The sequence below is a fragment of the Gardnerella sp. KA00718 genome, from assembly GCF_049244285.1.
GTDB lineage: Bacteria > Actinomycetota > Actinomycetes > Actinomycetales > Bifidobacteriaceae > Bifidobacterium > Bifidobacterium vaginale.
In genome coordinates this window covers 1038085-1095755 of sequence record NZ_CP058370.1, presented here as the reverse complement: position 1 = coordinate 1095755, position 57671 = coordinate 1038085, and the positions used below count along the sequence as shown (strand labels likewise).

Annotated in this window: 46 protein-coding genes, 2 tRNA genes and 2 riboswitches (2 of these 50 only partly in view); of the genes, 38 read left to right on the top strand and 10 right to left on the bottom strand. The window is 39.5% G+C overall.

Annotated features, from left to right (window positions below; translation table 11 throughout):
• A protein-coding gene (locus tag HXT55_RS04440) for a UPF0182 family protein (RefSeq protein ID WP_248902379.1) crosses the window boundary here: on the top strand, positions 1-151 show its 3' portion. The gene continues 3404 nt to the left of window position 1, outside the view; only the last 151 of its 3555 coding nucleotides appear in the window; the start codon falls outside the window, past its left edge; the stop codon is at positions 149-151.
• Between the two features lie 86 nt (positions 152-237).
• Here HXT55_RS04440 and HXT55_RS04435 read toward each other — a convergent pair whose 3' ends face one another.
• Positions 238-1029: an ABC transporter permease gene (locus HXT55_RS04435; RefSeq protein ID WP_004117970.1), complete on the bottom strand. Its 792-nt coding sequence runs from the start codon at positions 1027-1029 to the stop codon at positions 238-240.
• Positions 1030-1343: 314 nt separating this feature from the next.
• Here HXT55_RS04435 and HXT55_RS04430 point away from each other — a divergent pair, with 314 nt between their 5' ends.
• The 3 genes from HXT55_RS04430 to mfd all read left to right on the top strand — a co-directional run bounded on the left by HXT55_RS04430 (position 1344) and on the right by mfd (position 6752).
• Positions 1344-2396, top strand: a complete 1053-nt coding sequence (locus tag HXT55_RS04430) for an ABC transporter substrate-binding protein (protein WP_004138058.1) — start codon at positions 1344-1346, stop codon at positions 2394-2396.
• Between the two features lie 164 nt (positions 2397-2560).
• Positions 2561-3160: an aminoacyl-tRNA hydrolase gene (gene pth, locus HXT55_RS04425; protein WP_004115264.1), complete on the top strand. Its 600-nt coding sequence runs from the start codon at positions 2561-2563 to the stop codon at positions 3158-3160.
• Positions 3150-6752, top strand: coding sequence for a transcription-repair coupling factor (gene mfd / locus HXT55_RS04420; protein WP_415682812.1), 3603 nt, complete (start codon positions 3150-3152; stop codon positions 6750-6752). Before pth ends, mfd begins: the two co-directional genes overlap by 11 nt.
• 33 nt (positions 6753-6785) lie before the next feature.
• Here the strand turns inward: mfd and HXT55_RS04415 are convergent, their stop codons facing one another.
• From HXT55_RS04415 to HXT55_RS04405, 3 genes are all read right to left on the bottom strand, one after another.
• Entirely contained in the window at positions 6786-7526 is a 741-nt protein-coding gene (locus HXT55_RS04415; RefSeq protein ID WP_116692133.1) for an ABC transporter ATP-binding protein, read from the bottom strand.
• Between the two features lie 58 nt (positions 7527-7584).
• Positions 7585-8589 carry an ABC transporter substrate-binding protein gene (locus HXT55_RS04410; protein ID WP_004111826.1) on the bottom strand — a complete coding sequence of 335 codons (1005 nt, stop codon included), beginning with the start codon at positions 8587-8589 and terminating at the stop codon, positions 7585-7587.
• A 187-nt stretch (positions 8590-8776) separates the two neighbouring features.
• Positions 8777-9574 carry an ABC transporter permease gene (locus HXT55_RS04405; protein WP_116439759.1) on the bottom strand — a complete coding sequence of 266 codons (798 nt, stop codon included), beginning with the start codon at positions 9572-9574 and terminating at the stop codon, positions 8777-8779.
• A riboswitch (TPP riboswitch) is annotated at positions 9565-9667 on the bottom strand. It overlaps the preceding gene by 10 nt.
• A 148-nt stretch (positions 9668-9815) precedes the next feature.
• Here HXT55_RS04405 and eno point away from each other — a divergent pair.
• The 8 genes from eno to HXT55_RS04365 all read left to right on the top strand — a co-directional run bounded on the left by eno (position 9816) and on the right by HXT55_RS04365 (position 18951).
• Positions 9816-11111 carry a phosphopyruvate hydratase gene (gene eno / locus HXT55_RS04400; protein WP_004111823.1) on the top strand — a complete coding sequence of 432 codons (1296 nt, stop codon included), beginning with the start codon at positions 9816-9818 and terminating at the stop codon, positions 11109-11111.
• 221 nt (positions 11112-11332) lie between these two features.
• The gene (locus HXT55_RS04395; RefSeq protein ID WP_004111821.1) at positions 11333-12247 is read left to right on the top strand and encodes an L-lactate dehydrogenase; all 915 of its coding nucleotides are present in this window, start codon (positions 11333-11335) and stop codon (positions 12245-12247) included.
• Positions 12248-12432: 185 nt separating this feature from the next.
• On the top strand, positions 12433-13053 hold the full coding sequence (locus HXT55_RS04390) for an FtsB family cell division protein (protein WP_004115258.1): 621 nt from the start codon (positions 12433-12435) through the stop codon (positions 13051-13053).
• Between the two features lie 60 nt (positions 13054-13113).
• Positions 13114-14742, top strand: a complete 1629-nt coding sequence (locus HXT55_RS04385) for a DUF501 domain-containing protein (protein WP_180947271.1) — start codon at positions 13114-13116, stop codon at positions 14740-14742.
• A gap of 41 nt (positions 14743-14783) precedes the next feature.
• Positions 14784-14867: transfer RNA gene (locus tag HXT55_RS04380), tRNA-Leu, on the top strand.
• Positions 14868-15078: 211 nt separating this feature from the next.
• Complete coding sequence (locus HXT55_RS04375) at positions 15079-16248, top strand: branched-chain amino acid aminotransferase (RefSeq protein ID WP_048730269.1); 1170 nt, start codon at positions 15079-15081, stop codon at positions 16246-16248.
• Between the two features lie 184 nt (positions 16249-16432).
• Positions 16433-17188, top strand: coding sequence for a trimeric intracellular cation channel family protein (locus tag HXT55_RS04370; protein ID WP_048730267.1), 756 nt, complete (start codon positions 16433-16435; stop codon positions 17186-17188).
• Between the two features lie 71 nt (positions 17189-17259).
• Positions 17260-17451, top strand: a riboswitch (Lysine riboswitch).
• A 51-nt stretch (positions 17452-17502) separates the two neighbouring features.
• A complete protein-coding gene (locus HXT55_RS04365; RefSeq protein WP_004117983.1) occupies positions 17503-18951 on the top strand; it encodes an amino acid permease in 1449 nt (482 codons plus the stop codon).
• Between the two features lie 66 nt (positions 18952-19017).
• On the opposite strand, the gene HXT55_RS04360 is transcribed toward HXT55_RS04365, so the two are convergent.
• Both HXT55_RS04360 and HXT55_RS04355 read right to left on the bottom strand, forming a co-directional pair.
• Positions 19018-19941 carry a hypothetical protein gene (locus HXT55_RS04360; RefSeq protein WP_004111803.1) on the bottom strand — a complete coding sequence of 308 codons (924 nt, stop codon included), beginning with the start codon at positions 19939-19941 and terminating at the stop codon, positions 19018-19020.
• Positions 19942-20149: 208 nt separating this feature from the next.
• Positions 20150-20225, bottom strand: a tRNA-Asn gene (locus HXT55_RS04355).
• Positions 20226-20501: 276 nt separating this feature from the next.
• On the opposite strand from HXT55_RS04355, the gene HXT55_RS04350 reads away from it, so the two are divergent.
• Together HXT55_RS04350 and HXT55_RS04345 are read left to right on the top strand one after the other, a co-directional pair.
• Positions 20502-21263: a M23 family metallopeptidase gene (locus HXT55_RS04350; RefSeq protein ID WP_048730264.1), complete on the top strand. Its 762-nt coding sequence runs from the start codon at positions 20502-20504 to the stop codon at positions 21261-21263.
• Positions 21264-21357: 94 nt separating this feature from the next.
• The gene (locus tag HXT55_RS04345; RefSeq protein WP_285067752.1) at positions 21358-23172 is read left to right on the top strand and encodes an AMP-dependent synthetase/ligase; all 1815 of its coding nucleotides are present in this window, start codon (positions 21358-21360) and stop codon (positions 23170-23172) included.
• Between the two features lie 6 nt (positions 23173-23178).
• Here HXT55_RS04345 and HXT55_RS04340 read toward each other — a convergent pair whose 3' ends face one another.
• The 4 genes from HXT55_RS04340 to HXT55_RS04325 form a co-directional block, all read right to left on the bottom strand.
• The gene (locus tag HXT55_RS04340) at positions 23179-24897 is read right to left on the bottom strand and encodes a hypothetical protein (protein WP_421792560.1); all 1719 of its coding nucleotides are present in this window, start codon (positions 24895-24897) and stop codon (positions 23179-23181) included.
• A gap of 77 nt (positions 24898-24974) precedes the next feature.
• A complete protein-coding gene (locus tag HXT55_RS04335) occupies positions 24975-25781 on the bottom strand; it encodes a fructosamine kinase family protein (RefSeq protein ID WP_101886438.1) in 807 nt (268 codons plus the stop codon).
• Between the two features lie 89 nt (positions 25782-25870).
• Positions 25871-26314 carry a DUF2871 domain-containing protein gene (locus tag HXT55_RS04330; RefSeq protein WP_004111798.1) on the bottom strand — a complete coding sequence of 148 codons (444 nt, stop codon included), beginning with the start codon at positions 26312-26314 and terminating at the stop codon, positions 25871-25873.
• A gap of 74 nt (positions 26315-26388) precedes the next feature.
• Positions 26389-26829: a hypothetical protein gene (locus tag HXT55_RS04325; protein WP_004111796.1), complete on the bottom strand. Its 441-nt coding sequence runs from the start codon at positions 26827-26829 to the stop codon at positions 26389-26391.
• Between the two features lie 205 nt (positions 26830-27034).
• Between HXT55_RS04325 and leuS the strand changes: the two genes are divergently transcribed.
• From leuS to carB, 24 genes are all read left to right on the top strand, one after another.
• A complete protein-coding gene (gene leuS / locus HXT55_RS04320) occupies positions 27035-30019 on the top strand; it encodes a leucine--tRNA ligase (protein WP_421792558.1) in 2985 nt (994 codons plus the stop codon).
• Between the two features lie 148 nt (positions 30020-30167).
• A complete protein-coding gene (locus tag HXT55_RS04315) occupies positions 30168-30959 on the top strand; it encodes a ComEA family DNA-binding protein (RefSeq protein ID WP_285064627.1) in 792 nt (263 codons plus the stop codon).
• 26 nt (positions 30960-30985) lie between these two features.
• A complete protein-coding gene (locus tag HXT55_RS04310; protein WP_421792555.1) occupies positions 30986-32809 on the top strand; it encodes a ComEC/Rec2 family competence protein in 1824 nt (607 codons plus the stop codon).
• A gap of 126 nt (positions 32810-32935) precedes the next feature.
• Complete coding sequence (holA, locus tag HXT55_RS04305; protein WP_421792553.1) at positions 32936-33907, top strand: DNA polymerase III subunit delta; 972 nt, start codon at positions 32936-32938, stop codon at positions 33905-33907.
• Positions 33908-33971: 64 nt separating this feature from the next.
• A complete protein-coding gene (gene tsaE, locus HXT55_RS04300; RefSeq protein ID WP_004111786.1) occupies positions 33972-34541 on the top strand; it encodes a tRNA (adenosine(37)-N6)-threonylcarbamoyltransferase complex ATPase subunit type 1 TsaE in 570 nt (189 codons plus the stop codon).
• 38 nt (positions 34542-34579) lie between these two features.
• Positions 34580-35374, top strand: coding sequence for a tRNA (adenosine(37)-N6)-threonylcarbamoyltransferase complex dimerization subunit type 1 TsaB (tsaB, locus tag HXT55_RS04295; protein ID WP_004117227.1), 795 nt, complete (start codon positions 34580-34582; stop codon positions 35372-35374).
• 20 nt (positions 35375-35394) lie between these two features.
• The gene (gene rimI / locus HXT55_RS04290; RefSeq protein ID WP_004111784.1) at positions 35395-36003 is read left to right on the top strand and encodes a ribosomal protein S18-alanine N-acetyltransferase; all 609 of its coding nucleotides are present in this window, start codon (positions 35395-35397) and stop codon (positions 36001-36003) included.
• Positions 35996-37060 (top strand): tRNA (adenosine(37)-N6)-threonylcarbamoyltransferase complex transferase subunit TsaD, encoded by a 1065-nt coding sequence (gene tsaD, locus HXT55_RS04285; protein WP_013399577.1) that lies wholly within the window; start codon positions 35996-35998, stop codon positions 37058-37060. The genes rimI and tsaD overlap by 8 nt, the downstream gene beginning before the upstream one ends.
• Positions 37061-37096: 36 nt before the next feature.
• Complete coding sequence (locus tag HXT55_RS04280) at positions 37097-38200, top strand: tRNA (adenine-N1)-methyltransferase (protein ID WP_421792550.1); 1104 nt, start codon at positions 37097-37099, stop codon at positions 38198-38200.
• A 17-nt stretch (positions 38201-38217) separates the two neighbouring features.
• Positions 38218-38775 (top strand): SixA phosphatase family protein, encoded by a 558-nt coding sequence (locus HXT55_RS04275; protein ID WP_004117220.1) that lies wholly within the window; start codon positions 38218-38220, stop codon positions 38773-38775.
• 176 nt (positions 38776-38951) lie between these two features.
• Entirely contained in the window at positions 38952-41288 is a 2337-nt protein-coding gene (gene metE / locus HXT55_RS04270) for a 5-methyltetrahydropteroyltriglutamate--homocysteine S-methyltransferase (RefSeq protein WP_103013149.1), read from the top strand.
• On the top strand, positions 41285-42139 hold the full coding sequence (metF, locus tag HXT55_RS04265; protein WP_004111779.1) for a methylenetetrahydrofolate reductase [NAD(P)H]: 855 nt from the start codon (positions 41285-41287) through the stop codon (positions 42137-42139). Before metE ends, metF begins: the two co-directional genes overlap by 4 nt.
• A 49-nt stretch (positions 42140-42188) precedes the next feature.
• Positions 42189-45461 carry a bifunctional [glutamine synthetase] adenylyltransferase/[glutamine synthetase]-adenylyl-L-tyrosine phosphorylase gene (locus HXT55_RS04260; RefSeq protein WP_421792548.1) on the top strand — a complete coding sequence of 1091 codons (3273 nt, stop codon included), beginning with the start codon at positions 42189-42191 and terminating at the stop codon, positions 45459-45461.
• A 111-nt stretch (positions 45462-45572) separates the two neighbouring features.
• Positions 45573-46802: an aspartate carbamoyltransferase gene (gene pyrB / locus HXT55_RS04255; RefSeq protein WP_421792546.1), complete on the top strand. Its 1230-nt coding sequence runs from the start codon at positions 45573-45575 to the stop codon at positions 46800-46802.
• 87 nt (positions 46803-46889) lie between these two features.
• Entirely contained in the window at positions 46890-48302 is a 1413-nt protein-coding gene (locus HXT55_RS04250) for a dihydroorotase (protein WP_004111776.1), read from the top strand.
• Positions 48303-48386: 84 nt separating this feature from the next.
• Positions 48387-49421 (top strand): orotidine-5'-phosphate decarboxylase, encoded by a 1035-nt coding sequence (gene pyrF, locus HXT55_RS04245; protein WP_116772888.1) that lies wholly within the window; start codon positions 48387-48389, stop codon positions 49419-49421.
• Between the two features lie 188 nt (positions 49422-49609).
• A complete protein-coding gene (locus HXT55_RS04240; RefSeq protein ID WP_116692108.1) occupies positions 49610-50518 on the top strand; it encodes a dihydroorotate dehydrogenase electron transfer subunit in 909 nt (302 codons plus the stop codon).
• Between the two features lie 6 nt (positions 50519-50524).
• On the top strand, positions 50525-51520 hold the full coding sequence (locus HXT55_RS04235; RefSeq protein WP_174191084.1) for a dihydroorotate dehydrogenase: 996 nt from the start codon (positions 50525-50527) through the stop codon (positions 51518-51520).
• 62 nt (positions 51521-51582) lie between these two features.
• Positions 51583-52275: an orotate phosphoribosyltransferase gene (gene pyrE, locus HXT55_RS04230; RefSeq protein WP_004111772.1), complete on the top strand. Its 693-nt coding sequence runs from the start codon at positions 51583-51585 to the stop codon at positions 52273-52275.
• 127 nt (positions 52276-52402) lie between these two features.
• Entirely contained in the window at positions 52403-53344 is a 942-nt protein-coding gene (locus HXT55_RS04225) for a hypothetical protein (protein WP_004111771.1), read from the top strand.
• A 135-nt stretch (positions 53345-53479) separates the two neighbouring features.
• Positions 53480-54043: an elongation factor P gene (gene efp / locus HXT55_RS04220; RefSeq protein ID WP_004111770.1), complete on the top strand. Its 564-nt coding sequence runs from the start codon at positions 53480-53482 to the stop codon at positions 54041-54043.
• Positions 54044-54206: 163 nt separating this feature from the next.
• Entirely contained in the window at positions 54207-54737 is a 531-nt protein-coding gene (nusB, locus tag HXT55_RS04215) for a transcription antitermination factor NusB (protein ID WP_004111768.1), read from the top strand.
• A gap of 217 nt (positions 54738-54954) precedes the next feature.
• On the top strand, positions 54955-56169 hold the full coding sequence (gene carA, locus HXT55_RS04210) for a glutamine-hydrolyzing carbamoyl-phosphate synthase small subunit (RefSeq protein WP_421792542.1): 1215 nt from the start codon (positions 54955-54957) through the stop codon (positions 56167-56169).
• 29 nt (positions 56170-56198) lie between these two features.
• Positions 56199-57671 carry the start of a carbamoyl-phosphate synthase large subunit gene (carB, locus tag HXT55_RS04205; protein ID WP_004111766.1) on the top strand. It continues 1923 nt past the right edge of the window, so 1473 of the gene's 3396 nt are visible here — the first part of the coding sequence; its start codon is at positions 56199-56201; the stop codon falls past the right edge of the window.

The window sequence follows — 57671 nt, the reverse complement described above, 5'->3', positions numbered from 1 at the left end:
AAAAGCTAGGATTGCACTTAAACGAGCAGCTCAAGCGTTGAAGGATTCTGATTCTGCAATGAGATCAGGGAATTGGCAAGCATATGGAAAGGCTCAAAAAGAGCTTAGCGATGCTATTAATGATGCAATGAGTGAAGAAGCTGTTAAGTAGAATTAGAAGACAGTTTTGGAACAATAAAAATTAATGCCGAACATAATCGATTACATTATGCTCGGCATTAATTTTATATATCAGTTTTACAGTTGATTATCTGGATCTTCATCGTCTTCCACAGGACCTAGAAGAAGTTTTTCAGCTGTATTTATAACAAGCATTAGAAGAGCTGTAAGAATTATTATTGCTATAGTTGCTGAAAAAATAAGTGGAGTTCTAAAAGAGTTATATGCGGATTGAAGCCAAATACCTAAGCCGTTTCTAGCTCCTAAATATTCTGCTGTAGCAGCTGTTCCCAAAACATATGCTGCGCTAATTTTAATTCCTCCGAAAATTTGCCTAGCCGCTACGCGCAACTTGACATGCCACAAAGTCCAAGTAGCATTAGCTCCACAAGTTAATGCAACATCGGTATAAAAACTAGGAACTGCGTCTAATCCTCGAACAGTTTGAACAGCAATAGGAAACATACTAAAAATCATTACTATTACTATTTTCCCAGACATTTCAAATCCAAACCAAATCAAGAAAATTGGTGCAATAGAAATTAAAGGCATAGTTTGAGCCGCGCACAGTAGTGGGAATAAAGCAGACTTAACTAGCTTAGAAACGTGGAAAAATACGCCCAGAAGAATTCCGCATATTATTGCTAGTGCAAAGCCAATAACTGTTTCTTGAGTTGTTATTAGTGCAGCAGGCAATAAAGTAGGGAATGATTCAATTGTGTCTTGAGCAATAGAAGTTGGTGCAGGAATAAGATTTGGCGATATCTTATAGTGTTGGCAAGCAAATTGCCATAGAACCAGCACAATTGCTATTGATATTACAGTTGGCAGACACTTTGCAAGCGTAGTCTTTAAACGCGATTGCGTCATTTATTTTCAATCCTTTTCTTGAATATTAAACTAGTGACATAAAAATAGCGACTGCTGCCCCAATCGCATAAATTCAGAAATAAGAATAGCACGTGTATTCTATCAGAATCTTATGTTTGTAACATGATTATTAATTTGTCGATTGAATCGTGCATAATCAAAATGTTTCGTGAGTCAATGTGTGGCAAACCTAGTCAAACTCTTAGCTTGATAGGGGGCATTGAACGGCGCGGGCTAGGCCCTTGATACCGTTTTCTGCCAAGTCTGTGCTGCATTTCCCAGAAAATGGTAAGTAAAAACAAAGTAGGGAACTCATGAATATGCGTGTTTTAAAGCGTAGTCTTGCGTTTATTCTTTCTGCATTTTGTGCATTATCTCTTTCTGCATGTGGATTTGAGGGTAATAATCAAAACTCGAATCTTCGTAAAGTATCTTTTATGCTTTTTTGGGCACCAGATACTAATCATATTGGTGTCTATGTTGCAAAACATAAAGGTTGGTTTAAGGATGCAGGATTAGATGTGGATATGCTTGCTGTTGCTCCAACTGGTTCTGAACATGCTGTAGACAGTGGTGCAGCTGATTTTGCTCTTACTACATTAACTAATGTTGCTGATTCTTCTACAAAGGGAGCTAATCTTGAGCAGGTTATGCAAGTGCAGCAAAAACCAAGTGCAATCTGGTGTGCTCTTGCTAAAAACAATAAGATTCATTCTCCTAAAGATTTTGATGGAAAAACTTACGCGTCTTTTGGTGCTGCAGAAAGTGATGTTGTAATTAACAGAATGATTCAGCATGATGGTGGCAAGGGTAAATTCGATAAAGTTACTGTTGGAACCTCAACTTTCCGTACTCTTGAATCTGGAAAAGCAGATTTTGGTGGGTTTTATGCGACTTGGGAAGGTGTCCAAGCAGATATGTTCGGTCCTAAGCTTCGTTGTTTTAGGTCTAGAGATTATGGAGTTCCTGGTCAGCCAGATACGATTGGTATTATTACTAATAAGCGAACAATTAAACGTGATCCTAAGCTTGTTCGCGCATTCGTTAAAGCTGCAAAGCGTGGGTATGAATACGCGTATTCGCACCCAGATGAAGCATCTGACATTTTGGTTAAAGAAGCTAAAGACGCAAATCTTAATCCAAAATTTGTTAAACGCAGCATGAAACTGATCGTCGATGGTCAGTATTGGGGAAACCACGCAGATATTAAAAGTGGCAAGTTTGTGTTTGGTACAAGTGATGTTAAAGGTGCTCAAGACTACTTTAACTTCTTAAGCCAAGGAGGAGCTTACACTGATGCAAAAGGTAAGGTAACTCATAAAACTCCTCAAGCTAAAGAATTATCCACCGACGAATTCTTAAAGTAGTTTTTGCGAAAGTTTTAAACAATAACCGCATTATTTAAACAATGACCGTCTTATTGGTAGAATAGTGCGCAGTATATGAGGGCGTATCGAGAGCCTACGTATTTAAGTAGTATTCAATCGGTACGCCCATTTTGTTGTTGAGTTTATGAGTTGGAGTGTGCGCTATGGCATCGGATTTTTGGCTGATTGTAGGACTTGGAAATCCTGGATCGAAGTATGAAGGTACACGTCATAATATGGGATTTATGGTTGCAGACGTGCTAAGTGAGCGTTGGTCAATATCTTTTTCCGACCATAAGGGCTTGTCAAAATTAGGCAAGGGAGTAATGAATTTAGACGGTAAATCGGCGAAGTTTTTCCTCGCTAAGCCGCTCACATTTATGAACGATTCTGGTGCTGCTGTTTCGTCAATAAGCTCGTATTATCAGATTGAAACTGACCATATTGTGATTATTCATGACGATATGGATTTGGATTTTGGTCGTATTAAAGTAAAATCTGGCGGTTCTGCTGGAGGCCATAATGGTATTCGTTCTATTGATCGCAGCCTTGGAACTCCGCAATATGCTCGTGTGAGAATGGGTGTGGGGCACGCTCAACGCGGAGCGCGCGCTCATGATAATACTGTTAATTGGGTTTTGGGCGGTTTTGCTGGTGCGCAAAAATCTGAACTTCCTAATTTTTTGGCAGATGGTGCTGATGCAGTAGAAAGTGTGATCTTCCGCGGGCTTAGCGCCACTCAGGAGCATTTCAATGGCAAATAAATCTGATTTTTTTGCTAACAATATGTCAGATTCTAAAGATTTTATAAATTCTAACGTTTCTTTTGAAAATATACTTAAAGATATTTTAGATAAAAATGAAGCGTTTAAATCTTTAGTTTCTAACGTGCTAGATTTTCCGAATCCGCTTACTGTAGCATCTCCTTTAGGTTCTAGACCTGCTATAGCAGCTGCAATATCAAAGAGTAGTCCTGTTGTTCTAATTACTCCATCAGGTAGAGATGCTAGTGACGCTGTTTCTTCAATACGCGATTGGTATGATGGAGATCCTCAGGATATTGCCGAACTCGAGGCTTGGGAGACTCTTCCTCATGAGCGTCTTTCTCCTAGAGCAGACACTGTGGCAAGTAGAATGTCGGTTTTTAGAAGATTAAAACATCCTCAAAGTGGCAAAAATAGAATGTTTAGCCCAATTCGTGTGCTTGTTATGCCAGTTCGTTCTATTATTCAGCCAGTTGTTGAAAATATTTCAGACGTGGAGCCTCTTGTTTTTGAATGTGGTAAAGAAGTTCCTATAGATTCTGCTGTAAAACGTCTTGTTGAAAACTCATATAATCGCGTTGAGTTGGTTATGAATCGTGGAGAATTTGCGGTTAGAGGTGGAATAATAGATGTTTTTTCTCCAACGATGAATCATCCTGTTAGAATCGAATTTTTTGGAGACGAAATCGACACGATTAAGCAGTTTCATGCATCTGATCAACGCACATACGGTGAGAATATTAATAGTATTTGGGCTACTGCTTGTAGAGAATTACAGCTTACAAAAGATATTCAAAATCGTGCAAAATCTTTGATTGGTAAAATTCAAAATGCTGACGACATGTTGGAATCCATATCGAATGCAATACCAGTAGAGGGTATGGAGTCGTTGCTTCCAGCATTAGTTGACAAAATGGAACCAGTAGAAAATCTGCTTCCAAAAAATTCTATAATATTGATTTCTGACCCAGAAAAATGTAGGCGCGCAGCTCAAGATTTAAGTAGAACTGCTAATGAATTTTTGGCAGCAAGCTGGCATGTAGCTGCATCTGGTAGAGGAGCAGGTGCTCCAATCACATTCGATCAGGCGAGTTTTCTTGATTTTGATGAAACTTTAGAAAGCTTAGAAAATAAGAATCATCAGGTAATAAATTTAACGAGTTTTGGATCTGATAAGTCGCCAGCAACCGTAGATATTAAAGAATCTAGCGAAAATAAAATTGTAAAAAATAGCCGTCTAGAATTGAGCATTAAATCTCCTCAAGAATTTAGAGGAGACAATGAAAAGATTTCTAGTGGAATATCTGGTCTTATAGCAAACGGATTTAAAGTTTACATAATTGCATCCGCATATGGAACCTTATCTAGACTAAGTCGCGCAATACAATCAACTGGAATTTTTGATTTTGTACCGATTCAATCGCAAATAGTGGACGGATTCATAGATGAACAAAGTAAAATCTCTATTCTTACAGAAAGAGATTTGACTGGAAAAACATCTTCTGCAAGCGCGCTTAAAACTCCTAGGAGAAGACGAAAATCAATAGACCTTCTAGATCTTAAACCAGGCGATTTTGTTGTTCACGATCAGCATGGAATCGGCAAATTTATAGGCATGAGGCAGCGAAATATAAAAACCTCAAGTGGAGAAGCTACTCGTGAATACTTGGAAATTGAATACGCACCAAGTAAACGTAATGCGCCTGCCGACAAGCTTTTTATTCCAACCGATCAACTCGACTTGGTTAGCAAATATATTGGGGCTGAAATTCCAAAGTTAAACAAACTTGGAGGATCAGATTGGGCTGCTACAAAGGCAAAAGCTAGAAAGCATGTTCAAGAAGTTGCAGAAGATTTAATCAAGTTATATTCAGCCAGAGCATCTACTAAAGGTTTTGCCTTCAGCTCTGACACTCCGTGGCAAAAAGAGCTGGAAGATGCATTTCCGTATCAAGAAACGCCAGATCAGCTTACTACTATTGACGAAGTTAAACAAGATATGCAGAAGCCAATTCCAATGGATAGGTTGATTTGCGGAGATGTTGGGTTTGGTAAAACGGAGATTGCTGTTCGAGCTGCATTTAAAGCTGTTCAAGACGGTAAACAAGTAGTTGTTCTAGCGCCAACCACTCTTTTGGTTCAGCAGCATTACGAGACTTTCACTAACCGTTTTTCTGGCTTTCCTGTAACAGTTGCCGCAATGAGCAGATTCCAGAGTGCAAAAGAAATAGATGCTACAATGCAAGGAATAGAATCTGGGCAAGTAGATGTTGTTGTTGGAACTCATAAACTTTTAAATCCAAATATAAAATTTAAAGATTTAGGATTAGTGATTATAGACGAAGAACAACGTTTTGGTGTTGAGCACAAGGAGACTTTGAAAGCTCTACGAACAAATGTAGATGTGCTTAGCCTTTCTGCAACGCCTATTCCTAGAACGCTTGAAATGGCTGTTACGGGTATTCGTGAAATGTCTACGCTTGCTACGCCTCCAGAAGATCGTCTACCAGTCTTGACTTATGTTGGAGCATATGAAGATGCACAAGTTGCAGCCTGTGTTAAACGTGAATTATTGCGTGGAGGACAAGTATTTTACGTTCATAATCGCGTAGAAGATATTAGTAAAATTGCCTCTAATATTCAAAAACTTGTGCCAGATGCTCGAGTGGCGATTGCGCACGGAAAAATGGGCGAGAAGCAACTTGACACTATTATTCGTGATTTTTGGCATAGGGATATTGATGTTCTTGTTTGCACTACGATTATTGAAACAGGATTAGATATTTCTAATGCAAATACGCTTATTGTAGATCACGCTGACAGATTCGGTTTAAGTCAGCTTCATCAATTACGAGGGCGAGTTGGCAGAGGTCGTGAGCGCGCATACGCATACTTTTTGTACGATCCTACTAAGCCTATGACTCAGCAGGCTCACGACAGACTTGCAACAATCGCTCAATATACTGCTCTTGGCTCTGGTTTTGATGTTGCTATGAAGGATTTGGAATTGCGCGGAACTGGCAATTTGCTTGGCGATGCTCAGAGTGGGCATATTGAAGGAGTCGGATTCGATTTATATGTTCGTATGGTATCTGAAGCTGTTGAAAAATATAAGGAACCAGATCATAAAGAGTCCATATCTGTTTCTATTGATTTGCCAATAGAAGCCTCAATTCCAGTATCTTATATTGATTCAGATAAATTACGTTTGGAAGCTTATAGGAAGCTTGCTGAAGCTCAGAATGATGAAGACTTAAAAGAGATTTTCAATGAGTTAAGCGATAGATATGGAAATCCTCCTAAATCCTTACAAACATTATTTGATGTTGCAAGATTGCGTTTTAAAGCTAAACAAATGGGTGTTAATCAAATAAGCATGCAAGGTAAAACTGTGCGCGTTATTGGCGTAGATCCAGCTCAATCTGTTTGGATGCGTTTGAGTAGGATCTACAGGGGAGCACAGTTTAAGCCTGTAACTCACACAATGATTTTTCCATCTCCTTTTGCGTCTGTTTTAGGAGATTCGTCGTCTATGAGTGAAAAAGAGATAGTCGAATGGACTAAACAACTTTTAGAAGACATTAATTGGTAAAAATTAATCGGTGAGTTTTAAATAGTAGACATGTCACTTTAAGGCAAGTCTTAAATCATCTTCAATAGAAACATGATTTGTAGGTCTTCCTTGCGAATCAACACTACTTCTATCGATATTCCATTGCCTTGATATTACGCCATTTTGAAGCATTAGAATACGATCTGATAATCTTACAGCTTCCGCAATATCGTGAGTAACCATGATTGTGCTCCAGCCGTTTTGTGTTCTTAGCTTAGCTAGAAGATCTTGCATGTCTAGTCTTGTTAAAGCATCTAATGCGCCGAAAGGTTCGTCTAAAAGCAATAGCTCTGGGTTTCTTACTAATGCTCTAGCTAAAGAGACGCGTTGAGCTTGACCGCCAGAAAGTTGAGAAGGCCATTTGTTGGCGTATTCTTCTAATTGCATTTTGCTAAGAGCATTATTTGCAAGTTTTTTAAGATTGTTTTTACTGTCTGAAAGACCAAAAACAACGTTTTCACCAATTTTTAGCCATGGGATTAATCTTGCATCTTGGAATCCTATAGCCTGCATGTCTGTAACGTTTATATTGCCGCTTGTAGGTTTTAGTAAACCAGATATTACTTTAAGAAGCGTTGTTTTTCCGCAACCTGATCTGCCAATAAGTGAGACAAACTCGCCTTGCTTAATGTTTAAATTAATATCTTTCAAAACCTTATAAGTGTCGTCAAATGCTACTTCAATATGCGTTAAAGAAACACAGTAGGAATTGTTGACATTATTAGCATTATTTTCATTGTTTTGAATGTTCATATTAACTCCTACTGTGTTTTGATTTTGAAAATTATTTAGCGTATTTTAAAGGTTTAGGTTACTTGCTGCAATCCATTACGGAATCATCCAAGTTTGTTGGAGCTTGCTTAATTAAACCATATTTTACGTATTCTTTTGCCTGAACCTTCATCATTTCTAAGCCTTTCTTATCGATTGGCTTAATTGTTGGATTATCGAATTTTTCAATCTGCTTAATGATTGTATCGCTTGCTCCAAGTTGCTTATAAGCATTCCCAATAACATTCTTTTCTTTATGCGACTTATTAGCTTCGCGAACAAGGGCGTTATACATTTTTTTAACGAGCTCAGGATGCTTCTTAGCAAATTTTCTAGAAACAATGTGAATGGTAACATTCATGTTGCCATACTTTTTAGCGTTAACAAGTAATTTTGACCCAGGGGTTGTCATCGCTGCAGCAAGATTCTGATCGAATGAGGAAATTGCATCAATCTGTCCAGATGTAAATGCTGCTTGGAAGTTCTTAGGGCTCATCTCTACTTTATGCACTTTAGAAACGTCTAATCCGCTTTTATCGAATGCGCGGTGAAGCATGTAATCGCCAGTATCACCGTTGTGAATAATAGCAACTTTCTTTCCATATAAGTCTTTTAGTGTTTTTGCGCCGCTTTTTGCGGATGCAACGATTCCTTGAGAATCACCATTGTAATATTCGAGCGCAAATGCAACCCAAGGTTGACCTTCTGCAATCAAATCAATAAATCGTCCAGTTCCAGTAGTTGTTGCATCAGCGCTTCCGCTCATAACTGCGGTAAGACCATCAACTGGAGTGTATGGTCCAGTATAGGTGACTTTTGCTTTTCCAAATTCTTCCTGAAGGAATTTTTCATTTTTTAACGTTGTTAAATAGTTTGCTGTAGAAAGATAAGCAACCCTCATTATTCCCGTATCTTTGCTAGAAGATTGGGAGTTATTTGCAGGTTTTTGAGCTCCGCCGCAAGATGCAAGGGCGATAGTTGCGCAAAAAGCGCATATTGCTGCAATAGAGCGTTTGCTAGCAATTTGTATTTTGAAATTAGCCATGATTTGGCTCCTTTACCTTTATTTTGTGTTTTTCTTATTTGGTTTATTTGGTTGTTGATTAAATTTTGTTGATTAAATTTTTATAAAAATTGACTTATTTTTAAAAGTATCGTTAAAAGTATCTCTAAAATTCACAGAGGATTTTATAAATTCTTTATTTACGTGAATTTCTAAAATCAACTCTTTGTTAAGATTCTCTATTTACTCTGCGTTCTGGCATAAGCCAATATTCGAATATGTTTGCAGTAACTTCTGATCCAAGTCCTGCAATCGCATATAAAATAATGCATGCCATCATTTGATCTGGTCTAAAGAATTGTTGAGCTCTAGAAAGAATATATCCGATTCCTATTGAAGAATTAACTGTTTCACAAGTAACTAAAGCAACCCATGCTACGGAAATTGAAAATCGCAATCCTGTCATAAAATTAGCTAGTGTTCCTCGCATAAAAATTGTTGTAAAAACAGTCGATTTTTTAACGTTATAAGCCTTTGCAAGTTCTATTAGTTTAGGGTCAATGTTCCTTACTCCATCTCGAATATTGACATACATTGGTCCAAAAACACCAAGCGCTATAAGCATTATTTTCATCATTTCGTCCACACCGAGAAAAATGATCAATAAAGGTGCTAATGCTGGGAATGGGATGGATCTGAGCATATGACTTGGTTTATTTATTACTGATTCTCCTATTTTGCTTCCGCCAGAAATGATTCCAGATGGCAAAGCAAAAGCAATCCCTAGAAGAAGACCAGCTACAACTCTAAATATGCTTATTGCAAGAGACGGTAGTAATATTCCTTCGTTGTTTAAGTCAACAAATGCTTTTATTACCTCGCTTGGAGATGGCAAAGCGCGATTTTCGGCAGGAGTTAAGGTTGTTAAAAACCATAAAAAAAGAATCACTACAGTCGAAAGCCAAGCTTTTAAAGAAATAAAAGCTTTATAATGCAGTTTTGCAATCGCGCTAAAAAGGTTATTCATAACGACATTCCCTTCGATAGTTTTAGCTATATCAGGTTCGACGGGTATAATCTCAGCAATTACAATTAAATAATTGCACCCCGTGTCAGTTTGTTATTATCGTATAAAGGCATGGACAAATCGCGAAACGCTTAGATTATATAGGCTTGTATCTTTAACGACTTACGCTACGAAATAACGTCCATAAAACGCATTAATCTTGAATATGTTACACAACCAACAAAATGAATAAGGAGTAGTTGTGGCAGCTATTGAAAGCGTATATGCACGCGAAATTTTGGATTCTCGTGGAAATCCTACCGTTCAGGTTTATTTGGAGACCGAAGATGGCGCTCAGGGCATTGGCTTAGTGCCTTCTGGTGCTTCGACTGGTGAGGCTGAGGCTTGGGAGCGTCGTGATGGCGACAAGTCCCGTTATCAGGGCAAGGGTACTTTGGAAGCAGTTAAGGCTGTTAATGAAGTAATTGCTCCAAAGGTTATTGGCATGGATGCCTCTGACCAGCGTGCTCTTGATGAAACCATGATTGAGCTTGATGGCACTCCAAACAAGGGTAAGCTTGGCGCAAATGCTATTCTTGGCGTTTCTCTTGCTGCTCTTTATGCAGCTGCTGAATCTGCAGAGCTTCCATTGTATCGTTACATCGGCGGAACTAACGGACATATTCTTCCAGTTCCAAACATGAACATCATGAACGGTGGCGCTCACGCTGATTTTGCAACTGATATTCAGGAATACATGATTTCTCCATACGGTTTCGCAACTTACAGCGATGCTTTGCGCGCTGGTGTTGAGGTTTATCACACCTTAAAGAACGTTTTGAAGAAGGAAGGCTTGGCTACTGGTCTTGGTGACGAAGGTGGCTTCGCTCCAAAGATGAAGTCCAACGAAGATTCCTTGAAGTACATCATGGATGCAATCGAAGCTGCAGGTTACGAGCCAGGCAAGCAGATTGGTATTTCCCTCGATGTTGCTTCTTCTGAGTTCTACAACAAGGAAACTGGCAAGTATCGTTTCGACGGCGAAGAGCGCGAATCTGCTTACATGCTCGATTACTACGAGAAGCTCATCAACGAGTATCCAATCGTTTCCATCGAAGATCCATTCCAGGAAGAAGGCTGGGATGATTGGGCAGCAATCACCAAGCGTCTTGGTGATCGTTTGCAGTTCGTTGGCGATGACTTGCTCGTCACCAATCCAAAGCGTTTGGCTAAGGGTATTGAGCTTGGAGCAGCTAATTCCTTGCTCGTAAAGTTGAACCAGATTGGTTCCGTTACCGAAACCCTCGACGCTATTGAGCTTGCAACCAAGAATGGCTTTACTTCTATGGTTTCCCACCGCTCTGGTGAAACCCCAGATACAACCATTTCTGATCTTGCTGTTGCTAAGAACACTGGTCAGATTAAGACTGGTGCTCCTGCTCGTGGTGAGCGTATCGCTAAGTATAACCGCTTGCTTGAGATTGAGGAAGAGCTTGGCTCTACCGCTCAGTATGCTGGTTACAGCGCATTCAAGGCTTGCAAGAAGTATATGAAGTAATATACTAGGGCTTTTATAAGTTCTTCATAAGACTTGTTTAAGCTTTTTAAGCTTTGAGCTGAAGTTTATTTTCGGTCAGCCGCAATAAAATGTGGCTGACCGTTTTTGTATATTTTCAATGATTTCTTAAAATTTTAAAAAAATTTTTCTAAAATTACTTTCATTATCTCCAAAATAGTGCTATTTTTGTGAAAAACTAAAAACAGAAGGAGATGTTTCATATGAGAAAAGTCGCTGTTATAGGCATGGGTAATGTTGGTGCTGCAGTAGCCCATCAGCTCATTATTGGTGGTCACGTTGACGATTTGTATCTTTATGATTCAAATGAAGCAAAAGTTAAGGCTGATGCTCTTGATTTTGAAGATTCAATGGATAATGTGCCTTTTAACGTTAATATTACAGTAAATGATTATGAAGCATTAAAAGACGTAGAAGTAATCGTAAGCGCCTTGGGTCATATAAAACTTTTGGATGTTCCTCATCCAGATCGTTTTGCGGAGCTTAAGTATAACCGTAAAGAGGTTGCAGAAGTTGGTGCAAAAATTAAAGCTTCTGGATTCCATGGCGTTTTGATAGATATCACTAATCCTTGTGATGCTATTTGCCAGCTCTACAAGGAAGCTACTGGACTTCCATACGAAAGAGTTATTGGTACTGGCACTCTTCTTGATTCTGCCCGTTTGCATCGTGCTGTAGGAAAGTTCTTCGGAGTTCATCCTAAGGCAGTTAAGGGTTATAGTTTAGGTGAGCACGGCGATTCACAGTTCGTTGCATGGTCTACGGTAAAAGTGTTAGAGCAGCCAATTACTGATCTTGCTGAGGAAAAGAACATTGACTTGGATGCTGTTGATGATGAAACTCGCGAAGGCGGTTTCACTGTGTTCTATGGAAAGAAATATACCAACTACGGTATTGCTGCAGCAGCTGTTCGTTTAGTGAATGCTGTAATGACGGATTCTAGAGAACAGATGCCTGTATCCAATTATCGTGAAGAATATCATTCTTATCTTTCTTATCCAGCGATTGTTGGTCGAGATGGCATTATTGAGCAGTGCAAGCTTGATTTGACTGAAGAAGAGTTGCAAAAGTTGCAGCATTCTGCAGATACGATTTTGAGCAAGGCTCAAATGGAATAGTTGGGAATCTAAGTTTTAAAAGAATTTTGAGTATGATTTTGTGACCAGCTCCTATATATGGATAGCTGGTCACAATTTTTGTATTTTGGCGTGTATTTTGTTCATATTGTGTAATAATGATTTTTTAGGCTAAAAGTAAATATAAGGTGTATTTACACGTCGAATATTTAAAGTAACTTAGAAGTATGGTTTTGAGAAATCGCCGCACGGCAACAAGTACAGTTGATGAATCAAATCAGCCAAAGAAAAAAAGGCTGTTTTCTGGTTCGTTCGTATTTGTTTTTATGATAGTAGTGGCGTTTCTTTGTTCTATAGAATTTGTTTCAACAATTCGAAATTATGCGTTAAGCTTGGCTGAATTACACGCTTTGCAAAGAGATGAGTCTGCTCTAAAAGACAAAAAACAGGAGTTGGATAATAATATTGATCGTTGGAAAGATAAAGCGTATGTTACTGCACAAGCTAGGGATAGGCTAGGATTCATATTCCCTGGAGAGCAGGCTGTTAGAGTTGAACACCCAGAAGCTGTTACAGGAGTTGTGCCAAAATCATTTAATAAAGATGAATCACAGTATGAAGAAAGAAAAGCTCTTCCTTGGTATAGTGATTTGTTCTATTCTCTTCATAAAGCAGATAAGCCAGATGATATGAGTATGAAATCTCAAAACGATGACGTTAACGATTCTAATAAAGATAAGACTTCTAAGCATAATAAAATGGATAAAAGTCGCCAGCAAAATGAGCATCAGAAAAATAAATCGTCAAAATCTACAGATAAGAAACAGAGTAATACAAGTAGACAGTAGTAAGAAAATATTAAAGTACTTTATTTTAAAATCATGCAAATGCATAGGGGAGTTAAAAACATGGATTTGAATATACAATCCTTAGTGGATAGTTTGTTGGAAAACCCTGCAAGTGATGCAGATAAAGACATTGTTAAACGTCAATTGGGAAGATTCCCTAGGGGCATGGTTGCAGTTGGAGCTAGATGCGCTTGTGGACGTCCTCTTGCTGTTATTACAAGACCATGCTTAGAAGATGGAACTCCTTTTCCAACTACATGCTACTTAACAAGTCCAGAAGCGGTTAAAGCAGCTTCGCATCTTGAAGCACAAGGTTTTATGAAGGAATGCAACAATTTATTGAATAATGACAATGATGTTGCTAAAAAATATGAGCAGGCACATAAATACTATTTAGAGTTTCGTCACGAATTAGCTATTCGATTAGAAGATAGTGAAGAGCATATTAAAGATATGAGTGCTGGGGGTATGCCTGTTCGTGTTAAGTGTTTGCATGCCTTGCTTGCGCAAAGTCTTGTAATGGGCAAAGGTGTGAATCCTATTGGCGATATGGTGTTAAGCAAGGTAAAAAATGAATTTGACCCTAATGTTTGTAAGTGCACTACTCCTTGGAGTGATGATGCTAATGAAATTGAAACTGAGAAATTATTAAATACAAAATCTTTTAACACCAATACAATCGTTGGAACTAATAAATCGGTTTGCGTAGCAGCAATTGACTGTGGCACGAATTCGATTAGATTAAAAATTGCAAAAGTTAATGCTAATGGTATGCGCGATGTTGTTCCTAGAATGCTTAGAGTTGTAAGACTTGGTCAGGGAATTGATGAAACGCATATGTTTGCTGAAGATGCTTTGCAGAGAGTTAAATCTGCTGCCAAAGAATTTGCAAAAGTACTTAGTGAACACAAAATAGATGCTATTCGTTTTGTAGCAACATCTGCAACTAGGGATGCGCTAAACAGAGACGTTTTTGAACAGATGATGTTTGATGAGCTTGGTGTACATCCAGAGGTGATTAGTGGAACTGAAGAAGCTGCTTTGAGCTTTTTGGGAGCAACAAGTGTGGTTTCTAGAAAAGATTTGCAAGCCCCTTATGTTGTTGTAGATTTAGGTGGTGGGTCTACTGAGATTGTTCTTGGTGGAGATGGTGTGAATATTGCAGAAGATAAAGTAGATTCCGCGTATTCAATGAATATTGGTTCCGTTAGAATGACTGAGAGACACTTGCATACAGACCCTCCAACAGAAGAAGAAATTTCTTGTGCTATAAAAGATATTGACAAGAATATAGACGAAGCTTTTAAGCATGTTAACGCTGGTAAAGCTCGCACGATTATTGGTGTTTCTGGCACTGTTACAACTATGGCAGCCCTTGCTATTGGATTAAAGCATTATGACCATAAGGCTGTTGATGGAGTAAAAATCGCGTTGGATCAGGCGTATACAGTTAATGACAGGTTCTTGCATATGACAAGAGAACGTAGACGTACTTATGCCACTATTCATCCTGGAAGAATTGATGTTGTTGGTGGAGGTGCAGTTGTGTTGAGTCGTGTACTTGAACGACTTGCAAAAGCGGCGTATGAAGACCATGGTGGTGTTCTAGATACTTTTGTTGCTAGTGAGCATGGTTTACTAGATGGAATCACGTTAGATTTAGGTCGTAGAATTCTCGCCACACGCTGAGTTGTTTTTAATTGTATTATATGGCATAATAATTGTCTGTTGCCTCCGTGGCGGAATTGGCATACGCATCAGACTTAAAATCTGACGCCCTTACGGGCTTGTGGGTTCGAGTCCCACCAGAGGCACAAATATTACGCTGCGAATTTATTTTTTACGTATTTGATGTTAATTTTTTGTTGCAATTCGTAAAAATTTTGGTTTAATTAATCTCTTTTCTATAAAAATATTTGTTTACAGTCTTGCGTTAATCGAGAATCGTACTAATCTATACCATTAATTGCAATAAAAGCAATAATAAAAATACAAGTAATATCGCAAATTAGGAAAAGAGACATAATGGCTGATTTAGAGGTTGCTCCAGACTTTAAAAATGCCTATGATTCTTACGATCATAGTGATTCTGCTCTGTTGAACAAACTGGCTGGCAATTTTACTGTTTTGCCTAACGATAATCCTGTTTCGGATGCAAAGCGAGCAGAGCTGATTGATAAGCCTGCTTTTGGTCAGATTTTCTCCGACAATATGGTCCATATGTCTTGGACTAAGGGAGAAGGCTGGTCAGATAGACGTGTTGAGCCTTATGGACCATTAAAAATGGATCCAGGTGCTTCTGTGTTGCATTATGCCCAAGAATGCTTTGAAGGTTTGAAGGCTTATAAACGAACTGATGGATCCATCTGGCTTTTCCGTCCAGATATTAATGCGGCACGATTCCAGAATTCTGCTAAGCGTTTGTATTTGCCAGATCTTTCTATCGACGATTTTATTGGATCTGTTGCAGCCTTAGTTAAGCGAGATAAAGAGTGGGTTCCAAGCCGACGTGAATATACTCTTTATATGCGTCCGTTCATGTTTGCTTCCGAGCCGTTCCTAGGTGTGCGAGAAGCTCATGAGGTTGAATATTGTGTTATTGCTTCTCCGTCAGGACCATATTTTAAAGGTGGCTTGAAGCCAGTTAGTATTTGGGTTGAAGATCAGTGGTTCCGCACTGGCCCTGGTGGTACTGGTTTTGCTAAGTGTGGTGGAAATTATGCGGCTTCCTTGCTCGGTGAATACAAGGGTATTGAACACGGTTGCGAACAGGTTTGCTTCGTTGATGCAGCAACTAAGACCTATTTGGAAGAGCTTGGTGGAATGAACGTGTTTGTTTTGCACAAGGATGGTCATTTGGAAACTCCATCTCTTACTGGTAGCATTCTTCCAGGTGTTACACGTCGTTCTATTATTCAGCTTGCAGAAGAAGCGGGTCACAAGGTTGTTGAAACTATGATTCCACTTCAGGGATTGCTTGACGATATTCGCTCTGGTGAGGTCACTGAAGTCTTTGCCTGCGGAACTGCTGCGATTATTACGCCTATTGGTCGCTTTAAGTCAGATGACTTCGATCTTAAGGTTGCTGATGGTGGAGTTGGTGAGTTGACTCAGGCTTTGCGTGATGAATTGCTTGGTATTCAGCTTGGAGATGTTGAAGATACTCACAACTGGATGTGGAAGGTGTGCGACTAGTTAAAAGCTGTTTAAGAGCTATTTAAAAGTCGTTTTAAAGCCGTTAGAGTTTTTAGTATTTGGCGCGTCATTTTTTATGTCTTATAAGAGGTGGCGCGCTAATTGTATGCTTAATTAGTTATAGGCTAATTATTAGGCGGATTTTGTTTTTTAAGTGTTTAACTAACCTTGGAAAGGAAATATTGTGGAAGGGGCTTTAGGAGATAACGTTTTCTTCCTTGTTGTTGAATACATTGCTATGGGTTGCTGCGGAATGGTTGGCGGAATGTGGGCTATTCGCAAGAATTATGATATCTTTGCAATAATCACAACGTCATGGCTTACAGCATTGGGTGGCGGAATTGTTAGAGACGTTCTGCTTGGAGCTTTGCCGCCAGTTGGCATTGCGGATAGGGGATTTGTTTTTACTGGTCTTGCTTCGGGTGTTATTGTTGCTTTCGCTCATCTAGAAATTGATGAGTGGAAATGGCTTATGTTAACTCTTGACGCTTTAGCATTGGGGCTTTTTGCTGTAAATGGTACCGCTAAAGGCTTGGATTTTCACATGTCTGGAATGGCATCCGTGTTTTTGGGTATGGCTACAGCTCTTGGCGGTGGTTTAATTCGAGATATGGTTTTGAATCAAGTTCCTGTAATTGTGCGAGATAAGCATTGGTATGCGTTTCCTGCTGGCATTGGGTGTGTTTTAACAGTATTTGTTGTAAAAGCCCAACGTGCAGGGTGTTTCGATGTTATTACAGAAATGATTTTAGACACGCTCATTGTTGTGCTCGTAGTAACTATGCGATTAATGTCGGTAAAGTTTGATTTAACGCTTTTTGGTGCAATGAACCGCAAATCGCCAATAAAAATAAGTAAATATCGTAGACATAACACATATAATCGTAAAATTTCCGATAAGTCTATGAAAAATACAGAAAAAAATAATCAAAATAAATAGAAAATCTAGTCTAATCTGAATAAATATCGATTAGTGTCTAGACTTTGTCTTTGCCTATCTTAATAATGAAACACATCGACCAGAGGTCGCGCTCAACATGAGTAGCAATCACTAGCCAGAAAGAGGCGTTAAGTGATTTGCAAAAGGGGAGAGCGCCGAAGTTTGTAGTCTATTCTTTCTAGCTTACAAGCTGGGACTTGGCTTAATAGGCCAAGGACTGTCGCAGCAATTTTGGCAATTTGCTGCGGAGTGCTATCGACATGCATACTGTTGCCTGTTTGCCTCTGTTTGAATATTGTCAAAAGGAGGAAACAATGAATAACGACAGTTCATCAACTACTGAATCTCAAACTGTGCATCGCAGTTTAAAAACACGCCACATTTCCATGATTGCTTTGGGTGGAAGCATTGGAACAGGCTTATTTGTAGCTAGTGGCGCAACAATCCACATGGCAGGACCTGGTGGCGCGCTTTTGGCATACGCTGCAATCGGTATCATGGTTTATTTTCTTATGACATCTCTAGGAGAGATGGCAACATATATGCCAATTAGCGGGTCTTTTGCATCATATTCTGGAAAGTTTATTGATCCTGCTTTAGGATTTGCAATGGGTTGGAATTATTGGTTTAACTGGGCAATCACGGTTGCTGTAGATATAAGTACGGCAGCAATTGTTTTGCAATATTGGCTTCCTAATGTTCCAATATGGGTATTTTCGCTAACAGTTCTTGTTGTTATTCTTTTGATTAACATTCTTACGGTTAAGTGCTTTGGAGAAACAGAGTACTGGCTTTCGATTATTAAAGTTGTAACCGTTATTATATTCCTTGCTATTGGTTTGCTTACGATTGTTGGAATTTTAGGCGGAAAAGCGCCATTTCTAAGCAACTTTACACATAAAAATGCTCCATTTGCTGGCGGAATCCCAGCTGTTTTAGGTGCGTTTGCAATTGCAGGATTCTCGTTCCAAGGAACAGAGCTTATTGGCATTACAGCAGGTGAATCTGCAACACCAGATAAGAGCATTCCAAAGGCTGTAAAGCAAGTGTTTTGGCGTATTGTTTTGTTCTACATTCTTGCAATCTTTGTAATCGCATGCATTATTCCATACACAAGCCCAAGTTTGCTTGGATCGGAAGCTAGCGATATTTCTATAAGCCCATTCACTCTTGTGTTCCAGCGTGCAGGATTGGCGATTGCAGCAACAATCATGAATGCCGTTGTGCTTACATCTGTTATCTCGGCAGCAAACTCTGGAATGTATGCTTCTACTAGAATGCTTTACGCTCTTGCAAAAGATAATCACGCTCCAAAGATGTTTGGAAACGTAGATAGAAGAGGTGTTCCAATGCAATCTTTGGTTGCAACGTTTGTTGTAGCTCTTTTAACATTCTTGATGAGTATTTTTGGAACTCAAATTTACATGTTCTTAGTTGCTGCAAGTGGTTTGACTGGATTTATTGCATGGGCAGGAATCGCAGCTGCGCACTACAGGTTCCGCAAAGCGTATATTGCTCAAGGAAAGTCTTTGGACGATCTTGTTTATAAAGCTAAGTGGTATCCATTCGGTCCTATCGTGGCTCTTGTATTGTGCATTTTGGTTATTGTTGGCCAAGATCTTGAATCATTCCACACGCTTAATTGGCAAGCAATTGGCATAACTTATATGTCTGTGCCGCTGTTCATTGTGCTTTATGTTGGATACAAGATTAAGTACCACACTAAGGTTATTCCTTTAGATCAAGTTGATTTAACAAAGTGATTAGAATATAAAAAATGCGCTCAGTGATTTTGCTGAGCGCATTTTTATATTGATTAACAGAGGTTATTATTTGTCTCCGTCGCTAGAAATTTTAGGATCTGGCTGTTCCTTCTTTTTCTCTTCCTCTTCCGTCTGCTTTCTTTCTTCTTCCTTCTTTTTCTCTTCCTCTTCAGCTTGCTTCCTAGCTTGTTCTTCAGCTTGCTTCTTAGCTTGTTCTTCTAGCTGCTTCTGTAGGTTTTCGGCAGCATCCCTAATTCGCTTTCTTCTTTCTAATTCTAAACGTCTCTTTTCTGCATCAGCCTTTGCATTTGCTTTAGCTTTAGCAGCTTGTTCGTCAGCTTGACGCTTTGCTTCTTCAATCTTTTTCTGCATGGCGTTATCTGCTTGAACTTTTTCTTCTTGAGTAGGAGGAATATTTTGAATAATAATATTCGGCTTACGCTTTACCTTAGGAGCTATACGAATAACAGGAGCAGTGATCTTCTGCAGTTCCTTCTGGCTTTCTTCAGCCTTCTGTTTCTCCTGTGCATTCGCTGTAGTATCTGTAGATGCTGCAGAAAGCTTATCAATCATTGCAGAAGTCACTCCACGAATACGCTGAGCATTGTCAGAATACCATTGAGTTGCAGCTATAGCTTGAGCTCCCTGAGACCCTAACTCTTCTGGAGAATTAGCATTGCATACAACTGTTTCTGGCAAACGCTGCTTCAAAAGCTTAGCAAGTAATTTTCCATTTTCTGAGTTATCTTGAGCAAAAGAGATAAGAAGAGAATTTTTAGTAAGTTTTTTCCATGACTGGCTTGCTTTGCTAACTTGTGCAACCTTAATTTCGCACTGTTTTCTAGCTTCTTTCATACGAGATGAGTGCTGAATGCTCCAGCAAATACCACCAACGCCTAATACTAAAGCTAATACAATGACGCCAGCAACGAGAATTATCATCTTCTTTTTATGGCCATTATTCGTGGCTTCGGAGATGTTTTCTAACATGTATCATCCTCTGTTTTTATCAATCTTCGCCAAGAATTGCTTTTTGCAAAACAACACTTGTAGTTTACGCCAAACTAAGTACGTGATCCTTGTAGTTTGTAGCATTTTTGATGATTTGCAGGACAAGCAATATTATTTGCGATTCATTAGAATACAATATTCAAATAAATTCAAAACAAAAAACCACCAGGTTCGCTGGTGGTTTTCTTGGCTCCTGCGGCTGGGCTTGAACCAGCGACCATTCGATTAACAGTCGAACGCTCTGCCAACTGAGCTACGCAGGAATATCCTCTGTGCTTGGCTGTGTGCCGTGCACAAGACATTTATATTACACGGAATTTTATAATATGCAAATATAGCGTGTTTGGGCGTGTCGAAAACTCGTAATCGTTGGAATACCAATGATTTGCATGCTTTAACCACATTGATAAAAAAGTGTTCCTAAAAAAAGAATTTTGTGAAAAACTTTCAAATATAAGTAAAAACTTTTAAATAATGCAGATTTTCACTGTTGAAGCATAAAACAAATTTGATTTATGAAAGGAGAAAAATAAAATATCATGAGAAAAATATTTGATTTAAAAATGCTTAAGCCCAGAATCTTAAAAGTCAAAAAATTTATATTAAAACAAAAATCACAGTTTGTTAGAATACTGATTTTTATGATTCTGATTGTAATCATGTTGATTATTCATAGTTGCATAAATCCTACAATAAACAAAAGTATTGAGTATGAATATTTGCAATCGAATCAAACTGATTATAGTGTGTCTTCATTTGACTCTGGTTGCATAGAAAAATCTTTTGTAGGTAAAAATCAAAAAATAGTCGCGAATACAGTTAGTCAGGCTTCAACAGCTTCAACACTAGAAGAAACTACAAATTGTAAATCAAGGATGGTATGGCCAGTAAAAAATGTAAATATTATTAAAGATTTTGATGCTCCAGCAAAGCCATGGCTCGCTGGTCATAGAGGAGTTGATTTGCGAGCAGAGGAAGGAACTGAGCTATATGCTCCATCAGATGGAATAATAAATTTTGCTGGACTTGTGGCTGGAAAATCTGTTGTAACAATCAAACATGGAGTTTTGTCTTCCACATTTGAGCCAGCATATACAGATTTACCAGTTGGAACAGTTGTTAGAAAAGGTCAATTTTTTGGTTACGTAACAGTTGGATCAGATCATTGTGACAATTTGTGTATTCAATGGGGTTTAAAACGAAGAGACAGGACTTATGCAAATCCAAGGAAAATGGTAGCGAAAAAACGAATAATTTTAAAACCAAAAGAAGAGACAAAAGAAGAAAAAAATAGTCTGTAAAATGTGTGTCGTATAGTGTAATAAGAGTCTTGGGCTTAAGACATTGACCTAAGATTATTACATAAGATTTTCTTAAACATATTAGGGAGCGAATATGCAAAAGTATTCTCGTAATCTCGATGAGAAAATTGATTACAATGCAAACATTTTTTCGCTTCTTGAAAGTCGCGTAGAACGTAAGCCAAACGATTCATTGGTTGAGTATGTAGGACGCGACGGGGAATGGAATTCCTACAGTGCTAAAGACTTTAAAGATTTGGTTATATCAGTAGCAAAAGGATTCATAGCACACGGTGTGATGCCGGGAGATACCATATCGATAATAGCGCATACTTCATGGCAGTGGACTGTACTTGATATGGCAATAATGTCTATAGGCGCGTTAACAGTGCCAATTTATGAAACAAGTTCTGCAGTGCAAATAGAAAATATTATTAACGATTCTAGAGTAAGCATGATTTTTGTTGAAGATGAAAATATGCGTGAAACTGTGGAAATATCAAAGAAGTCATGTCCAAGCCTTAACGATGTCTATGTATTAAGCAGAGACGCAATAGATGCGCTAATTGAGTATGGAAAAACAGTTACAGACTCAGAGTTTTATGAAAGAGAAAAAGCTGTTAAAGGCGATGATCTAGCTACAATCGTTTACACATCTGGATCTACAGGAGACCCGAAAGGTATAGAACTTTCGCACGGAAATTTTGTGTTTATAGCGAAATCTGGAATGCTTTCCATGCCAGATATAGCATTAAAAGGCAAACCAAGACTTCTTTTATTCCTTCCTTTAGCACATGTATTTGCAAGATTTATGCAGTTCTTCTGTTTTGCGGGAAATGTAACACTTGGATTGTCAAGCAACCTTAAAACAATACTAAGTGATTTTAAAAGTTTTAAACCAACTTTCATACTTGGTGTACCTAGAATATTTGAAAAAATCTACAATGCTGCCTCTCAAAAAGCTGGTAGAGGAGTAAAAGGATTTATATTTGCTCAAAGCGTAAAAGTGGCAAAAGAATGGTCAAAAGCTCAACAATCGGGGAGAATGATTTCGCCAATGCTGGCTATAAGCCACTCCTTATGTAAAAAGCTCGTTTACAACTCAATTTTGCAAGTTTTTGGAGGAGACGTTGAATATGGTGTTTCAGGAGGAGCGCCATTAGACAAATCGATTTCGCATTTCTTCAATGGCATGGGATTGCCAATTCTCGAAGGGTACGGAATGACAGAAACATGTGCTCCGTCAATGGTAAATCCAACGAAAGGCTATAAAATCGGAACAGTTGGTTTGCCAGTACAGGGAGTGTCTGTAGCAATAGATGATGAGGGAGAGCTTTGTATTAAAAGTCCCGCTGTTTGCAAAGGATATCATAATCATCCAGAGATAACTGAAAAACAAATAGTAAATGGATGGTTGCATACAGGAGACTTCGGATCTTTAGATTCCGACGGTTTTGTAAAAATTACTGGTCGCAAAAAAGATCTGATAATAACAGCTGGCGGGAAAAACGTTTCACCTAGCATACTCGAAGCATCAGTTATGACTTCTTCAATTATTTCTCAATGCGTTGTTATTGGAGACAGAAAACCTTTTATCTCTGCTATTATTGCGTTAGATCTTGCAGAAGTGAATTCTTGGCTGAAATCTCGAGGAGCAAGCCCAGTGCGCTCGCTGGAAGAGGCAAGAAAAAATTCAATCGTCATAAGTTCCGTAGAACAAAGCATAGTTAAAGCAAATTCTAATGTTTCTAGAGCAGAGTCAATCAGAAAATTTGAGATTGTTCCAGATGCTTTTACTCAAGAAAATGGTTTAGTTACACCAAGCCTTAAAGCAAAGCGCAATGCTGTTATAGAACGTTATAACGATCTTATCGAAAATAAGATTTACTCTCCAAGACCAAGAAAATAACGTACTTTACAGTCCTGCATCTGCAAGAGTTACGTATCCAGGGTCAATCAAAAGAGCTTTAAGATTAGTTGCGCTTACAGCGAGAATTGGTTCTGTTATTACAGGTATATCTTTTTCTGATCCACTGTTATTTACAAAAATAGAAATATCTTCGAGTTGAGATAATTTTCCATTAACATTTAGAGAACTACATTCTTGAGCAACATCAGTAGAGATTTTCTGAATGTTTTCGATAGAAGTCATCCATTGCTTTCCATTTACAAGATTTGGTAAGGCATCTTTGTAAGCGCCGTAGCCAGTAATAACAGGCCATTTTGAGTCATTTAACAATTCATTCACTGAATCTTTAAGCTCAGAATCTTCAGTATTTTTATTCTCTTTATTGGATTCAGATGAATTCAAATCATTATTTTTTGTGCTAGATTTTTGTGACTCATTATTTTTCGCAGTAGAAGCAGGCGTTGGAACCTTTTTCTTAGTAAAATTTCGTTTTCCTATAAAGCTTCCGATTATATCTGGAAGAGTAAAGGAAGGGTTAATATCTGCAGAGCTTCCCTTATATCCAAGGTCTTCAAGAGCTTTTTCCACTTGCATAACAACTTGATCATCTAAAGCAATAATGCCATCTACGTGTTTTGTGGAAGTTGTTCCGTTATCATTCTTTATTACTAATCTCGAATTAAGTTCTGCCTTAACAGAGTCAGAATTATCTGCGTCGAAAGCAGCATTTTCCCAGTCATTCTCTGTTGAATCCTTACTAAGTTTTCCAGAAGGTGAAATCATTAATCCAGATGCGAAATAAGGTTTTAGAATTTTCCAGATTCCAGCAAAAGCAAGTCGCGCGAATTCATCATCAAATTCTTGAATTTTGGAACTTGAATTATCAGAATCTGAATTACCATGAGTATTTACTCCAAAATGCATATGAACATTTTGTTTTTGATTGTGGCAAGGCAAAAGTACTTCTACGCTTTTTGGATTATCTTTAGAAGCCTGATTTAATGCTAATTTTTGCACAAGAGTATACGCTTGAATTTCTCCAATGCTCTGAGCAGAAGAAAGTTTGAAGAATGCATCTGGCTTAAAATCTCTAGTAAGCCTAGATAACATAACGACATGCATGCCAGCTTTTTTAGCCAAATCTAATGACGATGTAAGTCTATTTTCTGCTTCCTCTTGTGATTTTAGATCTTCTTCTTTTAGTTGTTCTTTAGGTGTTGTGGGTTGAGTTACGTAATCACCATAATTATTATTACCGTTTTTATTACTCCAAGGAGCAACAACAATAGTCGTATTAGAAAGTTGCTTTTTTACGATGCTATGGATATCTCTGATACTTGTTTTCTTGTTTTTATTTTTAGAAGAATTTTTTGTTTTTAAAGATGTAATCATGCTTACAACGTAATCTTGAATATCTTGACTTTGATCGTATAAGCTGCTGGACGATTTAGTAGTAATAGAATTTTCTGAAAATCCTTGCTTTTTTAACGATTTTACTATTTCTGGAACAAGATTATCCCATGTACTTAATGGAGTTTTTCTACTTAAATTTAGACCATCAGAAGGCGTAAAAACTATAACGTTGCCGTGATTCACTTGAGGCTTTGCGCTAGGCGATGCGTTTTTTGCATTGCTCGATCCGCATGCGCAAATCGCAAGAAGCATTGTGCTAGATACTACAAGAGCAATAGTTTTGCGCAAAATATGCTTATGCGTGCGAATCATAGTAGTTAAGGCCTTTCGTAAATTTTAGTTTTTTGCTTACTTTTATGTTAGTTTCTATTAAATTATCTAATGCAAATTTAGCGATTAAGCAAATCCAAGCACATATCTCGGTATTCGCTAACGTAGCCTCCACCAAAGAAGACACAGTGTCCAGCAATAGGGTAGAGTTGCCAAATTGTCATGCGATTTTCAAAACCAGATTTTAATGGATGAACAGATTGATAGCCATCTAAAATCTGCTTAAAATAGCTGATCCCAAACAGTTGCAGCATTGCTAAGTCTTCCTCACGATGGCCGCCGTGAGCTGCAGGATCAATTAAAACAGCTTCTGTGTGTTCGCCATCTTCGCTTTTAGTCCAAAGCACATTTCCACTCCACAAGTCTCCATGAACTCGCGCTGGTTTATCTTCAGCTGCTTTTCCCAGCAAATCTGGCAGAGCATCAATAACTTTATTTGTAAGATCTAAATCGCTTTTTGTAAGGCTTCCTCTAGAAATACCAAGATTTACCATTGGTAAAAGTCTGCCTTCTGCCAAATAGTCAATAACATTACTCCAAGTGCCACAATCCATTTTTACAGGGTCGCTTAATGGTCCAAAATAGCATGTGCCATCATAATCTGCAGGTGGCTCCCCAAAATATTTCGCACCGAAATCGTGCATATGCGCCAAAGATGCTCCAAATTCAAACGATGCTAAAGGAGTAGGGCTTGTAGTTTCAATGCGTTCAATGTTTAAGTAGTCTTTTCCCCAATCAAAAACTTTAGCTACTTTAGGCCCGCCATAGTCGTAAGCTTCTCGAAGCCAATTAAGGCCACGACCTTCGCATTCAAAGAATCGTTCTGGTGCGTATGATCTACTCTTTTTATACACGTTATTACTCATAGCAACCTTCTTAATGTAGTAGCATATGCGGCTTATAGTTACACACTTAATAAATATTTTATGAATAAACTAAATTATTCCTATCATCACTATTCTAATGAAGTATTAGCACAATGAGCGATGCTGCGTTTAATTTGCAATAAGATTAGTACAATACTTACGCCAAGTAGGATGTGTCCGATTCCTGCTAAACCAGTTATGGAAAAATCTATAGATGGACTGAGATGTAGACGCATTACTTGTGCAATTCCACGAGTAATCATCATTACTGCTGTTAGGTTGAGTCCAATATGATAAGTTATTAAGATTCTCGTAGTTTTTTCGTTACTAAAACTGAAGTTTTTCTCAAATAGTATGAGTAACAGAAAAACAACCATTCCAAGCATAAAGTAGTGTGTGTGAACTATAGCAAGCACAGTCTTTTCATGGAAAGCATTAAATTTTGTAAATTCGCGATAAAAGACGCCGCCAATCATGGCGAAGACAGCATACAACAAAGACGTATTAATATAACGTTTCATAACATGGTTCATAGTAACTTCCTTACGTAGAGTGATAGTCAAATATTTCTTAGTAATGTTGATGTTGTTACAAGTGTTTGTAAGCGCTATTGCATAGTATGAGTGTTTTTGTAACGCGGACATGCAGTTTTAGCAAAATGATATCCAAAAAGCAATCCTGCTAGAGTAAGAGCAGAACCTAATCCCGTATAAAATACGGCTATAAATTGTTCTGGAGCTATATTTGTTGCACGAAGAACAATTCCAAAAGTCATCATAAAAGCCATGATTATGAAAGATTTAACGTCAAAGAATTTAAGGAAAAATTGCTTGTTTTCTTTGTATGCGTTAATCCTAGCAGTATGTTTTTTAACAAGTTTTCCGAAAATAAACACTTGGAATATTGCAAAAACAGCTAAAGATAAAGCGAAATTAATGGGAGATAAAAAGTTTGAGTATGCAATAATACCAATCCTAAGAATGTTGAATCCAGCAAAACACCATACAATGCATGCGATTAATAAAAGTGTGTTCTTTGATACCTTCATAACTAACCTCGTTAAATCACATTATTCTTAATAAAATCTTATGTTGAACGTTTAAAACAATTGTAGTAATGATTTTTATGAAAAACGCTAAATAAGAGTATTTTGTGAATTGTGCATTAAAACTTTCAAAAAACACAATAAAATATGATTAAAAGTTGTAAAAAGTGTTGCAAATTGACGATATGAGTCGCTATAGTGCTTGTTTATGGAAGACAACGATCAACAGTATTCAACAGCTGACAATAAAGCTACTATTGCTGAGCCAGCTTTTCGTTACAATGCGCAGCTCGCACAAGATATTGAGCAGCGCTGGCAAAAGACTTGGGACGAGCAGGGCACGTTCTGGGCTGCTAATGTTAAGGGCGATTTGAAGGATGGCGAAGGCAGATTGGCTTGTGGCCGTCCTTCTTTCTTTGCAATGGACATGTTCCCTTATCCTTCTGGAAAGGGCTTGCATGTTGGACATCCTCTTGGATATTTGGCAACGGATGTTGTGAGCCGATATCACCGTATGAAGGGCGAGAATGTTCTTCACGCGATGGGCTACGACGCTTTTGGACTTCCTGCAGAACAATATGCTGTTCAAACAGGTCAGCATCCGCGCATTACTACTGAGGCAAATATTGCAAATATGCGCAGGCAGTTGCATCGCATGGGGTTGAGCTTTGACGATCGTAGATCTTTTGCAACTATTGATACAAACTACGTTCGTTGGACTCAATGGATTTTCTCGAAGCTTTATGACGCTTGGTATGACCCTGATTTTGTACGCAAAGATGGCGGTAAAGGTTCTGCTCGACCAATTGCTGAGTTAGTTGATGAGTTTAAGAGCGCAAAGCGCGAAATTCCTGGTTTTGCTGACAAAAAGTGGGGAGAGCTCAATAAAGTAGATCAAGCGGATGTGTTGAATGACTTCCGCATCGCTTACATTTCTAAGTCTCCTGTAAATTGGTGTCCAGGATTGGGAACTGTGCTTGCAAACGAGGAAGTTACTGCAGAAGGTAAATCTGAGCGCGGAAACTTCCCAGTATTCCAGCGCAATCTTCGTCAGTGGTCCATGCGAATTACAGCTTATGCTCATCGCTTGGTTGAAGATTTGGATACTATTGATTGGCCAGAAAAAGTTAAGCTTATGCAGCGAAACTGGATTGGCGAATCTCACGGTGCTTCCGTGCATTTTGAAGTTGAATGTGCAGATGGTGAAACGCGCGATTTGGAAGTATACACTACTCGTCCAGATACGCTTTTTGGTACAACTTTTGCTGTTGTTTCTGTAGATCACCCGATTCTTGAGCACGTTCCAGAAGCGTGGGAAGCTAGCGTTCCAGAAAGCTGGAAGGGTGGCTACGCAAGCCTTAAGGAAGGATTGGCAGAGTATCAGGCTCAAGCTCGCGCTAAAACCGCTAAAGATCGTACGGAAGACGCTGGTGCAAAAACTGGTTTGTTTACTGGTCTTTACGCAATTAATCCTGTAACTGGAGCAAAACTTCCGCTGTTTGTTGCAGATTATGTGCTTATGGGTTATGGAACGGGCGCAATTATGGCAGTTCCTGGCGGTGACCAGCGCGATTATGATTTTGCTAAAGCTTTCGGCTTGTCTGTAATTTACACTGTTAAGCCTTTGCCTGATTCTGGCGAAAAGCTAGAAGATTATGATGGCAAAGCTCCGTTTGTTTCTCACGATGGAATTGTTATTAACTCTTCTGTGGAGCATACTTATAAACTCGGTGACGCTTTGTCTATTAACGGTTTGCGCGTAGATGAAGCTATTAAAAAAGTGACGACTTGGCTTGAAGCAGCAGGCGTAGGCGTTGGTAGAGTTTCTTACAGACTTCGCGATTGGCTGTTCTCTAGGCAGCGCTACTGGGGTGAGCCATTCCCAATCGTTTATGATGAGGATGGTGTTGCTCACCTTGTGCCGGATAGTGAGCTTCCAATTGCATTGCCAGACGTTCCAGATTATCAGCCAAAAACTTACGCTCCAGACGATGCAAATTCTGAGCCTGAAGCACCTTTGAGCCGAAACGAGGATTGGGTTAAAGTTCAGATTGATCTTGGTGACGGTGTAAAAACCTACTATCGCGACACCAACACTATGCCAAACTGGGCTGGTTCATGCTGGTATTACATGCGTTACTTGGATCCAAACGACGCTGAGCATATGGTTGACAGCGACGAATACGACTATTGGATGGGTACGAATCGACCAGGCAAGGAACATGTTTCTGGAGGCGTTGACCTTTATGTTGGAGGCGTAGAGCATGCAGTTTTGCACTTGCTTTACTCACGCTTCTGGCATAAGGCGCTTTACGACTTGGGTTACGTTGATTCTGCTGAGCCTTTCCATCGCTTGTTTAACCAGGGTATGATTCAGGCTTACGCTTACACGGATGAGCGCGGGCAGTACGTGCCAGCTGATGAGGTTGAGGAAGGCGCTAATAACGGCGCTGGTGAGCCAACATTTACTTGGCACGGCGAAACCGTGAATCGCGAGTTTGGAAAGATGGGTAAGAGCCTAAAGAATATTGTGACTCCAGACTACATGTACGAAAACTACGGTGCAGACACGTTCCGTTTGTATGAAATGAGCATGGGTCCACTTTCTGAGTCTCGCCCATGGAATACGCGTAACGTTGTTGGAGGCATGCGATTCTTGCAACGCTTGTGGCGTAACGTTGTAAACGAAGAAACTGGCGCTTGCGTAGTAACAGAAGATGCTTTGGACGAAAAGACGCTAAAGCTTCTTAACAACACGATTGCAGAAGTAACTGTAGAAATGGAAGCAATGCGTCCAAACACTGCGATTGCTAAGCTGATTGTGTTGAATAATCACTTAACGTCTCTGCCTCACGTGCCTCGCGCAGCAGTTGAGCCGCTTGTTCTTATGCTTTCTCCAATTGCACCGCATATTTGTGAAGAAATGTGGAGCAAGCTTGGACATACTAAGTCGATTGCTCACGCAGATTGGCCAGTTGAAGATTCCCGCTACGTTGGTGCAGATACTGTTACAGCTGTTGTACAAATCAAGGGCAAGGTTCGCGCAAAGCTTGAAGTTGACCCGAATATTGATGCTAGTGAGCTTGAAAAGCTTGCTTTAGAGGCCGTAGCTGATCGCTTGGGTGGAAAGAAGCCGCGCAAGGTGATCGTGAAAGCACCAAAGATTGTGTCTATTGTGCCAGATGAAAGCTGAAACTCAATGTTTTCTAGGCAAAATAGCCTTTAACCACATTGGTTAATTTTACTTGAAAGATGCTTATCTTCATTTAATAGTGGAGGTAAGCATCTTTTTTTTATTTAACAATCAAAAATAAATAGGCTGAAAGAAGGAGGTGGTTAAAATGAACAAAAACAATAGTAACGTTCTAGAAAGATTGGCAGCTATTGATGCTTTAAATAATAATTATGAAAATTCAAATTATTTGCAAAATACTTTGAATGATGATTCTAAAAATCGCATATTGGCACAAGAGAAAAACAATTCTATAGATTATCAGCTTGCTGATTTTTGCATAAGCTCAAAAGATTCTGCTTCAAATATTTATAATCTTAATAAACGAAATAATTTTGAAACAAGAAATCTCGTTAGATTACGAATAAAACCAGTACATGCTTTGTCTATTATGCTAATTCTCGTAGTATTCTTAGCATCAAGTTTAACCATGCTCATATGTCAATCTAGAACTTATAACAAGATTTATTCTTATCAAGCACAGAGAGAATCTAAAGTTAAATCTTTAAGTAAAAAATTTGAATCAAATAATAAAGATGATGATGAATATAGCAATGATTCTAAAGAGGATTCTAAAAAAGACTTACATACAAATGAGACTAAAGATTTAACTGTTAAAAATAAAAATGAAGATTTTAGTGATAGCACGCACAAAATTAATGAAAATGATATAAGCAAAAATAATAGTGTCAACAAAGATAAAAGCGGTTGCATAAATATAAACACAGCAGGGTTGGAAGAATTACAAACTCTAAAAAGTATAGGGCCAAAAATGGCTCAAAGAATATTAGATATGCGTAAAAAGTTGCGTGTTTTTAAGCGGGTTGAAGATCTTATGCAAGTTAAAGGAATTGGGCAAAAGACTTTTTTAAAACTTAAATCAGCAATCTGCATTAAGTAAATTTATGTGATTTTTAAGGTTGGAAAATGAAAGAATTATATTGGGATCTTGAAAATGGAAACAAAGATTTTAGGCTTGTTCCTATTGCGTTTAGCGTATGGTTTGGTTGCTTATTCGCTCGATTTATAGTTGATTCACAACAAGATTTTTTCTGTATGATAATCGCAATATTATCATTTGCTCTTTTGTGCTTTTATACTATTTTTTCAATGGGAAATTGCATTTTTACGTGCCGCTTAAAGAATACAACTGATTACAAAAGTCGCATAAAATCAAAGTTTTATGAGTTAATTAAAAAATTAAAAATAATAGGATACAAGCATGCTTTTTTAACAAGTTTTTGTACGTTTCTAGCAGCTTTTATAATGTGTTCAATTATTCTAAACATAGAACATATGGACCCTGTTTTTAATGCTATTAAAGATCTAAAGCAAAGTGATACAGAATATAAATTTAATAGAAAAAACGATGTTCAATCCATCAGATTGCTTATGGATATAACGTCTCCTCCAAGAGTATCGCAATCCTTTAAGGGGGATTGCGTATTAAACGTGAATGTAAAACAGATTGAAATTATGGATAAAGAAAAAGTTATTAGTAGGAGTAAAAGCTTTGTGTCTGCTAAACTTTACGCTTTTAATCCAGATTGCAAAATAATGAACTACGGATACAAGATAAGTAGTTTTGGAAAAATTTCGATTTCAAAATTTGACTCTCATGCGATAGACATTCAAGTTCCTAAAGCAAACAAAACAGATAAAACGAAATTATATAAAGTAGAAGTTATTGAAAAAGCTAATCTTTTTAAGACATTACTAAATACATTGTGGAAAGAATTTTACAATGTGACTAGTTCTTTAGATGAACAGGGTCAAATGCTTGTTCCTGGTCTTACTGTAGGACTTTTAGGACAAGAGCATTTAAGTGATGTAGAAGATTTACGAAAAGTTAGTATCGATAGCACTTATGCGAATACTATGAAACAAAGATTCAAAATAGCTGGAATAATGCACCTTATGGCGGTTTCTGGAGGACATTTTTTGCTTTTATCTTGTGTTATTCGTAAGACATGTGCTTTTTTGCTTTTGCCAAGAGTAGTGAGCGCAATATTTGAAGCTTGTGGTTATATTCTTTTATCGTGTATTGTGTATCCGTCAGCATCGGTTCTTAGAGCGCTTATAATGGGTTTAATTTCTGCCGGGGCATTAATGTTTTCTAGACAATACCAGTCTGCTAGTGCTTTAAGTCTAACTGTTATAAGTGTTCTTTTTATTTGTCCAAAATATGCATGGGATTATTCGTTTGCTCTTTCTGTTTGTGCAACTTTTGGAATAATTGTTTGTGGAATGTCTTTAAGAAGAATCTTTTTAAGATATATGCCGTCTAGTCTTGCAAGCGCATTAAGCATAACGTTGTGTGCACAGTGTTTTACGCTTCCTGTACAAATATTAATGCAACCGCAAGTATCTTTTATATCTGTTATAGCGAATTTAATTGTTGCACCTTTTGTTGATTTTGCAACAATATTTGGTCTGCTTTCGCTTATATGCGCTAATTGGAGTTATTCTATTTCTCTGATTTTTGCCACAATTTCATCTTTTGGAACAAACATTATGGCAAATTGTGCATGGTATTTGGGAGATTTACAAATTGGAACAATACCTTGGGTTAATGGATCTTTAGGTGCGTGGCTAATCGCGTGCGCTGAATTCGCTATCTTTTTATTAGTACTTATCATAAATAAATATTTTAGAAAAAGTGAATCATATAATAGTTTAAGGATACTTTTACAAGTTAAGTCAAATCGTTTTAAGCAGCTTATAAATGATTCAACAAAACTTTTTGAATGATTAAGTGTTTTAAGTTTTATATAGTTTGTACAATTAATAGGCGTGCAAAATTAAGCGGATTAAATAAAAACAAGGATATTCGCGTTAGTTAAATCGTGAGAATATAAATATTCTTAAGGAGTACGTATGCAAGCGTTAAAAAAATTTGCGCCATTTACAGTTGTGGTGGGCGGTGATGCGTATTTAAATGATCTAAACGCGCGCGACTTAAAAACTCGCATATTAGGCTCCTACCCAGATGCAGATGTTATAAATTTAGACGCATTAAATGCCGATAAATATGCTTTTATAACTGCTACAGGACCATCACTTTTTTCTAGCGGAACAATTGTTGTTATTAATAATCTTGAACAAGCTAATGAAGATTTAGTTGAATCGATAATAGAGTTTTGTACTAGAGAATCTAAATCTAATAACAATGATTGCTGGGTTATTGCGCGCCACGAAGGAGGTGTTAAAGGAAAGTCAATTGTTACAAAACTTGAAAAAGCTGGAGCAAGTAAAATAACTGTACCAGATCTTAAAAAAGATGATGCAAGATTGAATTTTGTGCTAAGTCTTTTTGAAAGGCAAAATCGTAGTATAGAGCCTGCAGCAGCTGGACGCATAACAGAAGTCTTAGGCGGGAAAACCGACCAGTTGGCGGCTCTTTGTTCTCAATTGTGCTTTGATTTTGAAGATAACCCAATCACACTAAAAATAGTTGACCAATATTTAATATCGGATCCGCAAGTAACTGGATTTTTTGTAGCAGATAAAGCTGCAGAAGGTAACTATGCTCAAGCTATTCTTGCATCAAGAAGAGCGATTTTACAAGGCGTTGATGCTATAGCATTGATTGGGGCTTTAGCTGCAAAAATGCGAATAATTACAAAGGCTATAGCTGTTAAAAACGGGGAAATTTCTAATGCTCAAGCAAAAGTTAACCCTTGGGCGTTAAAAATGGCTATGAGGGATTTAGGTGGATGGAATGATGATGGGATTCGTAAGTGTTTTAAATGTTTAGCGTGGGCAGATGAGCAATGCAAAGGCGGAACAAGTGATGCTGATTACGCTTTAGAAAAATGCATTAGCATGATTGCTTGTCGTGGGCGTTAATGTGAAAATTTTAAAAGCATAAAGTGTTAAAACATAGAGCGTTAAAAGTCTAATATGAAAGTGTGTGATTTTGGAAAATCATAATATCAAAAAGCTAGTAATTCCAACTGATTCGTGTATGCGAGATCTTGGAAAAACTATTGCAAAAATAGTGCATGAGACAGATGTTATTTTGCTTTCTGGTCCACTTGGTGCTGGAAAAACAACGTTCGCGCAAGGTTTTGGACAGGGCTTGGGAATAAAAGATCCGATAGTTTCCCCGACTTTTACTATTGCTAGAGAGCTAAAAGGCACATTTTCTGATGGAAAAGTTGCGAATCTTATTCATGTAGATGCTTATAGGCTTGGTGGAAAAGATTATGCTCCAGGGCAAGACACTGTTTCTAGGCTTTTAGATGAGCTTGAATCTTTAGGTTTAGATGAAGCATTGGAAGAACCAGGAGAGGGAACTGTTGTGCTTATGGAGTGGGGAGAACAGATGGCTGGTGTTCTTGCTGATGTTCGTCTTGAAATTCATATTGATAGACCGATTGATAAAGAAAAGTCAAATGAGTTTACAAGTGAAGGCAAGCGCGTTGTAACGCTTGTTCCAGTCGGAGGAGACTGGTGCGATCGCTTAAAAATTCTTGATTAAGAGTAAGCTAAATTGGTTGGTTAATTTAAGGAACAAAAATGAGCAATACGCTGATTATAGATACGTCATATGGTTCAACAGTTGGAGTTGTAGGTTATAAGCCAATAGTGGAAACGGATTCGCGTACACATGTTGAAAAGTTGCAAGTAAACATTGATTTTGCAGTAAAAAATGCTGGTCTAGAGCTTAATCAAATAGACGAGATTGTAGTTGGAGTAGGCCCTGCTCCTTTTACAGGTTTAAGAGCTGGGTTGGTTGCAGCTAAGGCGATTGCTTTTGCGAATAACGCAAAGATTCTAGGATGCAACAGTTTGCTTCCACAAAGTTTAATGATTCGTTCTGGCGCTTTTGAAGAATCGCTTAAAGATGGCGTTATCTCTAATAGTGAAATAGTCGAAAATAATGAATCTTGCGTAGCTAAACACACGTATGTTCTTTCGTTAAATGACGCTAGAAGACGCCAAGTTTATATGAGTTTATATGACGATAGTGGTTGTGCAGTAATAGAAATGGACATTGATTATCCTGCAAATATTGTTGAAAGAGTAAATCAATATTTTGAATCAAATAATATTTGCGATTATTGCGTTTGCGTTGCAGGCCATGGTGCTAAAAAATACGCTGAAGATTGGAAGAAAATCGGGAATATATGCTTAATTACAGAGGCGAGTGCTCTTGATTTAGGCGTAAAAGGATTAGAGATATTTAAGCTGTGCGCAAGTCAAAAAGACGTTATTGAACCGCTTTATTTAAGAAGACCAGACGTATCTGTTCCAAACCCGTTGAAGCACGTTTTGGGATCTGGCGCTGCTACAAAAGTGGCGGAAAAATAGGATTCAAGCGAAGTACACATATGATTGTAGACATAACTCGCTCAAAATATCCAGCTTGTGCATCAAATAGTCAAAGCTGCGCAATAGAGAAAATTGATTATGCAAAATATGAAGCAATAGTTTCTCAAATTGCAAAAATCGAAGCAGACTTGTTTGGACCAGGATGCTGGAACAAGAACATGATTTTGCAAGAGTTACAAGCACCAATGCGCGCGTATTATGCAGATGTTGATCTAAACACAAATACGGTAGCTGGGTATGCGGGATTTTGGTTTGATGGCGACGACGCTCAAATAATGACAATAGGTGTTGCAAAAGAATATCAAAAGCGAGGAATTGCAAGCAATCTTCTAAAAACTATGATTGAAAATGCAAAATCAATAGGCGCAAAACGAATGCTTTTAGAAGTTAGGGTAAATAACAATCCAGCGCTAAAACTGTATGAAAAATTCGGTTTTACAAAAATGGGATTAAGAAAAAGATACTATATGCCAGAAGGAATAGACGCATATACAATGTGCGCACAAATAGACGATTTAGAAGACTTAGAAAATTTAAAAAGCTCAAAAAGCTTAGAAGAATCTAGCGAAGCTTATAACAGCGCTAAAAGTGAGGATAATAATGAGTGAAACAATGAATAAAACAAGCGAGCCAATAGTTTTAGGCATTGAATCAACTTGCGATGAAACGGCAGCCGCAATCGTTAAAGGAAGAACATTAGTTTCTAACGTTGTAGCATCCTCAATGCAAGAACACGCACGCTACGGTGGTGTTATACCAGAAATCGCATCACGCGCGCATGCAGAAGCATTCGTGCCAGTGGTATCAAAAGCATTAGCAGATGCAAATATGGATTTAAGCGATATTGACGCTATAGCAGTAAGTGCAGGTCCGGGATTAGCAGGATGCTTAGCTGTTGGAGTTTCGGGAGCTAAAGCACTAGCAAGTGCAGCAAAAAAGCCGATTTATGGAATAAACCACGTTATTGGACACATTGCAGTAACGCAATTGCAATTCGGCGATGTGCCTAAAGACGTTCTAGCGCTTATAGTTTCGGGAGGTCACACTTCTCTTTTGCATGTTAATAACATTGCGCGCAGTATAGATGTTGTTGGAACAACATTAGACGACGCAGCTGGCGAATGCTTTGATAAAGTAGCTAGATTGCTTGGATTCCCTTACCCAGGGGGTCCGCATATTGATAGGCACGGGCGCCTTGGAAATCCAAATACTTTGAAAGTTCCACAAGGTCTTACGCAAGGTCGTTCTGGCAAAGAGCATCCTTACGACTTTAGTTTTTCGGGTGTCAAAACTGCTGTTGCGCGTTGGGTGGAAGCTCGCCAAGCACAAGGCTTAGAAATACCAGTTGACGACGTTTGTGCGTCTTTAGCAAACTCTGTTGCGGATGTTCTTTCTCGCAAAGCTATGATGGGCTGCGAGCAATACGGTTCAAAAACTTTGTTGATTGGTGGCGGATTCTCTGCAAACTCGCAACTTAGAGAACATCTTTTAGAGCAAGGCAAAGAGCATGGAATCGAAGTTCGTTTGCCAGAGCTTAAGCTTTGCACAGATAACGGAGCAATGGTGGCAATGCTTGGTGTGAATTTGGTGGAAGCAGGCGTTCGTCCGTCCGCTCCAGATTTTGCAATCGATTCAGCAATGCCACTTACAACCGTTAGCTTATAATAGTAAAAGTCGTTCTGAAGATAAGCGAGGTGTTTTGTGTACGAAAGCTATGCACGTAGAGGAGTTTTGCAAGTTGGTGAAAAAATCCAATTCACCGATAGAAAAGGCAAGCGAATCACAGCACAGCTTACTAAAGGCGGAGTTACACAAACCGAACACGGCATTATTTTGCACGACGATGTTATTGGCAAAACTCAAGGTGTTGTAGTAACAACAGTTAGCACAAAACGTGATTTTGAGCGTAGCAATAAGCAGCTTGACGCATCTAAAGAATCAAACAAGCCATGGATGGCAGCCCGCGCAATAGGCGGATGGGATTATGTAGTTATGCGTCCGCGATTGGCGGATTACGTTTTATCTATGCCAAGAGGCGCTCAAATCATGTATCCAAAAGATATTGCACAAGTGATTTCTTTAGGAGATATTCGCTCTGGAATGCATGTTTTAGAGTCGGGAGCAGGCTCTGGTGCAATGAGCTTAAGTCTTTTAGACGCTGTTGGTCAAAGTGGTGAGCTTACAACAATAGAGCTTAGACCTGATTTTGCTAGAATCGCGCAACTAAACGCAACAATTTACTATGGCGAAAAACCAGAATGGTGGAATCTTTTAACTGGAGATTTTGACTCAGTAGCAAAGTCTCTTCCAGAAGGCTATTTTGATCGCATTATGCTAGATATGCTTGATCCTTGGAACAGGCTTGAACAGGCTTATAGAGTTATTGCTCCAGGTGGAGTATTGGTTGCGTACGTAACAACCACAACGCAAATGTCTAGAATGGCACAAAGTTTGCGTGCTTCTGGAGTTTGGACAGAACCAGAGATTCAAGAAACGTTAGAAAGAACTTGGAAAGCACAAGATTTAGCAGTTAGACCAGATCACGCAATGATAGGTCATACTGGTTTTCTGGTTATTTCGCGCGCAATGGCGCAAGGATTTAATGCGTTAAAAAAGCGCGATCGTGCTACAAAAGATACTGTTAGCGATATTGATGACTTAACTCCCGAAGAGCGCGCAGAACAGTTAGAAGACTTGTCTCTTAGAGATATATCCGATAGAAAGCTTAGAAAAGTCCTTAGAGATTTAGATTTGCAAATCGCACAATTACCTAACTCAAATCCAAAGCCTGATAAGGCTAACTGAAGACTGAGGAGATTAAAATGGCGGCGTCAATCAAAAAAATCGTTAAAAAAGTAAAGCACGCAAAATATGTGCTGCTACTAATGCGCCACGCAAAAGCACAGCCGCCAACAATGGGAGACGATTGGGGAAGGGACCTTAGCGATAAAGGTTTAAAACAAGCAAAAATCATGGCAAAAGGTTTGCAATCTCTAAAGCTTGTTCCAGACTACATTATTTGTTCAAGTGCAAATCGCACCGAACAAACGATGCACAAAATGCTTAAAAAGTTCGGAGATTCTCCAATAGTAGCGTCAAGAAAAAGCTTATATGATGGCGGAATGCAGTCTGTAATGGATGAGCTTTGTGCGATTAGGAGCGATTCTAGAATAACAATGATTATTGGTCATGAGCCAACAATGTCGATGGCTGCGCAATGGCTTTCTTCTCCAGATTCAGATCCTGATATATTAGGAACAATGCGACTCGGGTTAGCTAATGCTTCGATTATTGTTTTAGTATCCGACGTACCTTTTGCATCTTGCGGTTTGCGAGGAGCTAAAGCGTTGGGAATTATAACCCCAAAGGATTTTGAATAGTAAAATACGCATAAATTTGCATAAAATCCTTATAAAATTTGCATAAAATCCACACGAATCATCTGCATAAATCTGCATATAAGTTTAGGTTATAACGACACCCCCAAATAGCTAATGACCTCATTAAGCCAAATGTTTGCTAGGCTGAATCAGGTTGTTAATTATTTGGAGGATATATGCATACTGTTCTTACGTCCGTACAGGGATTCCCACGAATCGGCGCAAATCGCGAGCTTAAAAAAGTTATTGAACGCTATTGGAAAAAAGACGCAACTCTAGAAGAAGTAAGACAAGTTGCAAAAGATTTGCGCAAAAAGCATTGGAAAATCCAAACAGAATCTGGAATAGAACTTATACCAAGTAATGATTTTAGCTATTATGATCAAATGCTAGACACAGCAATCCTGCTTGGTGCAGTGCCAGAACGGTACAAGAATCTAGAGTTTGAAAATGCAGAAGATACGCTTTTTGCAATCGCACGCGGATATCAAGGTGAACGCGGAGACGTAACAGCGCTTCCAATGAAAAAGTGGTTCACAACCAACTACCACTACATTGTTCCCGAAGTAGAAAATCCGCAAGATTTGCATTTAGCTGGCACAAAACCATTCGACGAGTTCAATGAAGCAAAAGCACTCGGAATTGAAACAAAACCAGTGTTGATTGGACCATACACCTTCTTAAAACTAGCGCGCACCCCGCAAGCACAAGAATTAGAAGCAAACAAAGAGACGATTGAAGCATTAGCAAACGCGTATTGCGATATTGTAAAACGATTTGCAAGTCTTGGAGCAAAATGGTTGCAATTCGACGAACCATACTTGTGCTTAGATAAAGAAGATGGAGATTTAAGGATTTTTAGCGACTTATATAATCCGATTCTTCAAAGCAGATTTGAAAGCGCGGATAATGCTGAAAACGTTAAAATTTTGCTTAACACTTATTTTGGCAATATTTTAGACTCGTACAAAACACTAAACGATTTGGCATTTGATGCAATTGGCTTAGATTTTGTAGAAGGCAAAGAAGAAAACCTTGAAGCTTTGCAAAAATATGGAGTAAACGAGAAAACAACTATTTTTGCAGGAGTTGTAAACGGCAGAAACATTTGGAAAAATGATTACGCGCAAAGCCTTGGCTTGCTAGATGCTTTGCAAAAAAACGTTACTAATCGCATAGCTGTTTCCACTGCATGCTCGCTTTTGCATGTTCCATTTAGTACGGATGGAGAAGAGCTTGGCGAAGACGTATTAAAGCATTTTGCGTTTGCTGTAGAAAAGTTGAAGGAAGTAAGCGAAATCGCTAAGCTTTGCGTTTTGAATGATGATGAGCTTAAAAATAGCGAGGAATTAGCGCAAAATCAGGCATTATTCGATGGGTCTAGAGTAAAAGTAGACGAAAATGTTAAAGCGCGAATCGCAAGTCTTAAGCCAGAAGATTTTGAGCGAAAGCCATCTCGCGCGGAGCGTCAAAAATTACAAAAAGAAGCATTAGGATTGCCTGATTTGCCTACAACAACTATCGGATCCTTCCCTCAAACAAAAGAAATAAGATCGATTCGAGCGCTTTATAGAAAAGGCGAAATTAGCAAAGAAGAATACAACGCGTTTATTGCCAAGCAAATAGACGAGTGCATAGAACACCAGGAGCGCATTGGCTTAGACGTTCTTGTACATGGCGAATTTGAGCGAAACGACATGGTTGAATACTTCGGCCAGCATTTGCACGGATTTAAGTTTACAAAAAACGCTTGGGTGCAGTCTTATGGAACTCGATGCGTAAAGCCTCCAATCGTTTGGAGCGACGTTTCTAGAGCGCAGCCAATCACAGTAGAGTGGAGTGCGTATGCTCAAAGCCGCACAAACCATGTCATGAAAGGCATGCTAACGGGGCCTGTTACGATTCTTAACTGGTCTTGGCCTCGCGAAGATATTACGCACGAAGAGCAAACTCAGCAGCTTGCTCTTGCTATTCGAGATGAAGTTTTGGACTTGGAGCGTGCTGGAATTCGCGTAATTCAAATCGATGAGGCAGCGCTACGAGAAAAGCTTCCGCTTAGACGTTCGGATTGGCATAAGAAGTATTTGGACTGGGCGATTGCAGCTTTCCGTCTTGTGCACTCTGCTGTAGCTGCTACTACGCAAATCCACACTCATATGTGCTATTCGGAATTCAACGACATTATTCGAGACATTGATGCAATGGATGCGGACGTGATATCGTTTGAAGCTTCGCGCGGAGATCTAGTTGTTTTGGACGCTATTCATAACGCGAACTTTGAAACAGAAGCTGGCCCTGGTGTTTATGATATTCACTCTCCTCGCGTTCCTAGCGAAGATGAGATTGTTAACAGGATTCACGAGATTTTGCACAAAATGCCAGCAGACAAGCTGTGGATTAATCCAGATTGTGGCTTGAAAACTCGCGGAAATGCAGAAACTTGGGTTAGCTTGCAAAATCTTGTTTCGGCAGCTAAAAAAGTTAGAAGCGAATTGGGCGGTAGTCTAAAATGACGTACAAACCAAAGTTTTCGCTAGAGGTGTTTCCGCCTAAAAGAACATCTCCAATAGGTACGATTTACGACACTTTAGATGGCTTAAGGGGATTGGATCCAGATTTTATATCTGTAACTTATGGAACTGGAAAATCTTCGGATCGAACTGCTACTGCTAGAATCGCCAACACTATTCGATCGGAGTATGGCATTAAAACTGTTGCTCACTTAACAGCAAGATACTTGGATTATGACGATGTTGACGAAGCTTTAGATATGTTTGATAAGGCAGGCGTTAGTGGCGTTTTAGCTTTGCGCGGAGACGTTATTGAAAATCAGAATGCTGCTGGAGTATTTAATCATGCAAGCGATTTAGTATCATATATTCACTCAAAGCGCCCAGATTTGCCTATTTTGGGTGCATGCTACCCAGAAAAACATCCAGAAGCTGCTACTTTGCAAGAAGACATCGATAATCTAAAGCGAAAAGTTGATGCTGGAGTAACTCACTTGATTTCGCAACTTTTTTACAATAATGATGACTTTTTGCACTTTAGGGATTTAGCTAGAAAAGCTGGCATTAACGTTCCAATTGAAGCTGGAGTTATGCCTGTTGTAAATGCTAATCAAGTTAAGCGAATGACAAAAATGTGCTCTTCTAAAATAAGTGAGCCAGTTTTAGCAATGATTGAGCGATGGGGAAGTAACCCAGAAGTCTTGCAAGACGCTGGAAGCATATTTGCGTCTCAACAGATTAACGATTTAGTTGCGGAAGGCGTAGATGGGATACACTTGTACACAATGAATCGTCCTGGTGTTACCAGAAGCATTTGGTCAAACGTTAAGCCACTTTTTACTAAGATAGTGTAAATTTGTAGATTTGTGGTGCAGTGCAAGGATCATGTTGTACTGCACCACAATGTACAGTGGCGTTATGAGCAGTCAAAAAAGCAGTAATAGCGATCTAGATCATAATTTAGGCACTGATTTAAAACAGCATGCGGATTTTAATTTAAGTTTTGCTAAAGAAACTGACTTATCATACAGAACTCTAGTTAAAGCTGGATTTGCTCGTCCAGAATCTGCTCGTAAAACCATAGAAGATATTTGCAAAAATTGTGAGAATAACTCAATTAATGTGCTCAAAATCTTAGAAAGCATAAATAGAGTAGAAGATCCAGATTACGCAATTTTAGCGTTTAAAGATATATATCAATCTCAGAAAAAAACTGTTGAAAATATTGCGGAGAACTCGAATAATTCATTAATAACAAGCACACTTGCGTCTTTAATGCAAGTTCTTGGAGCATCTAAATCATTTGCGATGCTAATGAGAACGCACACCGATTTAATAAACGCTGCAGCAAATGACCCAAATCACTTACTACACATGACTTTAGAAGAACGTGTTTCGGATTTACTTCAAGCTATTCAATCTTATAGTGCAACAGTAGTAAACGAAGAAAAAGATGACGAAAAGAATTGCAATTCGTGCACTGTTCCAATAAGCTCTATGCCTTTTGCACAAGCTGTTTGTGCTCTTAGAGCGAGATATCGCCAGCATATTGCCGCAATTATGGCATATGATTTGGCGAGCGCAGACCCTGTAGAATTACAGCCAGACATAAGTCGTAAACTTTCGGATGCTGCGGATGCGGCTCTTGAAGCTGCGCTTGCGATTGCGCGCGGGCAAGTTTCTGGATCTTGTTGCTGCAGGTTTGCAATAATAGCAATGGGAAAATTGGGAGCGCAAGAAATAAACTACGTTTCAGACATTGACTTAATATATGTAGTAGAACCAACTAATGGCGTTAAACAAGATGAAGCTTTGCGAGTTGGGTCTTCTATTGCACTTGTTTTGCAAAAAGTGTGTCAATCGGTTGTTATGGGTTGTGCGGAGCCACCATTATGGCAAATTGATACAGCGCTAAGACCAGAAGGCAAAGATGGACCTCTTGTTAGGCGCTTGGAATCACATCACGAATACTACGAAAAGTGGGCAAGTAGCTGGGAGTTTCAAGCATTGCTGAAGTCGAGGCCAGCTGCAGGAGATGCGCAGCTAGGTAAAGATTATAGACAAATGGCAGATTCGCTTATTTGGAAAGCGTCTGGTAGAGAACACTTTGTTGCAGATTGCCAACATATGCGACAGCGAGTAGAGTCTTTGATCCCTGTGTCTCAGCGAGATTTAGACATGAAGCTTGGGCGCGGAGGATTGCGAGATGTTGAGTTTACAGTTCAAATGCTGCAACTTGTGCACGGAAGTGAAGATAAGTCTTTGCGAGTTAGAGATACTTTAGGCGCGCTTAATGCACTATCTGCTGGAGGATACGTTTCTAGGTCGCAAGCTGCAATTTTGGCAGAACACTACCGTTTTGAGCGTGTTCTTGAACATCGTCAGCAAATGTGGAGTATGCAACGCACTCATTTATTCCCAGATTTAGGTGCCCAAGGAAATGGTGGATTAGATCGCGCTAGAAGCATTAGTGCGGAAGAGCTTAACAATAACGAACAAATCAGGCGTCTTGCTAGAACTGTTAGACTTAAGCCAGAAGAGCTTGTTGCACGATTCGACAAAGCGCGCCGAGAAATTAGGCACTTGCATAAAGATATTTACTACCGTCCAATGCTGCCAATCAATGCGCAAACGGATGCGGATCCTATTGTGTTGTCTGCAGAAGCTGCTCGCGCTCGCTTTGCATCGATCGGTTTTGCTGATGCAAAAGCTGCACAAATGCATGTTGAAGCGCTTACTGATGGACTTTCACGCGCTGCTAAAATCCACAGAATTTTGCTCCCAGCAGTGTTGAAATGGCTTGGAGAAGGGCAAAATCCCGACATGGGTTTGCTTGCTTTTAGGCGACTTTCCGAGCGTTTTGGTGGAAAAAACACATATCTTGGATTTTTGCGTGATTCTCCTAGCGCAGCTCGCAGGCTTTGTCATGTTTTGTCTGATTCGCGTTATTTAGGCGATGCAATGATGAAGTCTATACAGTCAATAACTTGGCTTGGAGACGATTCGGCTCTTACACCTAGAGGCAGAGAAAGTCTAGATATGCAAACGCGAGCAATGGTGGCAAGATATTCAAGCAGTATTGCGGATTTTGCACAATTTTTGCGCGCTTTAAGAAGGCAAGAAATTGAGCGAGTAGCACTTGCTTGGATGTGCGGGATTATCGACGATGATACTTCTATGCAAGCGATGAGTGATGTGTTTGATGCTGTACTTGATGCTGCTCTGCAATGGTCTATGAAAGATGCGTCTTTAAAAATGGGCTTAGACGAGAGTAAAGCTTCGATTGCCATTATTGCCCTAGGACGTTATGGCGGAAGGGAAGTTAACTTCTGCTCGGATGCGGATATGATGGTTGTTTATAAGCCGACGTCTAATGGTGATGATTGCAAGATTGAATATGATTCCGTATCTGATCTTGCTCACCGTTTCGCGCAGACTACTGTAGACATATTGCGCAATATTCTGCAAGGTCCTCTTACTTTAGAACCAAAAATCATGGTCGATTTAGATTTGCGACCAGAAGGTAAAGATGGTCCGCTTGTGCGTTCTCTAGAATCGTGTGAGCATTATTACCAAAAGTGGGCTAGTACGTGGGAAAATCAAGCACTTTTGCGCGCGCGTTTTGCTGCAGGGTCGAAAGATTTGGCAGATGATCTGCTAAGCGGAGTAGTAAACGACTTGCGCTATTCACCAGATGCTCTTAGCGAATCTCAATTGGCGGAAATTCGTAAGCTTAAAGCGCGTATGGAAGCGGAACGCTTACCAAGAGGCGTTAGTAGAGACAGACATTTGAAGCTTGGCCGCGGTGGTTTAAGCGATGTTGAGTGGACTGTTCAGCTTCTGCAATTGCAATATGCTGGGAAACACGAGTCCTTGCGCGTAGTTGGCACAATGCAAGCATTGAAAGCGCTTAAAGAATTGAATTTGATTGAAGATGAAGACGCAAATGTGTTAGAAAAATGCTGGCATATGTGTTCTGCAGTGCGAAATGCGAACTTCTTGTGGTCTGGTTCCTTGGAGCGCGCGGATGTTCTTCCAACAGACTCTTATTCTTTGGGTGGAATCGCCACTTATCTTGGATACGATCCAAACCAGGGTCGCGTTTTTGAAAACGATTTAATGGCTGTTATGCGTCAATGCCGCGAAGTCATGTCTCGTATTTTCTACTGTCGCTAATATTTAGAAACATTTTTATTGTGTCGCTAAGTCTGACAAATCGTGTACAATCTACAAGGTCGCGTGTGGTCGCGGTCGTTTGCCAACTAGCGAAAGGTAAGCGGTTCTATTATGACGAACGCATTTTCTGATTCTTCTAATCAAGTTTTTTCTCGTTGCGCAATTGCTCAATCGTTAGCAAACAAAAGCGTTGTTACTTTAGACGATATTTCCACGGCGCAAATACGAATGCTTTTAGACAAAGCCCGATATATTGACGAGCAAAGAAAAGAAGTGGCCCACACTTGCGATGGCAGAGTGTTGGCCACTCTTTTTTATGAGCCGAGCACGAGAACGCGACTAAGCTTTGAAACAGCAATGCTTCGCTTAGGTGGAAAGGTGATTGGTTTTGCAGGCGCTCAGCTTTCTAGTGCAAGCAAAGGCGAAACTGTTAGTGACACTTTAAAAGTGGTGTCAAATTATGTAGATGTTGTAGCAATGCGTCATCCTAAAGAAGGTGCTGCATTTGTGGCGTCGCATGCAGGAAGTGTTCCTGTTGTTAATGCAGGAGACGGCGGCCATATGCATCCTACTCAAACTCTTGCAGATTTAGCTACAATTCTTGCACGATTTGGCAGGCTGAATAATTTAACAGTTGGTTTATGCGGAGACCTAACATACGGTCGCACTGTTCACTCGCTTATTGAAACTTTATGCCGTTTTGGAAACGTTCACTTTGTGCTAATTAGCCCAGATGAGCTTAAAACTCCTCAGTACGTAATCGACCGCATTAACGATACGCCTTCGTGCTCTTACGAAGAAACGCACAATTTGATGGAAGTTATTGGCAGTCTAGACGTTCTTTACATGACTCGCGTGCAAGAAGAGCGTTTTACAGATCGCGAGCAATACTTGCGACTTCGTGACACTTACATTTTGACAGAAGAAAAATTGCAAAAAGCAAAATCTTATATGCCAGTGCTTCATCCACTTCCTAGAATTAACGAAATCGCTGTTGATGTTGATGACGATCCTCGTGCAGCATATTTTGAACAGGTTAAGAATGGCATGCTTATGCGAATGGCATTAGAAAGCTCTGTTCTTGGAGATGAGCTTCCAGGATATGAACCGACTGATTTTGTCAATGTTCCTAAAGATGAGTTGGAAGCTTACGATGCTCATGGAATTTCGTTGGCTAATCCTCGCGTTCACATATCTGACGAGAATGCTCCAGAAAATCTTATATGTCCTAACTCTCGTTGCATAACAAATAGTGAGTTGACTCTTAAGCGTAGATTCTATAAAGCTGAGTCAGATAAACATGAGTATCATTGCTTGTATTGTGATGAAGAATTGCAGTGAATCCAAGTAGAATATACGTGAATAATATAATTCAAAATTAAAAATAAAACTGAATAAAAAATAGAAATAAGCAAAACTAGGAGCAATATGAACGACTCACGCATGTTAACCTTGCGAAATATTGCCGTTTGGGATACTGGCGAGCGAATCGATTTGGTTGTAGATGGCGTTAGACAAGACGCTTTAATTGAGCAAAATGCCCGAATTTACGGGGAAATTGATGCAAGCGATTGGATTGTTGCTCCTGGTTTTGCAGATCCGCACGTGCATTTTAGGGATCCTGGTCAAACTGATAAAGAGACAATGATGACTGGGGGCAATGCTGCGGCTGCTGGAGGATATACGAATGTGTTGATTATGCCAAACACAATTCCAGCTGTTGACGGTGAGCCTTGGAATGATGCTCCTTTTGATGTAGAAAACGTTATAGATTTTTTGCAAAGATACGGGTGTATTTATGGCGTAAAATTGCCAGTCCACTACGATTTAAGTGTTTGTGCTTCAATAAGTAGGCAAGGTTTAAAACCAAGCAATATTGAACTTTGGAAAAAATATGTTCATGGTGTTGATGATAATCAAAAAACTTCGCCTATGAAAAAGCATCCAATTACTGCCATAAGTGATGATGGTTCTGCTGTTACAAATTCGATTTTGCTAGACGTTCTTAAAATGGCGAAAGAAACAGGATTACCGCTTCTTGAGCATTGTGAGCACCATGATTATGGCTCGGTAAACGAAGGACCAGTTGCTAAAATTCTAGGTGTTGGCGGAATTCCTGCGTCTACGGAGCTTGCGATTGTTAATAGGGATATAGAAGCAGTTCGCAAAACAGGTGTTCACGTGCACTTCCAGCATGTTAGTACGGCTGCTGCTTTTGAAGCTATTCGCAAAGCCAAGAAGGAAGGTTTGCCGATTACTTGCGAAACAGCCCCACATTACGTTGCTCTTTGCGATGAGGATGTGCTTAAGTATGGGTCAATGGCAAAGATGAATCCACCACTAAGATCTAAAGCGGATCGACAGGCAACTCTTGCTGCTATTGCAGATGGCACTATAGATATGATTGCCACAGATCATGCTCCTCACACAGCAGGTGATAAAGCTGGCGATTTTGCTAATACTCCAAATGGGATTATTGGTTTGGAATGTGCTTATGGTGTATGCCGTAAAGTTCTTGTTGATGCAGGATATACGGATGATAAGCACTTAATTGAACTTATGTCGATTAATCCTATGCAATTTATGAGTAGAAGGCCTACAGATGTTGCAGCTTTGCTTAACGTGTCTTCGCGTTGTGCCGTGAGACGAACATTAAAATTAAGTGAAACTGAACATCCAGAAAATATTGATTTAGTGCTTATTAATATGCGTGAAAAATGGAGCGTTGATGCGAATTCATTCCATTCAAAGGCTCGTAATACTCCATTTGAAGGATGGCAGTTACAGGGAAGACCAGTGGCTACTATTGTTGGCTCAGAGATCGCCTTTTCTCGTATGTAATTTGTGTATTTTATAAGTCGTGTTTTATAAGTAAAGACAAAGACTAAAAACTAAAAAATAGTTTGCGGCTAGTAGAGGAACAATATGGACGAACTGATAGAAGAAATAGCAGCGAAGCAAAACCCTACTGTTGTTGGATTAGATCCAAAGCCTGGGATTTTGCCTGCGCAAATTTTAAGTGGATTATCTGATGAAGTTTTGCAAGAAGTCGAAGATGAAGAGGCTTTGCCAACCTTGCTTGCTGCATCGTACTTTGAGTTTAATCGTGCGATTATTGATGCGATTTACGACATTGTTCCAGCTGTTAAGCCGCAAATTGCAATGTATGAGGCGCTTGGTTCCGCTGGAATAGACACTTATGCTATGACTTGTGATTATGCAAAATCACGTGGGTTATTTGTTATTGGTGACGCAAAACGAGGCGATATTGGTTCCACGGCAGCTCAGTATGCAGCACATTTGCGAGGATTTGCTGATCTTGATTCGTATTTTAAAGATGATTCTTACGATTTTAACGAATCTTTAGTTAATCTTCTTAAAAGCGCTAGTACAAAAGATGTGTGGCACGAGGATTCGCTTACTGTAAACCCGTATATGGGTTCAGATGGTGTTAAGCCATTTATAGATGAGGCAGTAGCGCGTAATAAAAATATTTTTGTTCTTCTACGCACATCTAATCCTTCTAGCAAAGAGCTTCAAGAACTTGTTGTTGAAGATGGCAAACCAGTTTATGAGCATATGGCAGGTTTGATAGAAAAATGGGGTGAATCAAATATTGGGACTAGAGGGTATTCGCGAGTAGGAGCAGTAGTGGGAGCAACTCATCCAGAAGAAGGTAAGCGTTTGCGCGAGATTATGCCGCACACTTTCTTCCTTGTTCCAGGTTATGGTGCACAAGGTGGAACGGCACAAGATGTTTCTGGAATGTTTGATGAAAATGGTCGAGGTGCAATAGTGAATTCTTCTCGCGGAATTATTGGTTCTTGGCGAAAATCGCAAGATTATGTTAAAAACAAGTCTTCTCTTTCTCTTAATAATATTCTTGAGATTGTATCTGATTCTGCTCGCAAATCTGCTTTAAACATGAGGGATGATTTAAGACAAGCAGTATATAAATAAATCGTGTGTTAGTGTTAATGCAAAGCGAATCACAATTCGGAAATGTTTCAAAGTCATTGTGTCAAAATTGTGAATATGCGCGTGTAAAAACAATTATGCATGTATAACTAAATATAACTAAAACTAAAAATAGCTAAAGATAACTAAATTACGCAACGATACGACTACATAAGGTAGGGTAAAACTAGATGAGTGATGGCATGTTTATTCAAACTCGAAAATCTTTGAGAAACGCCATATTTACGTTACGTGAAGACGCTTATGATTCTTCGGGCGCAGATTCTTTTAGTGCAAAAAGTTTGCACGCTGATGATTTAAAATACACTCGTCTTTTAGGTCGCCGTGCTATAGAAGTTCTTGATAATCAAAAGCTTGATGAAGGTGTGTATCGCTTAGTTTTGCGCGATGATGCTATTGCTAAAACGGCCACTCCTGCGCAATTTGTTAATTTATATTCTCCAGATTCTACAACTATGCTTCCTAGGCCGTTTGGTGTTGCAAGCGTTGATGGAGATACTTTTACTCTTATTTTTGCTGTGATTGGTAAGGGCACTGCCGAATTTTCAGAACTCAAAGCAGGAGATACCGTTGACGCTTTAGGGCCATTAGGACTAGGCTTTGATATTTCTAAGCCAGCGCACTATGTTCTTGTAAGCGGGGGATTGGGTGTTCCTCCTTTGATTTGTGCTGCACAAGCGATTGCAAAAAACAAGAATTGCAAAGTGACTGCGGTTCTTGGATATCGCGATAATCATTTTGCTGACTCATTTATGAAAGAATACGTTGATAATGTTTATAGCATTAGCAACGCGCAAGGAACTGTTATTACTTTGCTTAATGAACTCGAGCAAGAAAATCATTTTGATTTTAATGGCGATTTGCCTATTGTTGTTCTTTCTTGCGGTCCTATGCCAATGATGAAGGCTGTAGCTCATTGGACGCATGAGCGTAATGTTAAATGTCAATTAAGCCTAGAAGCAAGAATGGGATGCGGATATGGAACTTGTGTTGCTTGCGTCGTAGATACTTTAGAAGGCAGACTTAAAGTTTGTAACGAGGGGCCAGTGTTTGACAGCGAAAGATTAGGCTGGGAGTAAAAAGATATGAGTAACGAAATGAATAAAGCTTTGGAAAATACGCAAAATAGCGCGCAAAATAATGCATCAACTCTTGGATTTGACACAAGTCACGTTTGGAAGCACTCAACTAAAGTTGCTGGCGTTGAATGGAAAAACATGGTTGGAACAGCGTCTGGCACATTCCAACTTGCAGCTTGCGCGCACTTTTATGATGTGAGCCAGCTTGGAGCAATTTGCACAAAAGGTGTTTCACCTGTTCCTTGGCAAGGAAATCCTGCTCCGCGCACTGCAGAATCGCCTTCTGGAATGGTGAATGCTGTTGGTTTGCAAAATCCTGGAGTCGACCACTATTTAGTAGACGAGCTTCCAAAGTTAAAAAAGCTTGGAGCGCTTGTAATCACAAATGTTGCTGGCCACAGTGATGACGATTATGCTCAAGTTGTTGAAAAGCTTGCAGATTCTTCTGCAGACATGCTCGAAATTAACGTAAGTTGCCCAAACGTGACTCACGGCGGAATGAGCGTTGGCACGGATCCAGTGGCATTGCACCGCTTAATTAAGCGACTTCGCGCAATGACAGATAAACCAATGATTGTAAAAATGACTCCAAACGTTACTGATATAGTCTCGATTTGCAAAGCTGCTGTTGATGCTGGAGCGGATGCGTTAAGCATGATTAATACGCTTGTTGGTTTGCGAATTGATATTCGAACAGGCGAGCCGATTATTGCAAACCGTACTGGCGGTGTTTCAGGTCCTGCTATTTTCCCGATTGGACTTGGGTTTGTGTGGCGAGTGCGTCAAGCTATGCCAGATATTCCAATTATTGGCATTGGTGGCATTGATTCTGGCGAAAAAGCTTTGGAATACTTGTATGCTGGCGCGAATGCTGTAGAAGTTGGTGCTGCCGCTTTGGTAGATCCTACTGCTCCTATTCGCATTGCACGCGAGCTTGACGATTTGCTTGATTCGCGTCCAAAGCTTGCGTCTTTACTTGCCGAAGGAAAGACTTGGCGCTGAAATTAAGTATTTAGAAAGTATTTAGAAAGTATTCAAAATTATTTTAAGAAAGAGAGCTAATTATGGCAGAATTAGACGAACGTTTTACAAAGTTTTTGCTTGATTCAGGCGCACTTAAATTTGGTGACTTTACGCTAAAATCTGGTCGTCAATCACCTTATTTTATTAACGCTGGAGCTTTTGACGACGGAATGAAAATCGCGAGCTTAGGGGCATATTACGCTCAGCGCGTTGTTGCAGCAATTGAAGATGGCAAACTTCCGAAAGATATTGATACTGTTTTTGGTCCTGCTTATAAGGGTATTCCGCTTGCAGTTTCTACGGCAATGGCTTTGACGAATAATCACAATATGCCTGTTGGTTTTACTTTCGATCGCAAAGAGCGAAAGGACCATGGCGACGGTGGAATTATGGTTGGAAAACCGTTAAAAGACGGCATGAAAGTTCTGTTAGTTGACGACGTGATGACAGCTGGAACCGCAGTTCGCGAAACTTTGCCAAAGCTTAAAGCAGAAGCAAATGTGCAAGTTGTAGGCTTGATTTTGGCAGTAGACAGAATGGAACGCACGAAAGATAGTGAGCTTTCTGCAGTAAAAGCAGTAGAGCAGGAGTTTGGATTCCCAGTTTTGCCAATTGCTAACGTGCGTGAAATTTTTGCTGCAGCACAAAAACTTACTAATAATGACGGAAGTGCTGTTATGGATGAGAATTTAGCTGCTCGAGCTGAAAATTATTTGCGAGAATATGGTGCGTAAATTGTCTGTGCAATATAGACTTATACAATTATAGACTTATATAATTAAGCAATTATATAAGTCATGTATGAGTTGTGTTCTTGCTATTTTATTCATACATAGGTTTGTTAAACAGGAATGGCGGATTATGAAAGAGGACAATAACGAATATCAGGATTTGAATGATATAGATTCATTTAATAATCCGCCTGAGTATGAGCAAGATGCCATTTTTGATCGGTCTAGTAATGATTCAAACAGATCATTATTAAGCGATAAGAAAGCTATTGCAGTGATTATATCTGTTTCACTTATTGCAGTAGCAATTGTTATCGGAATATGGTTATCTTTGTTTGCGCATAGTTCTAGTAATATAAACGCTGGCGAGCCATCTAAAAAGTGCGTGCAGTTGCGTACACAAGTTCTTTCAGCTAAAGCTAATCTTAAAAAAATCATTTCAAGCCAAAACGTGCATGATGCTTCTGAAATAAAATCTTCCGATTTTGATGCTGATTTTGATTCAGTTAAGGATGCTGTTGACGATTTTCAATCTTCCTTAAATTATGCCAAGGATGATTTGAAAAATGATATTTTAGATTGCCCAGTTGGAGCTAGTTCTTACGATTCCCCATCAGTTGAAAATAAGTTTTCCAACCAGTTGGATACTTTGAGTAAAGATGCGGATTTGCTTAAAAAATCTTCTGATAATCTTTTAAAAACACGCAGAACTGCTTTTGGTGATCAATTGTTAAATCTTGTTAAAAAAGCTAGAGAGCTTGTAGAAAAAGCGAAAGATTTGCCTATTTTAGCTGTTGCTTCTAAAAGTCTAGAAAATGCTATTAATGATGCTGGTAATGCTCTTGCTAAAAGCAGCAATAATTATCAAGAGTTAAGACAGTCTTATCAAAAAATAAAAGCTGTTATAAGCCAGTACGAAGATAGAATTAAAAAAATGAGCGATAGATTTTTAAGTAGAGATGGCAATGGGTATCCTTTTGATGCTCCACATCCTCAGGATGATCAAGGTGGCTATATTCCAATGGGTCGTAGTCAAAACTCAGAGTCGTCGGAACAAAACGATCAAGAGTGACGAATAATCGCGTTAAATGCGTGTTGTTATTTCAGTTGTTATTTTAATTAGTTGACGCTTTGTGGCATAATAAGCAAGGTTTATTTCTTAGCTGCGTAAATTGCAGCTTTAATTAACGAAAGAAACGGATAACTCGTGGCACAGACTACCAATGATATTAAGAATGGATCGGTTTTGAACCTTGACGGTCAGCTTTGGACCGTCGTTAAGTTCCAGCACGTGAAGCCAGGCAAGGGTCCTGCTTTTGTGCGTACCACCATTAAGAACGTGCTCTCGGGCAAGATTGTCGACAAGACTTTTAATGCCGGCATGAAGATGGAGTTCGAGACCGTTGATAACCGCACGTTGCAATATTCATACGAAGATGGCGACAACTTCGTCTTTATGGATATGACCACTTACGACCAGGTTTATATTCCTAAGGTTTTGGTTGGCGAGCAGAGCAAGTATTTGCTTGAAGGCACCGACTGCATCGTAAGCTTCCATGACGGCACTCCTTTGAGCGTTGAGCTTCCAGCTTCCGTGATTTTGACTATTACTCACACTGAGCCAGGCTTGCAAGGCAATCGTTCTAACGCTGGTACTAAGCCTGCAACCGTGGAAACCGGTGCTGAAATCCAGGTTCCACTCTTCGTGGGTGAAGGCGAAAAGGTGAAGGTCGACACTCGTGACGGCTCTTACCTTGGTCGTGAAAACTAATTAAATTTTTTGTATAAAGCGACTCGGCGGCGATTCTTGTTGCTGAGTCGTTTTATTTTGCAATAGCTATTTTGTGCAATATTTGATATATATTGATGTAAGTTTAATTCTTGTAGACTTTAATGATCTATAAGACTATGTAGTTTGATAGAAAGACGATACTATGGCACGTTCCACCGCTCGCAAAAGGGCTTTGAATACGCTGTATGAAGCAGATGAAAAGAATCAAAATATTCTTTCTTTGCTTGAAGAACGTTTGAAGGAGCCAGGTGCGCAAACTCCTCTTCCAGATTATGCTGTTGATATTATTCGAGGAGTTGGTGAACGTAGAAATAGGATTGATAAGACATTGAATCGTTATTCTACTGGCTGGAAAGTCGGAAGAATGGCTGTGATTGATCGTAATATTTTGCGAATAGCCGTATGGGAGATTCTCTTAAACGACGAAGTTCCAGATAAGGTAGCTATCGATGAGGCTATTTCTCTCGCAAAAATGTATAGTGATGATGATGCTATTGCGTTTATTCATGGCTTGTTAAGCGCGATTATGGCAGACAAAGAAGCTTGCTTAGCAAAGTTTAATGGTGAGGCATCTGCGGAAGATACTGCTGGAGAAGTTAATGAAACTGAAGCAGCTGATTCTTCAGATGTTGAACAATCTTCTAATGAATTTAATACTGATTCTGTTGAGTGAATTTAAAATTGCGTATAATCCGTTTAGTGCAGTAGCGTTAAGCGGATTTTTTTTTATTATGAATTCGTAATAATGAATTCGTAATAATGAATTCGTAATAATGAATTCGTAATAATAATTTGCATTGAGAAATTGTTGATAGCTATTATCGGCGCGTCGCCGTCCGCCAATCTGAGTAGACTTGCCACGAATAACCTAAAGCCATAAGGGGGTTAAGGTGGGCTATAACGACACCTTCGCCGGATTCGGCACTGATGATGCAGTATTAGTATTGGAAGACGGACAAGTTTACGTTGGTAAACCATTTGGCGCAAAAGGTTCTACGCGCGCTGAAATCGTGTTCTCTACAGGAATGACTGGTTACCAAGAAACGCTTACTGATCCAAGTTATGATCAACAAATAGTTGTTCAAACGTTCCCACACATAGGAAATACGGGAATTAACAATGAAGACCCAGAATCTTCAAAAATATGGGTTGCAGGATACGTGGTAAAAGCTCCAAGCCCTATTGTTAGCAATTGGAGATCCACTGGTTCCTTGGAAGATGATTTAGAAAAACAAGGGATAGTAGGAATCAGTGGTATTGATACGAGAATGCTGGTACGACATTTACGCTCAGTTGGCGTTATGCGTGCCGGCATTTTTTCTAATGAAGCACTGATAGACAAATCTACTGGAGCAATTCGCACAGTTGCGTCTTTTGTGAATGAGATTAAACAAACTCCTCAAATGCAAGGCTTGCGACTAACTGACGAAGTTAGCACGCAAGAAGCTTATACAATTGAGCCTTGTGGAGATTACGAAGGCAAGGAGCCTCTTTACACTGTTGTAGCTGTGGACTTTGGTATAAAAGCCATGACTCCGCATCGTTTGGCACAGCGTGGATGCCGTGTGCACGTTGTAAGCTACTCAATAAGCTTTGAGTCACTTCAAGCGCTTAATGCAGATGGCGTGTTCTTCTCGAATGGACCAGGTGATCCTGCTCAAGCAAATCGAGAAGTGGAATTATTGCGTAACGTGTTAGACGCAGGATACCCATTCTTTGGAATATGCTTTGGAAACCAGCTTTTAGGTCGCGCGCTTGGGTTTGGAACGTACAAGCTTAAGTTTGGTCATCGTGGCATAAATCAGCCTGTAAAAGACGTGACTACTGGAAAAGTGGAAGTTACGGCTCATAATCACGGATTTGCTGTAGATGCACCTATTGGTAAGACTGTTCAGTCTCCTTACGAAAATGGACATTTTGGTCGCGTAATAGTATCTCATGTAGATCTTAACGACAATGTTGTAGAAGGCTTGCAATGCCTTGATATTCCAGCTTTTTCTGTGCAATATCATCCAGAAGCAGCCGCAGGACCTCATGATGCATCGTACTTGTTTAACCGCTTTGTAGAACTTATGCAAAATCACAAGAATAAAAGCGAAAAATAGTAGGTATAAAGGGATAAAAGGAATTTATAATGCCAAAACGTGCTGATATTAAATCCGTAATGGTTATTGGTTCTGGTCCAATCGTAATTGGTCAGGCTGCAGAATTCGACTACTCTGGAACGCAAGCTTGCCGAGTACTTCACGAAGAAGGAATCCGCGTAATTCTTGTAAACTCTAATCCTGCTACTATTATGACGGACCCAGAGCTTGCAGACGCAACATATATTGAGCCAATAGACACGGCAATTTTGGAGCGCATTATTGCTAAAGAGAAGCCAGATGCGCTTCTTCCAACATTAGGTGGTCAAACTGCTCTTAATGCCGCAATGGACTTGGGTCGTGCAGGAATCTTAAAAAAGTACAATGTAGAGCTTATTGGTGCATCTTTGGAAGCAATCGACCGCGGAGAAGACCGTGAGCTTTTCAAAAAAGTTGTTGAAAAAGCTGGGGCAGAAAGTGCAAAATCCTTTATTGCTCACTCAATTGAAGAAGTAGACAAAATTGTTGAAACACTAGGGTACCCAGTTGTTGTGCGTCCAAGCTTCACAATGGGAGGTTTAGGCTCTGGAATTGCTCACAATCAGGAAGAATTACACCGCATTGCAGGAGCAGGCATTCACTATTCTCCAACAAACGAAGTGCTTATTGAAGAAGGCATTGAAGGTTGGAAGGAATTTGAGCTTGAGCTTATGCGAGATTCCAAAGACAATGTTGTTGTTGTGTGCCCAATCGAAAATGTTGATCCTGTAGGCGTTCACACAGGCGACTCGATTACAGTTGCTCCATGCTTTACGCTAACAGATCGCGAGTATCAAAAGATGCGTGATATTGGCATCGCGATTATTCGAGGTGTTGGCGTTGACACTGGCGGATGCAATATTCAGTTCGCAATCAATCCTCGAACTGGTCGCATTATCGTAATCGAAATGAATCCGCGAGTTTCGCGTTCTTCTGCGCTAGCATCTAAAGCAACTGGTTTCCCGATTGCAAAAATCGCTACAAAACTTGCCCTCGGGTACACTTTGGACGAAATTCAAAACGATATTACGCGTTCAACTCCTGCAAGCTTTGAGCCAACGATTGACTATGTGGTAACTAAGATTCCGCGTTTTGCTTTTGAAAAGTTCCCTGGAGCAGACACTACGCTTACAACTTCTATGAAGTCAGTCGGCGAAGCAATGGCTTTGGCTGGGAATTTCCAGGAATCTCTTGGCAAAGCAATGCGCTCAATAGACAAGCGCCACGCTTGCTTTAATTGGGACGGCGAGCGCCCAAGTAAAGAAGAAGTTGCTAAGCTTCTTGAAGAAATTCATACTCCAACCGAGCACCGCTACTTGCAAATTCAGCGCGCGCTCTGGGGTGGGGCTACGCCTGAGCAGATTTTTGATGCAACAAAGATAGACCCATGGTTTGTTGAGCAGCTTTCGTTAATTAACAAAACAGCTTTAGAGGTTCGTGAAGCAGAAAATTTGACGCCAAAAGTGTTAAAGAATGCTAAGCTT

Coding starts and splice junctions, on each gene's coding strand:
- HXT55_RS04435 (WP_004117970.1), bottom strand. CDS start 1,029: ATGACGCAATCGCGTTTAAAGACTACGCTTGCAAAGTGTCTGCCAACT.
- HXT55_RS04430 (WP_004138058.1), top strand. CDS start 1,344: ATGAATATGCGTGTTTTAAAGCGTAGTCTTGCGTTTATTCTTTCTGCA.
- pth (WP_004115264.1), top strand. CDS start 2,561: ATGGCATCGGATTTTTGGCTGATTGTAGGACTTGGAAATCCTGGATCG.
- mfd (WP_415682812.1), top strand. CDS start 3,150: ATGGCAAATAAATCTGATTTTTTTGCTAACAATATGTCAGATTCTAAA.
- HXT55_RS04415 (WP_116692133.1), bottom strand. CDS start 7,526: ATGAACATTCAAAACAATGAAAATAATGCTAATAATGTCAACAATTCC.
- HXT55_RS04410 (WP_004111826.1), bottom strand. CDS start 8,589: ATGGCTAATTTCAAAATACAAATTGCTAGCAAACGCTCTATTGCAGCA.
- HXT55_RS04405 (WP_116439759.1), bottom strand. CDS start 9,574: ATGAATAACCTTTTTAGCGCGATTGCAAAACTGCATTATAAAGCTTTT.
- HXT55_RS04395 (WP_004111821.1), top strand. CDS start 11,333: ATGAGAAAAGTCGCTGTTATAGGCATGGGTAATGTTGGTGCTGCAGTA.
- HXT55_RS04390 (WP_004115258.1), top strand. CDS start 12,433: ATGGTTTTGAGAAATCGCCGCACGGCAACAAGTACAGTTGATGAATCA.
- HXT55_RS04385 (WP_180947271.1), top strand. CDS start 13,114: ATGGATTTGAATATACAATCCTTAGTGGATAGTTTGTTGGAAAACCCT.
- HXT55_RS04375 (WP_048730269.1), top strand. CDS start 15,079: ATGGCTGATTTAGAGGTTGCTCCAGACTTTAAAAATGCCTATGATTCT.
- HXT55_RS04365 (WP_004117983.1), top strand. CDS start 17,503: ATGAATAACGACAGTTCATCAACTACTGAATCTCAAACTGTGCATCGC.
- HXT55_RS04360 (WP_004111803.1), bottom strand. CDS start 19,941: ATGTTAGAAAACATCTCCGAAGCCACGAATAATGGCCATAAAAAGAAG.
- HXT55_RS04350 (WP_048730264.1), top strand. CDS start 20,502: ATGAGAAAAATATTTGATTTAAAAATGCTTAAGCCCAGAATCTTAAAA.
- HXT55_RS04345 (WP_285067752.1), top strand. CDS start 21,358: ATGCAAAAGTATTCTCGTAATCTCGATGAGAAAATTGATTACAATGCA.
- HXT55_RS04340 (WP_421792560.1), bottom strand. CDS start 24,897: ATGATTCGCACGCATAAGCATATTTTGCGCAAAACTATTGCTCTTGTA.
- HXT55_RS04335 (WP_101886438.1), bottom strand. CDS start 25,781: ATGAGTAATAACGTGTATAAAAAGAGTAGATCATACGCACCAGAACGA.
- HXT55_RS04330 (WP_004111798.1), bottom strand. CDS start 26,314: ATGAACCATGTTATGAAACGTTATATTAATACGTCTTTGTTGTATGCT.
- HXT55_RS04325 (WP_004111796.1), bottom strand. CDS start 26,829: ATGAAGGTATCAAAGAACACACTTTTATTAATCGCATGCATTGTATGG.
- leuS (WP_421792558.1), top strand. CDS start 27,035: ATGGAAGACAACGATCAACAGTATTCAACAGCTGACAATAAAGCTACT.
- HXT55_RS04315 (WP_285064627.1), top strand. CDS start 30,168: ATGAACAAAAACAATAGTAACGTTCTAGAAAGATTGGCAGCTATTGAT.
- HXT55_RS04310 (WP_421792555.1), top strand. CDS start 30,986: ATGAAAGAATTATATTGGGATCTTGAAAATGGAAACAAAGATTTTAGG.
- holA (WP_421792553.1), top strand. CDS start 32,936: ATGCAAGCGTTAAAAAAATTTGCGCCATTTACAGTTGTGGTGGGCGGT.
- tsaB (WP_004117227.1), top strand. CDS start 34,580: ATGAGCAATACGCTGATTATAGATACGTCATATGGTTCAACAGTTGGA.
- rimI (WP_004111784.1), top strand. CDS start 35,395: ATGATTGTAGACATAACTCGCTCAAAATATCCAGCTTGTGCATCAAAT.
- tsaD (WP_013399577.1), top strand. CDS start 35,996: ATGAGTGAAACAATGAATAAAACAAGCGAGCCAATAGTTTTAGGCATT.
- HXT55_RS04275 (WP_004117220.1), top strand. CDS start 38,218: ATGGCGGCGTCAATCAAAAAAATCGTTAAAAAAGTAAAGCACGCAAAA.
- metE (WP_103013149.1), top strand. CDS start 38,952: ATGCATACTGTTCTTACGTCCGTACAGGGATTCCCACGAATCGGCGCA.
- metF (WP_004111779.1), top strand. CDS start 41,285: ATGACGTACAAACCAAAGTTTTCGCTAGAGGTGTTTCCGCCTAAAAGA.
- HXT55_RS04260 (WP_421792548.1), top strand. CDS start 42,189: ATGTACAGTGGCGTTATGAGCAGTCAAAAAAGCAGTAATAGCGATCTA.
- pyrB (WP_421792546.1), top strand. CDS start 45,573: ATGACGAACGCATTTTCTGATTCTTCTAATCAAGTTTTTTCTCGTTGC.
- HXT55_RS04250 (WP_004111776.1), top strand. CDS start 46,890: ATGAACGACTCACGCATGTTAACCTTGCGAAATATTGCCGTTTGGGAT.
- pyrF (WP_116772888.1), top strand. CDS start 48,387: ATGGACGAACTGATAGAAGAAATAGCAGCGAAGCAAAACCCTACTGTT.
- HXT55_RS04240 (WP_116692108.1), top strand. CDS start 49,610: ATGAGTGATGGCATGTTTATTCAAACTCGAAAATCTTTGAGAAACGCC.
- HXT55_RS04235 (WP_174191084.1), top strand. CDS start 50,525: ATGAGTAACGAAATGAATAAAGCTTTGGAAAATACGCAAAATAGCGCG.
- pyrE (WP_004111772.1), top strand. CDS start 51,583: ATGGCAGAATTAGACGAACGTTTTACAAAGTTTTTGCTTGATTCAGGC.
- HXT55_RS04225 (WP_004111771.1), top strand. CDS start 52,403: ATGAAAGAGGACAATAACGAATATCAGGATTTGAATGATATAGATTCA.
- nusB (WP_004111768.1), top strand. CDS start 54,207: ATGGCACGTTCCACCGCTCGCAAAAGGGCTTTGAATACGCTGTATGAA.